The organism is Curtobacterium sp. MCBA15_016, from assembly GCF_001865105.1.
Lineage (GTDB): Bacteria > Actinomycetota > Actinomycetes > Actinomycetales > Microbacteriaceae > Curtobacterium.
Genome location: NZ_MJGR01000067.1, coordinates 1 through 57,671, shown reverse-complemented (window position 1 = coordinate 57,671; position 57,671 = coordinate 1). Strand labels below are relative to the sequence as shown.

Annotated in this window: 41 protein-coding genes (1 of these 41 running past the window's edge); 13 read left to right on the top strand and 28 right to left on the bottom strand. The window is 68.9% G+C overall.

Annotated elements, in window-relative coordinates; genetic code table 11:
- The 4 genes in view from BIV03_RS17810 to BIV03_RS17800 are tightly spaced (at most 35 nt apart) and all read right to left on the bottom strand, a layout consistent with a single transcriptional unit that may run on beyond the window.
- Positions 1-1,547, bottom strand: partial view of a type I restriction endonuclease subunit R gene (locus tag BIV03_RS17810; protein WP_071296638.1) — the start only. Its footprint begins 1,636 nt before the window's first position; the window shows 1,547 of its 3,183 coding nt (coding positions 1-1,547); its start codon is at positions 1,545-1,547; its stop codon lies beyond the left edge, outside the window.
- A 35-nt stretch (positions 1,548-1,582) separates the two neighbouring features.
- The gene (locus tag BIV03_RS18935; protein WP_083403525.1) at positions 1,583-2,791 is read right to left on the bottom strand and encodes a restriction endonuclease subunit S; all 1,209 of its coding nucleotides are present in this window, start codon (positions 2,789-2,791) and stop codon (positions 1,583-1,585) included.
- Positions 2,788-4,398, bottom strand: coding sequence for a class I SAM-dependent DNA methyltransferase (locus tag BIV03_RS17805; RefSeq protein ID WP_071296637.1), 1,611 nt, complete (start codon positions 4,396-4,398; stop codon positions 2,788-2,790). Before BIV03_RS17805 ends, BIV03_RS18935 begins: the two co-directional genes overlap by 4 nt.
- A 9-nt stretch (positions 4,399-4,407) precedes the next feature.
- The gene (locus BIV03_RS17800) at positions 4,408-6,315 is read right to left on the bottom strand and encodes a hypothetical protein (RefSeq protein WP_139202078.1); all 1,908 of its coding nucleotides are present in this window, start codon (positions 6,313-6,315) and stop codon (positions 4,408-4,410) included.
- Positions 6,316-6,575: 260 nt separating this feature from the next.
- Between BIV03_RS17800 and BIV03_RS17795 the strand changes: the two genes are divergently transcribed.
- A complete protein-coding gene (locus BIV03_RS17795) occupies positions 6,576-7,802 on the top strand; it encodes a DUF2130 domain-containing protein (RefSeq protein ID WP_071296635.1) in 1,227 nt (408 codons plus the stop codon).
- Positions 7,803-7,962: 160 nt separating this feature from the next.
- Here the strand turns inward: BIV03_RS17795 and BIV03_RS17790 are convergent, their stop codons facing one another.
- The 3 genes from BIV03_RS17790 to BIV03_RS17780 are packed head-to-tail and all read right to left on the bottom strand — an operon-like array spanning position 7,963 to position 13,073.
- A complete protein-coding gene (locus BIV03_RS17790; protein WP_071296685.1) occupies positions 7,963-9,102 on the bottom strand; it encodes an McrC family protein in 1,140 nt (379 codons plus the stop codon).
- A 34-nt stretch (positions 9,103-9,136) separates the two neighbouring features.
- The gene (locus BIV03_RS17785; RefSeq protein WP_083403523.1) at positions 9,137-11,269 is read right to left on the bottom strand and encodes an AAA family ATPase; all 2,133 of its coding nucleotides are present in this window, start codon (positions 11,267-11,269) and stop codon (positions 9,137-9,139) included.
- A gap of 22 nt (positions 11,270-11,291) precedes the next feature.
- The gene (locus BIV03_RS17780; protein ID WP_254790964.1) at positions 11,292-13,073 is read right to left on the bottom strand and encodes a lipase family protein; all 1,782 of its coding nucleotides are present in this window, start codon (positions 13,071-13,073) and stop codon (positions 11,292-11,294) included.
- A 153-nt stretch (positions 13,074-13,226) separates the two neighbouring features.
- Here BIV03_RS17780 and BIV03_RS17775 point away from each other — a divergent pair, with 153 nt between their 5' ends.
- The 5 genes from BIV03_RS17775 to BIV03_RS17755 all read left to right on the top strand — a co-directional run bounded on the left by BIV03_RS17775 (position 13,227) and on the right by BIV03_RS17755 (position 26,611).
- Positions 13,227-13,745, top strand: a complete 519-nt coding sequence (locus tag BIV03_RS17775) for a hypothetical protein (RefSeq protein WP_071296632.1) — start codon at positions 13,227-13,229, stop codon at positions 13,743-13,745.
- A 139-nt stretch (positions 13,746-13,884) separates the two neighbouring features.
- Entirely contained in the window at positions 13,885-15,984 is a 2,100-nt protein-coding gene (locus BIV03_RS17770; protein WP_071296631.1) for a nuclease-related domain-containing DEAD/DEAH box helicase, read from the top strand.
- Complete coding sequence (locus BIV03_RS17765) at positions 15,981-23,966, top strand: DUF3320 domain-containing protein (RefSeq protein WP_083403522.1); 7,986 nt, start codon at positions 15,981-15,983, stop codon at positions 23,964-23,966. The genes BIV03_RS17770 and BIV03_RS17765 overlap by 4 nt, the downstream gene beginning before the upstream one ends.
- Positions 23,967-24,165: 199 nt before the next feature.
- Positions 24,166-25,158, top strand: coding sequence for a hypothetical protein (locus tag BIV03_RS17760; RefSeq protein ID WP_071296684.1), 993 nt, complete (start codon positions 24,166-24,168; stop codon positions 25,156-25,158).
- Positions 25,151-26,611 carry a hypothetical protein gene (locus BIV03_RS17755; protein WP_071296629.1) on the top strand — a complete coding sequence of 487 codons (1,461 nt, stop codon included), beginning with the start codon at positions 25,151-25,153 and terminating at the stop codon, positions 26,609-26,611. The genes BIV03_RS17760 and BIV03_RS17755 overlap by 8 nt, the downstream gene beginning before the upstream one ends.
- A gap of 185 nt (positions 26,612-26,796) precedes the next feature.
- Here the strand turns inward: BIV03_RS17755 and BIV03_RS17750 are convergent, their stop codons facing one another.
- The 8 genes from BIV03_RS17750 to BIV03_RS17715 form a co-directional block, all read right to left on the bottom strand.
- Positions 26,797-27,306, bottom strand: coding sequence for a hypothetical protein (locus BIV03_RS17750; protein ID WP_071296628.1), 510 nt, complete (start codon positions 27,304-27,306; stop codon positions 26,797-26,799).
- A 21-nt stretch (positions 27,307-27,327) separates the two neighbouring features.
- A complete protein-coding gene (locus BIV03_RS17745) occupies positions 27,328-28,086 on the bottom strand; it encodes a DUF4839 domain-containing protein (RefSeq protein ID WP_071296627.1) in 759 nt (252 codons plus the stop codon).
- 124 nt (positions 28,087-28,210) lie between these two features.
- Entirely contained in the window at positions 28,211-28,717 is a 507-nt protein-coding gene (locus BIV03_RS17740) for a hypothetical protein (RefSeq protein WP_071296626.1), read from the bottom strand.
- Positions 28,704-29,684 carry a sporulation-delaying protein SdpB family protein gene (locus tag BIV03_RS17735; protein WP_139202077.1) on the bottom strand — a complete coding sequence of 327 codons (981 nt, stop codon included), beginning with the start codon at positions 29,682-29,684 and terminating at the stop codon, positions 28,704-28,706. The genes BIV03_RS17740 and BIV03_RS17735 overlap by 14 nt, the downstream gene beginning before the upstream one ends.
- Positions 29,681-30,250, bottom strand: a complete 570-nt coding sequence (locus BIV03_RS19325) for an SdpA family antimicrobial peptide system protein (protein WP_071296624.1) — start codon at positions 30,248-30,250, stop codon at positions 29,681-29,683. Before BIV03_RS19325 ends, BIV03_RS17735 begins: the two co-directional genes overlap by 4 nt.
- Entirely contained in the window at positions 30,247-30,990 is a 744-nt protein-coding gene (locus BIV03_RS17725; protein WP_175475972.1) for a hypothetical protein, read from the bottom strand. The genes BIV03_RS19325 and BIV03_RS17725 overlap by 4 nt, the downstream gene beginning before the upstream one ends.
- A gap of 70 nt (positions 30,991-31,060) precedes the next feature.
- Entirely contained in the window at positions 31,061-31,993 is a 933-nt protein-coding gene (locus BIV03_RS17720; protein WP_071296622.1) for an NADP-dependent oxidoreductase, read from the bottom strand.
- Positions 31,994-32,125: 132 nt separating this feature from the next.
- Positions 32,126-33,079 (bottom strand): AraC family transcriptional regulator N-terminal domain-containing protein, encoded by a 954-nt coding sequence (locus BIV03_RS17715; protein ID WP_071296621.1) that lies wholly within the window; start codon positions 33,077-33,079, stop codon positions 32,126-32,128.
- A gap of 110 nt (positions 33,080-33,189) precedes the next feature.
- Here BIV03_RS17715 and BIV03_RS17710 point away from each other — a divergent pair, with 110 nt between their 5' ends.
- Entirely contained in the window at positions 33,190-33,963 is a 774-nt protein-coding gene (locus BIV03_RS17710; protein ID WP_071296620.1) for an SDR family NAD(P)-dependent oxidoreductase, read from the top strand.
- Between the two features lie 17 nt (positions 33,964-33,980).
- Here BIV03_RS17710 and BIV03_RS17705 read toward each other — a convergent pair whose 3' ends face one another.
- Genes BIV03_RS17705 through BIV03_RS17690 form a run of 4 tightly spaced genes read right to left on the bottom strand, consistent with a single transcriptional unit; the run spans position 33,981 to position 37,322 of the window.
- A complete protein-coding gene (locus BIV03_RS17705; protein ID WP_071296619.1) occupies positions 33,981-34,793 on the bottom strand; it encodes a hypothetical protein in 813 nt (270 codons plus the stop codon).
- Positions 34,790-35,281: a hypothetical protein gene (locus BIV03_RS17700; protein ID WP_139202076.1), complete on the bottom strand. Its 492-nt coding sequence runs from the start codon at positions 35,279-35,281 to the stop codon at positions 34,790-34,792. The genes BIV03_RS17705 and BIV03_RS17700 overlap by 4 nt, the downstream gene beginning before the upstream one ends.
- Positions 35,282-35,286: 5 nt before the next feature.
- Positions 35,287-37,044: an alpha/beta hydrolase gene (locus BIV03_RS17695; RefSeq protein ID WP_071296617.1), complete on the bottom strand. Its 1,758-nt coding sequence runs from the start codon at positions 37,042-37,044 to the stop codon at positions 35,287-35,289.
- Positions 37,041-37,322 (bottom strand): hypothetical protein, encoded by a 282-nt coding sequence (locus BIV03_RS17690; RefSeq protein WP_071296616.1) that lies wholly within the window; start codon positions 37,320-37,322, stop codon positions 37,041-37,043. Before BIV03_RS17690 ends, BIV03_RS17695 begins: the two co-directional genes overlap by 4 nt.
- Before the next feature lie 189 nt (positions 37,323-37,511).
- Here BIV03_RS17690 and BIV03_RS17685 point away from each other — a divergent pair, with 189 nt between their 5' ends.
- From BIV03_RS17685 to BIV03_RS19970, 5 genes are all read left to right on the top strand, one after another.
- Entirely contained in the window at positions 37,512-38,351 is an 840-nt protein-coding gene (locus BIV03_RS17685; RefSeq protein WP_071296615.1) for an ABC transporter ATP-binding protein, read from the top strand.
- Positions 38,348-39,184 (top strand): ABC transporter permease, encoded by an 837-nt coding sequence (locus BIV03_RS17680; RefSeq protein ID WP_071296614.1) that lies wholly within the window; start codon positions 38,348-38,350, stop codon positions 39,182-39,184. The genes BIV03_RS17685 and BIV03_RS17680 overlap by 4 nt, the downstream gene beginning before the upstream one ends.
- Before the next feature lie 53 nt (positions 39,185-39,237).
- Positions 39,238-40,437 (top strand): sensor histidine kinase, encoded by a 1,200-nt coding sequence (locus tag BIV03_RS17675; RefSeq protein ID WP_071296613.1) that lies wholly within the window; start codon positions 39,238-39,240, stop codon positions 40,435-40,437.
- Positions 40,434-41,060, top strand: a complete 627-nt coding sequence (locus tag BIV03_RS17670) for a response regulator transcription factor (protein ID WP_071296612.1) — start codon at positions 40,434-40,436, stop codon at positions 41,058-41,060. The genes BIV03_RS17675 and BIV03_RS17670 overlap by 4 nt, the downstream gene beginning before the upstream one ends.
- Before the next feature lie 271 nt (positions 41,061-41,331).
- Positions 41,332-41,481 carry a hypothetical protein gene (locus BIV03_RS19970; protein WP_175475970.1) on the top strand — a complete coding sequence of 50 codons (150 nt, stop codon included), beginning with the start codon at positions 41,332-41,334 and terminating at the stop codon, positions 41,479-41,481.
- Positions 41,482-41,690: 209 nt separating this feature from the next.
- Here the strand turns inward: BIV03_RS19970 and BIV03_RS17665 are convergent, their stop codons facing one another.
- The 6 genes from BIV03_RS17665 to BIV03_RS17645 are packed head-to-tail and all read right to left on the bottom strand — an operon-like array spanning position 41,691 to position 49,402.
- Entirely contained in the window at positions 41,691-43,844 is a 2,154-nt protein-coding gene (locus tag BIV03_RS17665) for a glycoside hydrolase family 36 protein (RefSeq protein ID WP_071296611.1), read from the bottom strand.
- Complete coding sequence (locus BIV03_RS17660) at positions 43,841-44,749, bottom strand: ABC transporter ATP-binding protein (protein ID WP_071296610.1); 909 nt, start codon at positions 44,747-44,749, stop codon at positions 43,841-43,843. The genes BIV03_RS17665 and BIV03_RS17660 overlap by 4 nt, the downstream gene beginning before the upstream one ends.
- Entirely contained in the window at positions 44,746-45,624 is an 879-nt protein-coding gene (locus tag BIV03_RS19320; protein ID WP_139202075.1) for an ABC transporter ATP-binding protein, read from the bottom strand. The genes BIV03_RS17660 and BIV03_RS19320 overlap by 4 nt, the downstream gene beginning before the upstream one ends.
- Entirely contained in the window at positions 45,621-46,682 is a 1,062-nt protein-coding gene (locus tag BIV03_RS19315) for an ABC transporter permease (protein ID WP_139202074.1), read from the bottom strand. The genes BIV03_RS19320 and BIV03_RS19315 overlap by 4 nt, the downstream gene beginning before the upstream one ends.
- A gap of 12 nt (positions 46,683-46,694) precedes the next feature.
- Positions 46,695-47,684 carry an ABC transporter permease gene (locus BIV03_RS17650; RefSeq protein ID WP_070418539.1) on the bottom strand — a complete coding sequence of 330 codons (990 nt, stop codon included), beginning with the start codon at positions 47,682-47,684 and terminating at the stop codon, positions 46,695-46,697.
- Between the two features lie 29 nt (positions 47,685-47,713).
- Positions 47,714-49,402 carry an ABC transporter substrate-binding protein gene (locus tag BIV03_RS17645; protein WP_071296609.1) on the bottom strand — a complete coding sequence of 563 codons (1,689 nt, stop codon included), beginning with the start codon at positions 49,400-49,402 and terminating at the stop codon, positions 47,714-47,716.
- A gap of 108 nt (positions 49,403-49,510) precedes the next feature.
- Between BIV03_RS17645 and BIV03_RS17640 the strand changes: the two genes are divergently transcribed.
- Complete coding sequence (locus BIV03_RS17640; protein WP_071296608.1) at positions 49,511-52,102, top strand: glycoside hydrolase family 2 protein; 2,592 nt, start codon at positions 49,511-49,513, stop codon at positions 52,100-52,102.
- 42 nt (positions 52,103-52,144) lie between these two features.
- Here the strand turns inward: BIV03_RS17640 and BIV03_RS17635 are convergent, their stop codons facing one another.
- From BIV03_RS17635 to BIV03_RS17625, 3 genes are all read right to left on the bottom strand, one after another.
- On the bottom strand, positions 52,145-54,307 hold the full coding sequence (locus BIV03_RS17635) for an alpha-galactosidase (RefSeq protein WP_139202073.1): 2,163 nt from the start codon (positions 54,305-54,307) through the stop codon (positions 52,145-52,147).
- The gene (locus BIV03_RS17630) at positions 54,304-56,319 is read right to left on the bottom strand and encodes a beta-galactosidase (RefSeq protein ID WP_083403519.1); all 2,016 of its coding nucleotides are present in this window, start codon (positions 56,317-56,319) and stop codon (positions 54,304-54,306) included. The genes BIV03_RS17635 and BIV03_RS17630 overlap by 4 nt, the downstream gene beginning before the upstream one ends.
- A 73-nt stretch (positions 56,320-56,392) precedes the next feature.
- Positions 56,393-57,556: an ROK family transcriptional regulator gene (locus tag BIV03_RS17625; protein WP_083403518.1), complete on the bottom strand. Its 1,164-nt coding sequence runs from the start codon at positions 57,554-57,556 to the stop codon at positions 56,393-56,395.
- Positions 57,557-57,671 lie beyond the last annotated feature (115 nt).

Here is a 57,671-nt window from a genome sequence, read left to right as displayed (position 1 = left end):
GCTCGCTCGGTGTCATCGAGGCCAAGCGTGTACTCGTCAGCGGCCCGGTCGATGTCTTCGTCCGCTGCTTCGTCGGCGAACGAGACCCTGATGAGCCGTGGTTCGAAGTACACAGGGACGGTAGCGCCGTCGTCCACTGCACGCGAGAGATCGTAGACGTCGATGTAATCGCCGAACACTGCACGGGTGTCGCGTTCCGCAAACGAGATCGGGGTGCCGGTGAACGCGATGAGGGTCGCGTTGGGCAGGGCGTCGCGCAGGTGCCGGGCATAGCCATCGAGATCGTCGTAGTGGCTACGGTGGGCCTCGTCGACGACGACGATCACGTTGCGTCGCTCGGTGAGGAGGGGATGCTGCGTGCCTGACTCCTTCTCGACCTTGGTCAAGCTGAACTTCTGCAACGTCGTGAAGTAGATACCCCCGGTGACCCGGTTCTGCAGCTCGTCTCGAAGTTGCGCACGCTCGCGCACCTGCACCGGCTTCTCGGCCAGCAGCAGGCTCTGGTCGAACGTCTGGAACAGCTGCCCGTCGAGCTCGGTCCGGTCGGTGACGACGACTAACGTCGGGTTCTTCAATTTCGGGTGCCGCGACACGAGATTTGCGTACAGCTCCATCTCCATGGACTTGCCCGAGCCCTGCGTATGCCACACCACGCCGGCCTTCCCGTTCGTCTCGACCGCTTGCACCGTCGAGCCGACCGCCTTCGTCACCGCGAAGTACTGGTGCGGTTTCGCAATGCGTTTGATGAGTCCATCGGAGTTCTCGTCAAAGGCGGTGAAGTTGCGGACGAGCTGCAGGAACCGCTCCTGATTGAAGAGGCCGTTGAGGGCGTCGTCGATCGGCTCGACAGAGACGCCGTCCTCGATGCGCGGTTGCTGCAGCGGTGCGCCGTCGTCATCAACGTTCCACGGCGCGAAGTGGTTGAGCGGCGTGAACGGGGTGCCGTACTTCGCCTCGATGCCGTCGCTCGCGAGCGTCAACACACAGAACCGATACGCCATCGGCAGCTCTCGCAGGTACGTCTGCAGTTGCGCGTGCGCGGGAGCGACACCGGTGGATGTCGAACCGGCACGCTTCAGCTCGACGATGACGAGCGGCATCCCGTTGACGAACAGCACGATGTCGAACCGACGATGCACCTCGCGGTGCCGCAGCGTGACCTGGTTAACGGCGAGCCAGTCGTTCTCAGACGGGTCCGTCCCGAGGAGGCGCAGGCGCCGGTTCTGCTCGACGCCATCGGTGTCGATGTAGCTCAGCGGGTACCCACCGACCAGGTAGTCGTGGATGCGCTGGTTCTCGGTGATCGCATCCTGCGACTTGGGCGCCGCGATCTCGGCTACAGCCTGTTGCAAGTACTCGCCAGGAATGCCGGGGTTCAGGCGACGAAGTGCATCGAGCAAGCGCGGGCGGATCAGTGGGTCGTCCCATACATCCCGACCCCCGCTACCGGGCGCTATTTCCTCTCCCTTGGCCGGGCGCCAACCAAGTGGCTCGGCGAGCGTTTCGAGCGCATCCTGTTCCCAGTCCGCCTCAGTGAGCGATGTCATGCATGTCCCTTTCGAGCTCGTCAAGCTTGACGCGTTCAAGCGCCCAAATCGGATGCTGCAGCCTCGGCGTCTCGGACGCGGAGCTTGCCCGACATGAGGTGGGGGAGCAGCGTGTCTCGGATTGCGGCGAGCTCGCGGTTCTCGCTCACCGATGCCGAGACGACGTCCAAAATTGGGGAAACGGCAAGTTCCGCCGCAGCTGCGCGACTTTCATCCCATGCCAAGTCCAGATGGTCAAACGTAGTCTTGGTGATGGTGTCAAAGACTGAACCGTGCGCCACCGCCTTCGCTCGTTCGGTCGCCCGAAGGATTGAGAAGTAAAGCAGACCTGAGGGCACCAGATCGGGACGGAAACCATAGCAAGACTGATTGAACGATGCCGGCTCGAGGAGGCGGCCAACTTGCCCGACGGTTCCACGCGCCGTTAGAATTACCGAACCTATGGGCAAGGCTTTTGCCTTCGTCCCGGCGACTGCATCTTGAGTGATTTTTTCGGCGGTATCAATCACTACCCTGTTTGACGCTGATGTAATATCACGCGCCGAAACCCAGAGCTGATCGCCGTCTTTCCAGTAGTCATCGCGAGCTCGCGGCGGCGTTCCGCCGAGAATTGGATCAAGCACGCTACTCATTGGAAGTCGTGGCCACAACGCGGTTATTTTATCGTAAACTACGGATCCAAGCGCCTCCGCTTTTTCCGCGATGGCAGTGTTAACCGCTATCTTGTCGTCGAGAGCGCCCAACACCTCGGCTATTGCCTGCTGTTCCACGAGCGGCGGTAGGGGAATTCGGATACTTCGAAGCGAAGTGAGCGGCTGCCCGATCCCAGGTGTACCTACCGTAGACGCCCGACTAAGTAGCTCATCGCGTCCCTTGTCGCGAAAATATAACAGCACAAACCGCGAGTCTGCGACCGCAGGATCCACAGTCAACTTCATCATGCTCGAGGAAAGCAGCCACTCCTGGTCGTCCACACGCGCGACACGACCTATCGCGCCACGATGGGGGAATACGAGATCCCCCGGTCGCACGATACAAGAAGGGAATTCTGCCGCCGTCTCTCGCGCCACGAAGACAACATCATCAGTTGAAAGTCCCCAACGATCGCCAATGTTCTGACCACGCACGACAGGGATGCCGCTTTGGGTGTACCGATCAGCCCGCAGGGCAGAACCGAACGGGCCGATCGCGATCGAGCGCGGCGCCGACGAAGCAATGTCGGCAATAGAGACGTCCTGTATCATGAGATCCGCCCCAGCTGGGCACGCACCCTCTCTGCCATTCTGGCCGATTCGGCAAACTTCACATCAAGCTCTGCTCGAAGCCGGGACAGCTTGTCCTCGATTGGCTCGCCGTCCTCCTCGGAGACAGCAGCGCCGACATAGCGCCCCGGAGTAAGCGCGTATTCCGCAGCTTTGATCTCCGCGAGCGTTGCTGAGTAGCAGAACCCCAGAACATCCTCGTATTTGCCCGGCGCAGCAGGCGATTCGATTTGCCGCCAAGCATGGAACGTTCCGGCGATCTGGGCGATGTCCTGATCCGACAGAGCACGCTCGGCACGGTCAACCATGTGGCCGAGTTTGCGCGCGTCGATGAACAGAACTTCACCCGCCCGCGCACCCTTCTCCTTCGCGAAGAACCAGACGCACACGGGGATCCCGGTGGATCGAAACATTTGGGTTGGCAGGGCGACCATGCAAGAGACGACGTCCGCTTCGACAATCTCAGCGCGAAGTTGACCTTCGCCACCAGAGTTCGACGACATCGAGCCGTTCGCCATGACGACGCCTGCCTGACCGCCAGGGGCAAGTTTCGAGAGGATGTGCTGAATCCACGCGTAGTTCGCGTTGCCGGCTGGCGGTACGCCGAACCGCCAGCGCGGGTCGTCTTCGCTACGGGCCCAGTCCTTGATGTTGAAGGGCGGATTGGCCATGACGTAGTCGGCCTGCAGGTCCGGGTGCAGGTCACGGGCGAAGGTGTCGCCCCAGCGCGGCCCGAGATTGCCGTTAAGGCCGTGAATTGCGAGGTTCATCTTTGCCATACGCCAGGTGCGCTCATTCAGCTCCTGGCCGTACACCGAGATGTCCGAGCCCTCGCCGTGGTGGGCGTCGATGAACTTCTCGGCCTGTACGAACATGCCGCCTGAACCGCACGCCGGGTCGTAAACTCGCCCGCTGGTCGGCTGCAGCATCTCGACGAGCACCCGCACGACACCGGCGGGGGTGTAGAACTCGCCGCCCCGCTTGCCTTCTGCGGCAGCGAACTTCTCGAGGAAGTACTCGTAGACCTCACCGAGCAGATCTCGGGCACGGCGTCCGTCCGCACCGCCCTGCCCCTGGGTGGTGAAGCGCGCGGAATTGAACAAATCGATCAGTTCGCCCAGGCGGCGCTGGTCGACGCTGTCGCGGTTGAAGATGCGGGGCAGCGTTCCGGAAAGCTGCGGATTCGCCTGCATGACCGCGTCCATTGCCTCATCGACAAGCGCGCCGATGGACTTCTCCCCGGAATTCATCGACGCGCCGAGGCCCTTCGCGTTCTCAGCCAGGAACCCCCACCGAGCGTGCGCGGGCACCCAGAACACGCCACGGCCGGCGTACTCGTCCGTGTCGTCAATGATGTCGGCGATCTGGTCTACGTCGTAGCCGTCTGCGGTGAGTTCGGCCCGGATGGCTGCGCGGCGCTCGTCGAACGCGTCCGAGACGTACTTGAGGAACACAAGGCCGAGGATGACGTCCTTGTACTGCGAGGCATCCATCGACCCACGCAGCTTGTCGGCCGCCTTCCAGAGCGTGTCTTTCAGCTCCTTCATGGTCGACGGCGCCAGGGCAGCGGCTTTCGGTGTGCGGGGCATGCATGTTCCTTATCGGGAGATTGCCGTATCCGCGGCGTTATTCGTATCGATCATGGTCACCGCTCCTGACGTCGCACCAGCGACGATGAGCGAGGCGTAATCAGAAAGGCGCGAAGCTCGTGCCTCGAGTTCTGCACGTGTGATCGCGATGTCGGCGAGTGCCCGGCGAAGCGGTGCAATCGACTGGGGGGCGACGCGACGCAACATCCATCGCTTCCATGCTCCGGGGCCGGCGGCCGCACCCTTGATGTCAGCAGCGATCACATCGGGGACGAGTCCGCCGGGGTCATTCGCGGTGATGCGCAGGACGCGGGCGGGGTAGACGACGACCTTGGAACCGTCGACATCAACCCACGCGGCCGGGGAAGGGCTCGTACGGAAGACCACATCGCCCGGGCGGGTCAGCTGCGAGTTGGGGTTCCGGGCCGCCAAAGTCATCTGGTCGATGCGCGTCCCGCCTATCGACGCAGGATCGTCGAGCTCGGCTGGGGTCACGACGATCAGTCCTTCCGCGCCTAGCAGATCAGGATCGAGGCGCACGCCCTGGATTATCCTCAGATGGCGGGCTTCGATCAACGTGGGCAGCAATGCGGCTCGCGGGACATCGTGCGAGTCAGGCGCGATCTCGGCCGGTCGGATGTCACTGCGAACCGCGTTGGCGGCGAGGTCGAGAAGCGCCGGAAGCTCAGCCTTGTCCAAAGCGGCGAGCGCGGGCTTCTGAGTTGCAGATGCCACGAGCGAGCCGCCGCGTGCCTGCAGCGAAGTCGTCCTCACGAGTGTCGCAAACCGGAATTGGTGGGCGCGCAAGTCACGTCCGTTACCCATGCCAGCCATCAGATCCGATACGAGGTCCGCACGGGTAGCGGAAGTCAACTGCATCGTAGTGAGATCGGCAACGGCGGTGAAGCGCTCCGCTTTCGGGACGCCTCTTTCAGGATCGCCGAGGACCCATAGCGCCAGCGATTCGCGGACGGCGCTGTCGACCAGCCCAGCGGGCAATCGGGCAATCCCCCGCACTTTGCCAGAACGAAGGACGTCGGCGCGCGCTTGCTCGTCCAGGGGGTTCAACGAATCTGCGAGAGCTCGTGCGGGGCCAATCACCACTGCCGCATCAGAGTCGCGCAGCGACAAAGCGATCTCATCGACCGCTCGCAGGATTGCTGCGAGGTCATCATGCCGCTGAGATGGAACGCGCGAAACCGTGACAAATCGGGGAGCAGGTTCTCCAGGCTGCGCGAGCCAGTGACCGTCGACGAGCAGCTGGCGTCGAACGCGCCGACTCTCGAGACCGGCGGGCAGCGCAAGGCTCACATTGTCGCCGATTTTGCCTGCCAGCGTCGCGGAGAGAAGCGAATCGCGTGCATCGAGAATCACGGTAGCGCCTTCGCAAACCAGGGCGAGCGTGGCAACGCTGACCAGGGCGATCGCATCGCCGCCGAGCTGCCCGGCGGACCCCGCCGTCCTTCGCGAAGCAGCGTGCCGCTGGGTCACGAGCGCCAGCGCCGCCGAGGGCGAATATGCTGCGTCGATCAGGCGAGTCGCGAATTCGACCCACGGTCCGCCACGATGTGCGTGCGCGACAATCTCAGCCCGGAACGTGACGTCGTATGGATCGAGCTCCGCTACGGCCTCCTCGATCGCGAAAGGTGTGAGAAGGCTGACGTCGTCGACCTGCGTAGAGAAGGCTATCAGGGCTTCGAGCTCGGCTACGGAGCTCGAGTCGGCGAACGAGAAGTCGGGCGGGGCAGCCGAGGCCGCAGCGTCGGCCTGAGCCTGTGGGTTGTTGCCATGGCCGGTGCGCGCAAGCCAGTCAGCCACCTCTTGCGCGTCGAACAAGGGCCGATCGCTGCTCTCGACTACAGCCAGCGGGAACGGGTCGGTTGCCGACGCGAACCGCGATCGCCACATCGACGCCACGGGTCGCTGCACACATGCTAACCGGGCAACGCCGGCCAAGTCGATGAGGAGCGATGGCGTAAACACACGCCTCAAGGTACATCAGAGTCAACCTGGCGTCCAAGCGATGCTGATAAGGCTTCTTATCGGCGTATTTGACAATGCGAAGGACAATTTGCTCCACCATCGGTTGCGCGACGTCGTGTCGCGAACAACTGGCGGAGTGAAACGGGGCTGGCCGCCAGCAGAGCACTCGCCCTCGCCCTCACTTGGAGACACCCATGACACAAATCACGCCCACCACCGCTTCGAACGAGATCAAGTGCCCGCACTGCGACACGCTCTTCACCATCGACGAGGCGAAGTACGCCGACATCGTTCAGCAGGTACGCACCACCGAGTTCGAAGGTGAGCTCCACGCACGCCTCGCTGTCGCCGAGCAGACCAAGCAGGCTGAGATCGCGCTTGCTGTGGCGAACACGGAGCAGCAGGCGCTGAAGGTCAGTGCCACGAAGGACTCGCAGATCCAGCAGCTCAAGTCGGAGCTCAAGTCGGCCGCGACGAATCAGGAGCTGGCCGTTGCGAAGGCCATTTCGGCCGCGACGGAAAACCTCAACGAGGCGAGGAGCAAGCTGCACCTTCAGGCAGCCGAGCAGAAGGTCAAGGAAGTCGCGCTGACACAATCGCACACCAAGGAGCTCGCCCTGAAGGACGAGCTCATCGACCGGTACAAGGATATGAAGGCCAAGCTGTCGGTCAAGCTGCTCGGCGAGACCCTCGAGCAGCACTGCGAAGTCGAGTTCAACCGCATGCGCTCCCTCGCCTTCCCCAACGCCGAGTTCGGGAAGGACAACGACACGAGCGGGGGCACGAAGGGGGACTACGTCTTCCGCGACTACAGCGAAGACGACGTGCAGTACCTCTCGATCATGTTCGAGATGAAGAACCAGTCGGACTTGACGGCATCGAAGAAGAAGAACATCGACTTCCTCGCCAAGCTCGACAAGGATCGCAACGACAAGGGCTGCGAGTACGCCGTGCTCGTCTCGATGCTCGAAGAGGACTCCGACCTGTACACCGGGGTCACGGACGTATCGCACCTCTACCCGAAGATGTTCGTGGTGCGTCCGCAGTTCTTCCTCGCGATCATCGGGCTGCTGCGCAACGCGGCTCTGAACACCATCATGGTGAAGGCCGAGCTGGAGCAGGTCAAGAAGCAGAACATCGACATCACCGACTTCGAGTCCGAGCTCGACGGCTTCAAGGCGGCGTTCGGCCGCAACTACCAGCTCGCCAAGGGCAAGTTCGACGCCGCGATCAAGGAGATCGACAACGCGATCGCCCGGCTCCAGAAGGTGAGGGGTGAGCTTCTCGGATCGGAGAACCACCTCCGCCTCGCGAATGACAAGGCGGCAGCGCTGACAGTGAAGAAGCTGACCAAGGGGAACCCGACGATGGCAGCTAAGTTCGCCAAGCTGAACGCGCCCGAACAGCCGGACGCCGCCTAGAAGGCTCCGCGAGAAGCGCACCGGAACCCGCCAGCAACCCAACACGGATGGCTGCGACGACGAGTAAGCGATGTGGCGGAGCCGCGATCCGTTGCAGAACCCGCTCGCCGGCATCGGGATCGCGGTGGTTGGAACGTGCACCCACCGCGACCCCGATGGCTCAGGCTGGGGCGCTCAACGATCGAGCTAGCCGCCGCGCGATGCCTCGCATCTGCTCACCAAGCACTGCCGGGGTGGTGTCCGTCCGGAGGGTGAGCCGACAGATCGAGGGGCCGTCGACCAGCTGCGCGTTCTCTCCTGGCTCCTCCCCGGCTGCGTACACGAGCCATCCCTCCCCCAATCCGAACCTCCGGCAGTACGCCGCCATCTGGTAGAGATCAACGTTCGGGTACTGCCCGTGCTTCTCGACCTTGTACTTCACGTCGATGCACGCCCGCACTTCCCCGTCGACGAGCCACACGAGGTCCGGCGCGATCTTCACCGTCCCCTCGACGTCGAGCGTCGACGCGTATTGCGCCACGAGCTCTCCCCCGTACGGCCGGAACGCCTCTCGCAGCGCAGCGGTCACGAAGTCCTCGAACACCGACCACATGTCGACGAGGAACCCCGCCCCCACGAGCGATCCGGTACGCTGCTCGATCGACGCTCCGGACAGCACGAGCGACGCCAGCGGCAGCACGGCCGAGTACCGGGCGTTCCGCCGATCCGGCCGGACCACGGGTACCGGCGCTCCAACCGGGATCACCGTCACCCCGTCGAGCACCCGCACCACCCGCCGCAGCCGCCCAACGACGTCGGCCGGCACTCCCGGCAGCCGGAGCAACCGCGTCGCAGCGGTCAACACGAGCTGGTTCTCCGCGATGTCCTCCACGTAGTCGTCGAACGACACCTCGACCGGAAGCGGCTGCCCGCCCCTGCGCGTGAGCTGGTCACCGATCCGCCACCGACCGCGAACGAGCGGCAGCGCATCGTCGCGTGTCACGTACCCGCGGAGCGCACCTCCGGCGAGCGCCCGCGAGGCCTGCCGCTCGAACGCGTGCGCCAGCGCCGGCACGAGGTCCTCGTCGGCGGCGAAGCCGAAGTCCTCGTCCTCCCAGATCGCGCTCCCCGCCCGCGCGTAGCCGAGCATCGAGAACAGCCGCCGCACCGGCGTCTTCGGCCGGATCCACACGTCGTGACCGGCGATCCGGACGACACCGACCTTGCGCACGCCGCTGATGCGGTACTCGTCCGCGAAGAAAGTCGGGGAGACGTCCGCGATCCGCGCGGCGACGAGACCGGCTGCGACCTCGCGCGGCATCCGGTGCAGAGTCGGCTGGTCCGCCTCCCGCAACTCAACCCGCGCTGTCGGCACCTTCGGCCCCGTCCGCGACGGACGGCCTCACCTGGCGACGCAGCGCTGCCAGGCCGTACCGCGCCTCCAGGTCGACGCCGTCCCCGTAGTGGTGCTCCGCGAGGAGCGGCAAGATCTCGTACCGCCACACGTCAGCCAGACCGTTCGCGTCGAGGTCGCGCATCAGGAACGACGGACCCACCTTGGCATCGTCGTCGGCGATCGCAGCGTTGAGACGCGTCAGCAGGCTGGCGCGGTCGTCCTGGAGGCCCTTGGTCGCCGCCCAGCCCGCGAGCACGTCGCGGACCGGGTCGCGTTCCGGGTGCAGCTCGATGAACGCGAAGCGGCGCCGCATGGCGGCGTCGAGCATCGCGATCGAGCGGTCGGCGGTGTTCATGGTGCCGATGACGAAGATGTTGCTCGGCAGGGTGAACGGCTCGTCGCTGTAGAGCAGGGAGATCTCGCTGTCGCGGTACTCGAGCAGGAAGTACAGCTCGCCGAAGACCTTCGCGATGTTGCCGCGGTTGATCTCGTCGATGACGAGGAAGTAGTTCGCCTCGGGGTTGGCGGCGGCGCTGTCCGCCATACGTCGGAGCGGTCCCTTCCTGAGGCTGAAGGCGAGGTTGCCGCTGTCGTCGTTGGCGACGGGGCGGAAGCCCTCGAAGAAGTCCTCGTACGAGTACGTGGGATGGAACTGCACGATGGTCGTCTCGCCGTCGGTGCCGTCGGTCACGTGCTTCGACAACGCCTGCGCGAGGAACGTCTTGCCGGTACCCGGCGGGCCGTAGAGGATGACCTGTTTGCGGCGTTCGATGAGGTCGAGGGTGTCCTGCAGCCAAGCTTTCGGCATGTGGAGGCCCGCGGCGAGTGCGGGTACAACGGCCGGGAATCCGGCACGCGTGGTCGGTGCTGGTTCCGATGTTTCGACAGGCGCCTTTGGGCCGCTCAGCTCCGAGCCACCTCCGGCGGCGACGATCGGGTCCGCTGGTTGCCACCTGGCGAGCAGCGGTTGCTCGTAGAACTTCGCCGGTCCCTTCGCCTTCGCTTGCAGGGCGATCGCGATCTGCTGGAACAGTGCGTCGGGGTCGTCGTCGGCCTGGCCCTCGACCTCTCCGGCGAACGCCTGACGGATCGCGCCTCGTGCGCTCCCAGATATCGCCTCGCCGAAGACCCCGGGGTGGACGAGGTAGAGCAGCTCGTTGCGCTGGGTCGGGAACGATGCGCCCGGAAGGCTGTCCACGATGTCGCGCCACGCCCACGGGTCGTCGAGTGCATGCTCTCGTGCTTCCGAGGGAAGCGCGACCCACCGCGCGGCACAGTGCACCACGATCGACAGCGCTCGGTAGAGCTGGACAGACATGGCTGTTCCTGGGTTGAACGACCACGCACGGAAAGCATCGTCGATCTCCACCGGGATCGTGACGGGGTGACCCATCTGGCCGAGAAGGAACTCGACTCGCTGGCGCTTCTTCTTCTCGCCCGGATTCTGCAAGGGAAGGATCTGCCAGCCGATGAGTTCAGCCATCAGGAGCTTCGCGTCGTCTGAAGCACCGTCGAACTGTCGCCCGAGCTTCTCGAGGAAATCTGCTCCAGGTGCGTCGGGCTGCCCGAGAAATCGCTGCTCGAGCTCAGCGACGACCTCGGTGCGCCAGACCCGTCGACCGGGGGCGAACACGGAGTCGAGAGCTCGGAGCCCTCGCTCGACGAACAGCTGGCTCGTCGTCCGGATGAGCTCCGCGCGACCGTCAGGAGGGATGATCTCCGTCCGCAAGCGAGTCTCCTTGTCCTCGCGCAAATCTCGCTGGAACGCGCGCTGCCGGTCGTTGAGCTCGTCCCGGAACTGCTCGAACGGAACCCCGTCCGCGGAGGCGCGGCGGCCGTCGTCGGTGACGTGCCACTCACCGCGCACGGGCTTGGTCATGAAGCCGGCGTGGACCAGACCCGCCGAGCCCCAGAAGAAGTCGGACTCCCCCTGCGGCTTCCCGTGCTGGTTCGGTTCGAGCTCCTCGCCCTCGAGTGGCACGTGGGTGCGCGCCGCGTCCCAGACGTCGAGTCGACTCGCGGCCCCTCCCTGTTCGTCGAGGTAGCGCAGAGCTGCGCGGAGGCGATTCGTCCGGTTTTCTGAGCGGCTCATGGTCTTTGGCTCCCTTCGACACTCAGTGAGCTGCGGTGGTCGACCGCGTCTCCGGCTCGGGTTCGAGGCCTTGCTCGCGCATGAACTCGAGCGCCCGTTCCAGGATCTGGATCTTCTTGCGGAGCTCGACGAGGACCGGCGACTTCGGGTCGGAGTACTCGTCCAGCCGCTCGTGCGTGCGTCGGACCTGACGCTCGGTCTCGACGAACAAGTGCCACACCGCGGGATCCTGCTCGAGGTCGAGCTTCTGACGGAGGATGACGGCGGCCAGTTGCCGCATGACGATCGACTCGACGGCCTCGGCCGACGTCCCAGAACTGGCCAGCCCGAAAGCGATGCCACCCCCGCCCGCAGTCACGAGGCTGCCGGCCGTGATCAGGCCGCCGATCATGCCGCCCGGTCCAAAGGCGGCGAGCGCGCTCGTCAGGGCAGCGGCCCCCGCGAGGCCTGCGCCAGCGGCGAGGGCGAGACCGCCCGTGGCGACGACGATGGCGACGGCGCCCGCACCCAACGCGCCGATCTTGATCCAGTTCGGTCCTTTGCCACCTGTGAGGACCTTCTCGGCGCGCTCGACAGCGTCAAGGACGTCAGCGCCGAGAACGCTCCCGAGACCGAGCTCAGCAGTGAGATCCCGCATTGCCTGACGCTTCACGCCTTCGCTGAACCCGATGTCGAAGGGCCGCAGGAAGTTGTCCGACGCGAGGACGATCAGCTGGACGAGCGCGTCCTCCTTGGTCAGGTAAGCGCCCGGGGCCGGCGGAGATGCTTCCGCGGCGGGATCGGCGAGGTCGAATGCGAGGCGTGCAATCTGCTCAGGACGTGGCCGCCCCTCGGTGTCACGACGCTGCAGCATCGCTTCGACCGCTGTCGCCTGGACTGCACGAAGTGCGCCGAGGAATCGATCCTTCTGGTCGTCCTTGAGGTGTGTCCCGACCAGATGCGCGTACCGGAGCGCGAGGAGGACGATCCGCTCTTCGCTGTCCAACGGGACGTCGACCGCGTTCACTGTGTGGACGAGTTCAGTGGACAGCGAGCCGTACATCGCGTACCCGATCGCCTCGGCCACCCGCCGATCCGACAGGTACTCGACGGCGTCGTGCACGCGAGGCCCCGGCGGTGTGGTGACGCGGAGGTCGAGCAGCCACGGCATGACCGATGAAAGACCGCGGTGCGCGGCGACCGGGTCGAACCCGTTCCAGAAGTTCACCCACCAACCGAGGTTCGTCGGCGGTTCCTGCATTGCCTCTCGCAGGTCTGTCGCGCGCACGGAGCCACTTGCCAGAGGACTCCCGATGGTGATCATCCCGACGACCTTCAGGCCAGCGAGGAGCCGGCGGACGAGATCAGCCGCGACGACCGAGCCCAGGCTGTGTCCGACGATCAGCAGCTCTCCCGAATCCGGCAGCGTATCGAGGACCCGGGTGAGAACCCGGGCACGAGCCTGCTTGTCGTGGAGGTAGTTGTGCGCCGGCTTGAAGGGGTTCGTCTCGAATGCGACGTCGACGACCGTCCCAGCGCCCGGCCAAGTCGGCACGTCTTCGTGCCGACCCAGCCGGTACTCCATGGCACTCGTCCGCCGCTCGAACTCCCGCCGGTTGGTCCTGGCCTCGTCCTTGCCTGGCTGCTTCACGATGATCGGGGGGAGGCGGTACTTGCCGTCCCCGTTGAGCAACGCGAACGCGTACTTCGGCGCTGTCCATCGGTCTGGCTCCAGCGCGGGGTAACCGAGCCGGACGAGCGCCCCTGAAAGCGCGACCTGCCAGCCGTCTTCGACATCGCCGGTTCCGACACCGTGGAGGAACAAGAGGACAGGACCAGCGCTCACGACCGACCTTCCGGAAGAGTTGACGAACCTTCGACGTCGCTCAGGCTAATGGGAATCCAAGCCGGAACAGGAACGAATTGACGATCACGAATGCGTGCTCGATCACGACCGTGTCGCTGCTACCGTGCCGACGTGGGTCTAAACGAGTTCTTCGAGGGGTTGAGCGCCGTAGCGACAGCGGGCGCGCTGGTAGCAGCTGTGTACGCGGGTCTGCAGGCGCGACGCCTCTACCGGGTCGAGTCGGATCGGGACGAACAGGCGCGAGCGGCGGCACGGGCGTCGCAAGCGACGAAGATCAGTGCGTGGGCTGCGACGCGAATCCGGACCGGTGGCCGGGTGCTGTTCGGCGTCGTCGTCCGCAACTCATCAGATGACCCGGTCTACGACGTGCAGGTCACGTGCCACGGCTTCTCCTCTCCTGAGGTCGCGACCCTGCAGTGCGTACCGCCAGGTGAGTTCTTCGTTGCGAACGCCGTGGACGAAGACTCGACGGCAGAGTGGGACTACCCGAAACCGCTGCAGGAGATCCGCGATCCGATGCGTCCGTTCACCATCTCCGATGCTCGCGGCGTTGACGCGATCGTGTTTCGCGACAACACCGGTACGGCATGGCATCGGGCTGCCCAGGGAGCTCTGACGAACATTTCCTGACAGCCTCGGCTGGTCTGCCTGCCGTCCCCCCAACGGGTACTCCCGCCCACTCTCCCCACCCACGAGGATGGTTCAACACCACTCGTCCCGGGGACGACGAGCGGCACCGAGGACCAGGAACTCCCCGAGGGACACCACCATGACGATCGCCGGGGAATCGGCAGGTGTCGAAGCACGCCGCCAGCGCAGCCACGCACAGGAACTCCGACGCCAGGCACACGACGCCGAACAACGTGCCGCCCGCTTCGAGATCGCCGAACGCACCGAGAGCGAGACCGCCCAGCTCCTCGCCCCACTCGCCGGCATCGGCTACCACCTCCTCGCCGACCGCCGCTGGCCAGGCAGCCGCACCGCCCAGGTCGACATGGTCGTCGTCGGCCGCGCCGGCGTCTTCATCGTGGACACGAAGGCCTGGCGCGAGGTCGCGGTCCACGGCGACCGGATCACCCGCGGCCAAGAGGACGTCACCGACGACATCGCCCGCCTCGCCGACCTCGCGTACAGCACCGAGGCCGCCCTCGCGGACATCGGTCTCGCACCCGGCGAGGTCCACGCCGTCGCCGCACTCGCTGGCCAGAAGCGCATGCACGCCCGCGTCGCGTCCGTCGACGTCATCGGCACGCACGACCTCGTCGGCCACATCACCAAGCGCGGCGCCCGGCTCTCGGCATCACGCGTCGACGAGGTCCTCGCCGCGATGCTCATCCACTTCCCCGTGATCGGCGACGACGCAGCGGCACCGCCGCAGATCGTCGTCACCGCAGCCGTCCTCCCCCGCGAACCCGCGCCGAGGATCCCCACGCGTGACGACGAGCTCACGGACCAGCTCCTCGACGGCGTCCTCGAGGCACCCATCGAGGACTGGATGGCCTTCCTCGACCCCGCCCAGGCAAAACTCATCCGCCGCAGCTTCAACGGCCCGGCGCGCATCCGCGGCGCCACGGGCACCGGCAAGACCGTCGTCGGCCTCCACCGCGCGGCGTACCTCGCCCGCTCGACCGGCGGCCGCATTCTGTTCACGACGTACATCGGCACGCTGCCGAAGGTCCTCGAGTCGCTCCTCGGGCGCCTCGCGCCCGACATGGTCGGTCGCGTCGACTTCATGGGCGTCCACGCGTTCGCCACGCGCCTGCTGAAGGAACGCGGGATCGCGTTCCGCACACCCGGACGGGAGGCGCGACTCGCGTTCGACGACGCCTGGAACGCAATCCGCGCCTCCAGTCCATTGCGGTCCTCGCGTTTCTCGCGCTCCTACTGGGAGGACGAGATCAAGCACGTCATCAAGGGGCGCGGCCTGACGCGCTTCGACGAGTACGCGGACCTGGCGCGCGTCGGGCGCAAGCACGCGCTGCCGGTGGAGACGCGGCAGGCGGTGTGGGACCTCTACGAGGCGTACTCGCGCGGGCTTCGCGAGCGGCGCGCGCATGACTGGGAGGACATCGTGCTCCTCGCGCGCGACGCGGTCGCGGCGGTGCCGCTCGAGCGGTACGACGCGGTGATCGTCGACGAGGCGCAGGACCTGTCGTGCGCGATGGTCTCGCTGATGCACCACCTCGTCGGGGATCGTGCCGACGGGCTGACACTCATCGGGGACGGCCAGCAGACCATCTACCCGGGCGGGTACACGCTCGGCGAGGTCGGCATCAGCCTCTCCGGACGCGGTGTCGTGCTCGACGTGAACCACCGCAACACGGCGGAGATCCTCGAGTTCGCGAAGGAGATGGTGGCGGACGATCAGTTCGTCGACATCGAGGGCGTGGACGGCGTCGGCGACACGGTGTCCGCTATCTCGCGCTCGGGGCCGGCGCCGGCGTTCCACCGGTTCTCGAGCCGGGCCGAGCACGACCGCTCGATGATCGCGCGGCTGAGCGAGGTGCTCCGGCTGATCGGAATGGGGCACGGTGACGTGGGGATCCTCACGGCGACGAACCGGCAGGCGGACGACGTCCGGGGTGTCCTGCGGGAGGCGGGGATCCCGGTGATCATGCTCGACGAGTACTCCGGCAGGACCTCCGACGCGGTGCGGGTCGGCACCGTGAAGCGGGCGAAGGGGCTCGAGTTCAAGCAGGTGCTGCTGGCGCACGTCGATTCCCGGCTGCTCGACGACGTGACCAGAGGACGGTCAGACGCAGACCGTGAGCGTCACGAGCGCGGACGACGCGAGCTGTACGTTGGTATGACACGAGCACGGGACGGCCTCTGGGTGGGCGTCCGGAACTGGGTGGGGAGCAACCGGTGACCAATAAGGGTTTCGCAGTCGTCGACCTCGAGACGACGGGATTGTCACCAAGGACCGGCCACCGCGTGATCGAGATCGCCGTCGTCCTAGTCGACGGACACGGGCGCATCGAGCACGAGTTCGAGACGGTCGTCAACCCGGGCCGGGACCTCGGGCCCACCCACATCCACCGTCTCCGCGGAGCGGACGTCATCGATGCACCCACGTTCGAGGACATCGTCGGCGACCTGACCGACCTCCTCCGGGGACGGACGCTCGTCGCCCACAACGTGCGCTTCGAGGTCGCCTTCCTCCAGGCGGAGTTCGCTCGTGCCGGCGCACCCTTCCCGTGCACGACGGACAACTCGGTGTGCACGATGCGACTCGCGAGCACCTTCCTTCCCGGGGCGGCGCGGAACCTCGCCGACTGCTGCTCCGCGTTCGACATCGACCTGGTCGACGCGCACGAGGCACTTGCAGACGCCCGCGCGACCGCCCGACTCCTCGGCGCCTACGTGCAGGACACCGCGGAGGACCGGCGGCGCTGGGACGAACGTCTCGCGACCGGACTGACTCTCACGTGGGGACCTCCCCGAGCGAGTGGACCGGAGTGGCTGCCCCGACGCCGCGCCTCGGCCGTCCCATCCTCGAGCGCGATGGACCGCGCGGTCGAACTCCTTCCGGCGAGCACCGACCAGACTGAGCGGGAGTACCTCGCACTCGTCGACCGCGCCGTCGCGGACGGGTTCCTCAGCAGCGACGAATCAGTCGCGCTCGAAGACCTCGCCGTGCACCTCGCGATCACAGCCGACCAGCGCGCCCGCCTCCACCAGGAGTACGTGTACACGCTCGCCCGCACCGCTCTCGGCGACGGTGTACTCGATCCCTCCGAGCGGGCACAGATCGACCGTGTCGCCGAGCTGCTCCGTGTCCCGTCCGATGTCGTGCGAACGGCGCTCACCGGGTCTGTCGGTAGCCCGGACCGGTCCGGCGCGCCGGGCGCGGAGCGGCGGCCGCAGCTCGACGCAGCGGCGATCGTCGTGCTGACGGGCGAGATGCGTCGTCCGCGAACGGAGATCGAGGGCGAGTTGCGCGAGCTCGGGGTCACTGTGGGTGCAGCAGTGACGAAGAAGACGACCCTTCTCGTCGCGGCAGACCCGGACAGCCTGAGCGGCAAGGCGAGGAAAGCGCGGCAGTACGGCATCCCGATGATCGACGAGGCGACGCTCGAATCGGCACTCGTCTCAGCTCGTACCGGCGATGACGGCGGCTCGTGGCAAAGTGAGTCTTTGTCGGCGGGGATTCCCGCACAACCGTCGGCTTCTCCGGAAGCGCCGTTCACCGAGCCGCGCTCACGATCTGCACGAGAGGACACCGCGATGTCGAATGGCCCCGAGGACGTCGAGTACGTCGGAGCAGCCCTGCGAGTCGCGGTCGCCGGCCTGGAGCCCTTCGTCAACGACGTCCTGCAGCCCCGCATCTCGTCCGGAGCGCGGTGGCCCCAACTCATCCAGCTGCTCGATCAACAGAAGCACGGCCGGTCGAACACCCAGTACGACGAACACGACCTGCAGGTGGTCCTCCGTGCCCTGACGGAGAAGTTGCCACAGCTCGGATTCCCCTTCGACCTCGACCACAACGGGCGACGGCTCGCGGGTGAGCTGCGCGATGTGCGGAACCGATGGGCGCACAACGCCGTCTTCGACGAAGCGGACACCTACCGGGCCCTCGACACGACCGTTCGTCTCCTCGAGGCAGTGGGTGCCGACGAGCAAGCTGCGATGGCGACCGAGCTCCGGCGGACGTTCCAGTCGTCGATGGCCGAACGGACCGCTACACGCGCGACCGCTGCGTCCGTGGAGACTCCGCACGCGGACTCGGAAACTGACTCGGCGTCGGCACAGGGCGCAGCAGGGACGGCGACGAGGTCCACGACACTCGCGATCGAGTGCGCACCGCTCATCAGCTACGCGATGGCGCACAACCGGATCGCGGTGGTGAACGCCGTCCACATCCGTCACGACGGCGCGAACGTCCGAGACGCGCGGCTCACCATCGAGGTCTCCTCAGCCGGGCTCTCGCTCGGCGAGCCGCGGGAGCACTTCTTCGACCTCGCGCCACAGTCCGAGATCGAGAAGCACGACCTCGGATTCCGGCTCGACCCAGCCGTCACCGCAACGGTCGAAGCCGCTCGACCGGCAGTCGTCACGGCCACGCTTCGTGACGGCGACGAGCTCCTCGCCACGGCCACTGCTGAGGTCCACCTCGTTGCCGCCCACCAGTGGGTTGACGGCGGCACCCAGCTGTCGGAGGAGATGCTCGCGGCACACGTGCAGCCGAACCACCCCGCGCTGACCTCGTTGCTGGACGAGGCGTCGACGATCTTGGAAGCAGAGACCGGGCGAGCGAGCCTGAGCGGCTACCAGGAGAGCCCGGAGCGTGTCGATGAGACGGTCGCTGCGATCGTGCGGGCGATGCGGGACCGCCAGATCCGCTACAGCATGCCGCCCGCGAGCTGGGCCGGCGCAGGACAGCAGGTCAGGACCCCGGCAGAGGTGCTCGAAGGACGATTCGGCACCTGCCTGGACACAACGGTGGTGCTGGCTGCTGCGCTTGAGTGGGCGGGGATCCGCCCACTGCTGATCGTCATGCGCCGGCACGCCTTCCTCGCCTACACGCGTTTCGACACACCGATGCCGTCACTCGTCTCCCCCGGGGTCACGCTGAAGAATCTCGTCGATATCGGCGCCGTGACCCCGATCGAGACCACGATGCTCACCACCGACGGCTCGGCGGCTTCCCTCGCCGACGCGATCGCCGCCGGTGCACGTCACCTTTCAGACGAGCTCCACGACATCCAGGGGGTCGTCGACGTCTTCCTCGCACGCCGGAGCGAGATCCTCCCATTGCCTGCGAGGACTGTCACCGAGGACGGCGAGGTGCGCGTTGTCGAGTACCAGGTCGAGCACGCGCGTCTCGCTGAGTACGTACCTGCGGACCCCGGAGCAGCGACCGAGGCCGCTGAGGATTCCACGCCCCCTCGCGTGAATCAGTGGAAGAACAACCTGCTCGACCTGAGCCTGCGGAACCGCCTGATCAACTTCACGGATCGGGCCCGCTTCGAGCTGTACCTGGCGTCGAACGGACTGGCCGAGTTCGAGGACTACCTGAATTCCGGCAAGCCCTTCACGATCCGGGCCTCGAACGACCTTCCCGAGGTGCTGCTGCAACGCGGCGTGCGGTCAGCGGCTTCCCTCCCTGACGATGACAAGACCGAGCTGTTCCGAGGCAACAGGGCGATCTACGGCGACGTCTCGGTCGACCGCTACTCGCGCCACTTCCAGACGCTCGCGCACAAGGCGAAGACCGTCGTCGAGGAGACCGGGTCCAACAACCTGTACATCACACTCGGGTCGATGGTCTGGACGGTCAAGAGCAAGCAGGTCCGTTCCCCGCTCATCCTCGTGCCCGTCACGCTGAAGGCCCGGACGCGCGGTGGCACGTACGAGATCGTCCTCGACGAATCCGGCATGTCCACTCCGAACTACTGCCTCCTCGAGAAGATCTGGGCCGAGCACCGCATCCGGATCCCAGCGCTCGCCGATCCGAAGTCCGACGCGTCGGGCATCGACGTGGAACAGGTGCTGGCGGGCACGCGAGAAGCCATCCTCCGTGCCGGCATCGACGCCGTCGTCGAACCCACGGTCGACCTCGCCATCCTGCAGTTCGCGAAGTTCCGCCTCTGGAAGGACCTCGACGAGAACTGGGCAGCACTGTCGACCAATCCACTCGTGCAGCACTTGATCGAATCGCCGACCGAGCGCTTCGTCGGCGACCTGGTCGACCTCGAACACACCTCCGCCGGGACAGACGAGCTCGACGAGCTGCTGTCCGAACTCCCCGTGCCGGCTGACTCCTCGCAACTCGAGGCGATCGCGGCGGCGACGGCCGGCCGCACGTTCGTGCTCGAGGGACCTCCCGGTACGGGGAAGTCGCAGACCATCACGAACCTGCTCGCAAAGTCGATCGCCGACGGCAGGCGCGTCCTGTTCGTCGCAGAGAAGCGCGCCGCCCTCCAGGTCGTCCAACGACGACTCGACGCGGTCGGACTCGCCCCCTTCACCCTCGACCTGCACGACAAGGGGGCGAAGCCCGCCGAGGTGCGCGCTCGTCTCCGAGAAGCGCTCGCGCAACGGCCGCGGGTCGACCACGAAGCAGTGGTCCGCGTCGGGGACGCAGTCTCGCAGAACCGCCGCGGCCTCAGCCGGTACGCGCGGCGGCTGCATGAGACGAACGAATCCGGCCGCTCGTTCTACACGGCACGCAACTCGGAGCTCGCGACCGCCGACATCGCGCGGACACTCGAGATCCCGGTCGACGTCGCAGCACGCATCACCGAGTCGGACATCAACGCGATCCGTCGGGCACTCAGAGAGGCTCCGGACGTCGCGCTGCGGGCCCGCCCGTCTGCCGACCACCCATGGGCCTTCGCCTCGGCCGGAACCGATCCCGAAGTCCTGCGTGCCCGCGCCGACGCATTCGATCGTGCGGTCGACTCGGTCCCGGCGCGCAACGACGCAACCCTCGGCTCCTACGCCGAAGCATTGACCAACGCAACGAGGCCGGAGCACTTTCGTGCCCTCGCCTCGATCGTCGAGGCACCGCCCGTCACCGCGGCCGTGCTCACCGAGGCCGGGACGCAGCGGTGGCGTGATGCAACGGCTGCTGTTCAAGAACAGGTCCACACGTTCTCGCAGCGGTACGCCGACGTTCTCGCCGTGCTGCGCCCGGAATCCCTTCGAGCGGATCTCGCTGCGATCGCCAGGGAGGCCGCCACCGCCGCGGCGTCCAGCATCTTCGGTCGGAAGAAGCGTCTCCAGAGCGTTGCCGACGAACTCGCCCCGCACACGGTTCCCGGTGTTGCGGTCGACCCCGACCGGCTCGTGGCGCTGACCGCGCGGGCGGCGGACATGCACCAGTCTGCTCGAGACCTCGCCAGCAGCATCGCTGTCATCCCCGGCCTCGTCATCCGCCCGGGTTGGAGTCCGCTCGACCAGGACACCCATGCGTCGCTCGCGAGCGAAGTGCGGTGGTTGAGCTGGCTGGCCGACGTGACCCACGGTACGAACGAGGACGCGACAGACCGACGATTCCGCGGCTCGCTGTTCAACTACGCGACCCGTTCCGGAGTCCCGCAGCCCGAGCTCCGCGACCAGGTCGTCGCGTTCTCGTCCGCTCTCGGAGCGCTCGCGTCGAGCGCGGCGTGGCTCCCCTGGCTCGGCGAAGAACTGCCGCTGATCCGCTGGAACGCGACCCGCGGCGGTCGTTCGGGAGCCGCACGCGACGGCTCTACTCCCGAGGCTTGGGTGGACTGGCTGTCGGTCCTCGAGCCGCTCCGCGCCGCCGGACTGCTCGATGCGTACGAGGTCCTGCTGAAGGGCGCGCAGGGATCAGAGGACGCGCTCGAGGCGTTCGACCGCGGGCTCGCGACGGCGATGCGACTCGAGCGTGCACGCGCCACGGGGCTCGACCAGTTCGACCCTGCCGGCCACGAGCACAAGATCGGACGGTACGTCGAAGCCGCTCGGGAACTGCGGGAACACCTCCCGCGTGTCATCCCGGAGAAGGTGGTCAGCCGACGGACGTTCAACGAGACCACCGCGTCCGGCGGCGCCGGCCAGTTCCTCGCCGAGGTGCGCTCTTCCAAGGTGCGAAAGCTCATGCCGGTCCGCGAGCTCATGTCGCGCTACGGCCAGTACGTGACCGAACTGACCCCCTGCGTCCTCGTGAGCCCCGACTCGGTCGCGAGGTTCTTCGAGGCGACGCCGGGACTCTTCGACCTCGTCGTCTTCGACGAAGCATCCCAGGTGCGGGTTGCGGACGCGATCGGTGCCATGGGTCGGGCGAAGGCGGTGGTGGTCGTCGGTGACTCGAAACAGATGCCGCCGACCTCGTTCGCGGAGACCTCGATCGATGACTCGGACGACGACGAGAACGGTGCCGCCGAGCAGGTCGCGGTCGACGAGGAGTCGATCCTCGCCCAGTGTGTGCAGGCCCGCGTCGACCGTTTCCAGTTGACGTGGCACTACCGCAGCCAGGACGAGTCGCTCATCGCGTTCAGCAACCGGTACTACTACGACGACCAGCTCACGTCCTTCCCCGCGCCTGCCATCGGTGAGGCGTCCGCAGGCGTCGATGGTCACGGGGTCTCCCTCCGACGCGTCGACGGTGAGTTCATGCGCGCCGGGCAGGAGGGCACGACCCGGCAGAACCTCCGGACGAACCCGGTCGAGGCCCGTGCGATCGTCGCGGAGATCCAGCGGCGCTTCGCGGCCTCGCCAAACCTCATCCCTTCGCTCGGCGTCGTGACCTTCAACGCTCAGCAGCGGTCCCTGGTGGAGGAGCTCTTGCGCACGCTCGAAGACCCACGTGTCAACGAGGCGCTCGACTCGGCCGTGGACGGCTTGTTCGTGAAGAACCTCGAGAACGTGCAGGGTGACGAGCGCGACACGATCCTGTTCTCCACCGCCTTCAGCAAGAATTCGCGAGGCGTCCTCCCGCTGAACTTCGGGCCGCTCACGAGCCCGGGCGGTGAGCGGAGACTGAACGTAGCGGTGACCCGCGCACGACGGCAGGTCGTGATGTTCTCGAGCTTCGACCCGCAGGATCTCCGCGCTGACGAAACGACCTCGTTGGGCATCAAGCACCTTCGTGCGTACCTCGAGCTCGCACAGCGCGGGGCCCGAGCAGCCCTCGGCGCACGAGACGACGCCATGCTGACAGACCGGCATCGCGACGAGATCGCCTCGGAGCTACAGGCTCGCGGGCTCGCCGTCCAGACGGACGTGGGACTGTCCGACTTCAAGGTTGACATCGCCGTGGCCCACCCGTCGAGCCCGACCGAGCCGCTGCTCGCGGTGTTGCTCGACACCCCCGCGTGGGCGGCACGCGCCACGGTCGCTGACCGGGACGCGCTCCCGCTGGAGGTCCTCGAGAACCTGATGCACTGGCCGAGCGTGCGCCGGGTGTGGATGCCGCATTGGCTGGCGGACCGCGACGTCGTGATCGACTCGATCGTCGCCTCGCTCCAGCAGGCGCACGAGGAGCGGATCGTTGCTCTGGAGGCGACCGCGACCGCGGCGACGGCGATCGACGACGTGTTCGAGGACCTGCCAGAGGCATCCGTGTTCGCCGGAGATCCGGACAGGTCCGCCGCTGACCACTCGCTTCCGGTGTCCCCGGTCGACTTCGCGGGCCGGCCAGACCTCGTCGAACCAACTCTCGAACCCTCGGTTGATCCAGACGACGTCCAATTCGACGCTCGCACTGCGGGCGGAAGCCTCGATGAGCCAGCGAGGTTGCGAGCGCACACCGCCCCTGTCACGCACGTCGAGCAGGAAGCCCTCGCTCATGATGTGGTCGTGATCGGAGAGACAGACCGGTTCCGTCCGTGGTCCCAGGCCGAACTGTCCGGGGACGTCTCTGTCCTCGATGCGGTCGATCTCCCTCAGAACGCCGCTCGTGTCCAGGCGCTGATAGTTGAGGTCGTGCAGGCGGAAGGGCCGATCGCCGAGGAGCGCTTGGTGCGCCTCGTCGCGAACTCGTTCGGCCTGGATCGCGTACACGCTGCTCGGTCGCAGGCGATCTCGGCGCTCGTGCCGCCAATGCTGCGCTGGAGTGCGCTGGAGCGCTTCGTCTGGCCGATCGGGGTCGACCCCGAGGGCTGGTCGGGTTTCCGAACGTCCGCTCCTCAGGACGCCCGGCCCATCGAGGTCGTCGCGCTCCGGGAGATCGGCAACGCAATGGTCCACCTCATCCGGCACGGCGGACCTCGGTCCGAGACGTCGCTCTTGCGGGAAACGCTCGCGCTCTTCGGCGGAACGAGGATGACGCAGAACGTCAGCGATCGTCTGACGATGGCGTTGATGGTCGCATTGACCTCGCAGCGGGTTTCTCGGACAGCTCGAGGCGATCTCGAACTGGGTCGGACGGCTGACCGATGAGCAAGGACGTCTCGACGACGGGAGTCGCCGGAAGCGCAGATGTTTCGGCCGGCCTTGGGCCGCGGCCGCTCGACCCCGTCGGGACGTCAGCTCGGCCGAGAACCGCGGCTTCGCGCGGCGTCGAGACTTCCGGTCTCGAACGTCTCTCGACTCGCGTCGCTCTTCCGCACAACCCGCCGATCCGTAGTCAGGAGTGACGTTGCCGCAACCGTTCGACCCTGAGAAGTTGAAGCAGGGACTGGCCCAAGCCCTCGACGACGTGAGTCGATCCACTCGCGAGACATCCGGTCGGCTCCTTGGGCGAGCCCGGTCCTTCCGAGAAGCTGCCGAAGACCTGCTCGACGGCCAGACAGACTCTGAGCAAGACCCGTACGAGCAAGCCGTCGTGGACTACAACGCCGCGCACACGTCGATGACGGACAGGGGTTTCGCACTCCTCCGGCAGCGCGAGCGCTCCGCGGATCTCCTGGAGCACGTCGAGTACCTCATCAACAGCATCGCCAACACCCCACGGGCCTTCGAGAAGGCCTTCGAAGCCATCGAGTTGAACCGGACCGCATTTCTCGAAGCCGAGGAGTTCGCACGGAGGGACCTCGAAGCGGCGCGGGCGTCAGCGTTCGGGGCTGGCGCGGGCATCACCGCTGGCGCAGCTCTGGCGAGTCTGGCACCCACGGCCGCCATGTGGGCAGCGACCACGTTCGGAGCAGCTTCGACTGGGACGGCGATCTCGACCCTGTCGGGTGCTGCTGCCACCAACGCTGCCCTCGCCTGGCTCGGCGGCGGCGCCCTCGCAGCAGGCGGAGGCGGCACGGCGATGGGCGGTGCCCTCCTCGCACTCGCGGGGCCGATCGGCTGGACAGTGGCGGGGGCCGCTCTGCTCACGTCGATCGTGCTGTTCACCAAGAAGAGGTTCGAGACCCGAGAGGCGAAGCACGATGCGCTCCTCGGGGTCCGGGAGAACACCGGCGCCGTGAAAGCGCTCGACACGCAGATCGAAGCACTCCTCGGACAGAGCACGTCGCTTCGCGAACTCCTGCTGAAGAACTACGAGCAGTCCATCGGGACGTTCTCGCAGGATTTCGACGCACTCTCCGACGCCGAGCAGTCCCAGCTGGCGTCTCTGGTCAACACGGCGAGTGCCTGCGCGATCCTCCTGGGCAGACGTATCGTCCCGGGGACCGCTCGTGACTGACTCGCCGAGAATCGCGAAGAGCAGCCAAGAACAGGCTGTCGCTGCGTGGGTAAACCATTTGAACGCACTGCGACTCGACGCGCTCTTCGAAAAGCTGAAAGACCACGGCGACAACCTCGCGGATGCGCTCGCAACAGTCGATGTTGCGCTGCGGAGGATCGACCTCGAGGTCGTTGCCCGGAACCGCGGCGGTGACAAGGGCATGCACGGCTTCATCGCCGAGGTCGCGGAGGTCGGGGTCAGCAACGCTCGAGCGCGTATCGCTGGCGACGACGTTCCCTACGCGTGGGTCAATGACAACGGCCCGGTCGATCTTCTCCGACGTGGTGTGGAGATCCAGCAGAAGTTCGTTGCCGCCGGTGGCCGGCTCGGTCTCGGAGCGATCAGCGCGCACCTCGACAAGTACCCCGACTTCGTCAAGAACGGAGGCAAGTACCAAGTACCGGCGGATCACTACGAGTTGATCCGGAGGTTGCACGACATGCCTTCTGCTGAAGCGGGGAAGCTCGCAGCAGCTTCGGGGGAAGGACCGTCGTACAAGGACTGGCAACGAGTTCAGGACTTCTTTGGAACGAACGGAGTGAGCATCGATTCCGTCGAGGCGTCCACGCTTGACTACGCCGACGTTCAGCGTAGAGCGTACGGCTCGACGCTCGAGCGCGAGAAGCACGGCCTCCGGGAGACGAGCAGGGCCAAGCGTGATGAGGCAATGCTCGCTGCGAGAGCATCGCTCCGCGAGGGGGCGAAGGCGACAGTCGTCGCAGGAGCGGTCGAAGGGGGTACCAGCTTCGTCGTTGCAGTCATCGCGAAGCGTCGGGCTGGGACCCAGCTCAAGGACTTCACCTCAGCCGATTGGACGGAGGTGCTCGGGGAGGCGGGCCTCGGCACCGTGAAGGGCGGCGTACGAGGCGCGAGCATCTACACCCTGAGCAACCTCACCACGACCCCCGCCGCTGTTGCGAGCTCCATCTTCACGGCCGGTCTCGGCGTCGCAGAACTAGCGAACAGATACCGAAGGGGTGAACTCTCGGAACTCGACTTCATCGAAGGCGCCGAACTCGTCAGCTTGGAAGCGGCGATCAGCGCGATCTCGTCACTAGTCGGTCAAGCGATCATCCCGATCCCGGTGCTCGGAGCCGTCATTGGCAACACGGTGGGAACCGTCATGTACCGAACGGCGTCCGATGGCCTCGCGCGGCGGGAGGCAACGTTGCTGCAACAGTTTGCGGACGAGCAACAGGAAGTCGACGCGCGCTTGACGCGCGAGCAGGAGCGGCTCGTCGAGGAGATCAGGATCGCGACGTCGACCTACATGGAAGTTCTCGATCGTGCATTCTCGTCTGACGTCGAGATCGCCCTCCAGGGATCGATCGCACTCGCGGTTCACGTCGGAGTTGCGCCAGCGGAGGTATTGGACTCTGTCGAGAAGACGGCAACGTACTTCCTCCGGTGAACATTCTTGACGAAGGCCCCGCCGAAACGAGTCCATGCGTCGAACCAGCGACGGATGAGCTGCCCGCGACGGAGCATAAACGCTAGGAGCGCGGACACTGACCTGTCTACTTGGGATAACACGGGCAGAAGCGCTATAGGTTGAACCGCAGCGAATCAGGACCCGATCGTTCGTGTACCGAGATATCAGCCGGGCGCGTCGAGGTTTTCGAACGCCCAGACCATGGTCTGCGACACGTCCCGGCCGGCGGCGGCGACCTGGCGGACGAGCACCGCCGAGGAGTTCGTGTGCTCGACGCGCCGCCCGAGCTCGTGCGTCTCTGCACTCGCGAGCTCGCGCGCCCAGATGATGTCGTACGTCCGCGAGTCGAAGAGGACGAACAGCGCGATGTCGAAGTCCCATGACCGGAACGCTGAGAACTGTTGCGATCGCCGGTCGGAGGGGTCGACGAGGCGGGCCTTGACCTGAATCCGCTTGCCGTCATCAGACAGCAGGTCGTAGCTCTTCTCCGAGTTCGGAGCGAGTACTCCACCGTAGGCGCGGAGCGCGATCGTCTCGGCGAGGTCGCCGAGCGGCGCGTTCCGCGTCCGCACAAGCCCGCGCCGGAGAAGCTCGTCGACCACTGCAACCGATGCGGCGAGCAACTGCCGAATCGACAGAGCGGTGGGATCGAACGGCAGGACGGGCGGCTTCACGGTTGCACTGTACGGCCGGCACTATCGGGCGGAGGTCTCGACCGGCTTCAGCCGGAAGAGGCACTGGGTCGGATTGTAGGCACCGACCGTCGCCGTCACGCCGAGGTTCGTGCCCTCGCCGATCGTGTCCGGCACGTCGCCCGTGTAGTGCATGTCGAACGTCGTGTTGACGTCCTCGAACTGGAACGACGGCCCGCGGTTCGACGTCGTGCTGTAGTCGCCGGCGCCGATGAGCATGTCGTAGCGCGTGGCGTAGCTGCCGTGGTTGTTCATCTTCAGGATCGAACCGTCGAACGCGATCGTGCGTCCTTCGTACTGCTTCGCAAAGGCGTCGATCGAAGGGTCGCAGTAGTCGCCGAGCTGCAGCAACGTGGCGAGCTCCGGCGAGTTCGCTGCCGTGAGGACGGCAGGCTCGGCCTTAGCATCCGACGTTGACGTGGCGGACGGCTCCGGCGCCTGAACGCGAGATCCGGCCGTCGCGCTGGCGGAGGGCGGGTCCGCCATGGCGTCACTGCCACCATTGCTGTCGTCACCGAACACTCCGGTCGCACCGAGGACGATCACCACGACGAGCGCCGCCGCGACTCCCCCGCCGATCGCGATGGCTTTCCGGGGCAGCTTCCGCACCGGGCGCCGAAGGGAGAGCTCGGACTGCAGCCGGCCGTGCTTCTGCGAGACGACCTCCCATCCGTCCTGCTCCCAACGTGCCGCCGTGCGCGCTTCCATGCCACGGACGCACTTGACCGTGCGTGTCTCGTACCGAAGTGCCTCGTCGGTCATGCGTTCCCCGTTCCGATCCGTCGCCGATGTTCGCGACCGCCGAAGCCTATTGGGAGCGATACGGACGACCGATACCGAGATGCCCGTCCGGGTAGGAAGTGCGCCTTCCGTTCGGGATCGCGCATCAGCGGTGCGCTTGACTGTCGAGAGCCTCGAGTACCGCTTCGGCAGTTGGCCCGTCAGTGAAGGCGATCACGTAGGTTCGCCCGTCTTGCATCACGAATCGCACAGCTGCGTCGCCGCCGACTGAGTAGAGACGACCTCGGCTCGCTCTCGCCGATCCCTTGATCCCCCACCCGCCGTACTCGGCGTACGCGTCGATCTGGACGAGATCCGCCGTCTGGATGTCTCGACGAACCAGGCGCGTTCTCCAGAACGGTGCCAAACCGACCGTGACGTGGTCGGGTGAGCACGTCACGAACGCGGCGGTCCTGGCTGCAGATGACGTCGCCCACGCCAGACCACCGCTGACGGCTACGAGCACCACGATCGACGGGAGGTCGAACTGTCTGCGCGCGGCCTCGGCGACAGCAACCACGACGACCGGGGCGAGCACGATCACCGTCGCGAAGAACGCTCCGCGACCCGCGAAGCTGCGGAAGGAGCGGAAGGAGCGGTCAACCGCTGACATGCTCAGCCCCCTGTGCGCGTCCGAGGCGCCAATGGATGACTTGCGCGAGACTCGTGGCTTCGTGGGGCCGCACGAGGAGCAGGATGTCCGCGGCGATCATGATCATCGAGAAGCTCCAGAGTCCCATGAGGCAAGCGATCGCGAGGTGGAACACCACGGCGAGGAGCAGGAACAGTCTCCTCGCCCGCTGCGGCAGGAAGACGGCAGCGACCAACGCGAGCTGCAGTGCGAGCGTTCCGTAGGTCAACACGACCGTGAACGGCAACCACGCCAGAGCAGATCGAACGACATCACCGATCGGGGCGGGTGGAGCGAACACCGGGTTCTGCATCCAGTACCACAGCGCAGTGCCGTCGGACCACTCGAGTACCGCGAACTTCGCGACGCTCGCTTGGAAGTACACGCCCATCATCTGCAGCACCCACAACCCGACAGCGGCGTAGGCGATGCTCGCGACCCACGGGCTGCGACGCCCGTACCTGCTGTCCCGCGACCAGTGCCAACGGCGCCGATCGAGCAGCAGGATCGGAATGAGGATGAGCGTCAGGTTCGCAGCGAGATGCTCGCCACCGTCGACGGCGGTGCTCGAGGACATCAGGCTCCACGTCACCCACCAGTGCGGAAGAGCGGTGACCGCCGGGAGGATCCCCGTGATCACGAGCGCGAGCACGACCACCGCAATCCACCTCGCCGGTTCGAGCTGCCCGTTCGAGGACCCGATGCAGAACAGGGACATCCACGAGGTCGCATTCGCACAGTTCGTGCCGCTGGGGAACGTGGTGCTCCGGAAGAAGAGCTGATCGGTCGGCGTGAGCACGAGCGTCAGCAGCGCTGCCGCCGCGAGGATCGAACGGACGAGTCCCAACACCGGAGAGAACGGGCTGACGGCGGCGATGTACCGTGCCCAGGCGGTGCGTCGACTGCGATCTGCGCGTCGGCACGCTCCCGCGATCGTCGTGGCCGTCATGCGGCATCGCCGAGATGGTGGCACCGGACATCTGCACGGATGGCCTTCGTCGGAGCGTCGTACTCGAGGCCGGCGAAGTCGATCGAGATCGGACTGATGTCGAGCAGGAGTACCTCGCCACAGAGCCGGAGGTCGTAACCGTCGGCGGTCCACCGCTGCACCCCTCGCTCCGACTCGGCTCGCCTCGCACAATCTGTGGCGGAACTTCCGGTGCAGTCGGACCAGAGATCGTCGATGTCCGTTCCACCGACGATCTGCGAGACGTCGTACTCGTCCAGTCGCGACGCGCGATCGAAGCCGAATGCGTTCTCGAGGGTGGCGTTCGGTCCTCGGGAGACCGGCTGCCATCGACCCGTCTCCGCGCGGGCCCATGCCTGCGTGATCGGCTCGCGCGGGTCACGTGTGAAGAAGCCCCACCCTTGCGGCGCGACCTCGCCGACGATCTGGAGTCCGTCCGAGACAAGGCCGGTTGCGTGCGTCTTCACGGGAAGAGATGCGAAGCCGACCGTGGCCACGACGGCGACCGCCGCCGCGGCCACGGTCATCGTGGTGACGCGGGAACTCACGACGGCAGCGCCTGGCCGACGCGCGTCGCGTTCGCCAGGAACTTCTCGTGCTTCACTCGCTCGGTACCCGTGTCGGCCCCTCGTCCACAGCCGACCCAGGCACCGCACCAGGCGTACACGGACACGAGCACCGCTGCCGCAGCCGTGATCGCGGCGGCATTGTGGACAGCCGCTCCGGCGTACACCGCGAACGCCACCGCCGCGACGCACGCTGCCACGGCGCCACACATCGGTACGACCACGCTCGAGCTGTACTTCTGCGCTGCTGCCTCGAGTTCCTCCGCCGAGTAGGTCTCTTCGACGTACGACTCGAAGGCATTGCCGAGCGCGTGGAATCCGTCTTCGACCGTGTTCACCGAGCCCGAGCGGATGTCGTCGACTGCCTGCTCGACGGCAGAGGCTCGGGACGCGACGAGACCGTCACGTGCGTCACGCGCGTAGCTCTCGATGCGCCGGAGTTCGTCTCCGGAGAACACCGTGTCGATGCTCGTACCGAGTTGCTGAGCGACCGGCCCGACACCGAAGAGCGCGCCGTCGATGAGCAACAGGTCTTGATCAGAGAGGCCACTCTGCCCAGTCGGCTGATTGGTTTCGCGTTCCGTGGCCACGGCCGGCGGCGCGACGACCAGCGCCGCGACCAACGAACCGACGACGGCCAGCCCGACCGCGCCGGAACGCGCTCCGCGAAATGAGATCGTGATCATGATTCCCTCCCGGCGGAGCAACTGCGCTCCACTCACAGAGGGACGGTACTGATACTTCACTCACCCGGCAAGTGATATTCACATTTCTACACGCTCGGCCGAGGCATCACCACGTCAACACGAACCTTCCCCGCGTCCCCCCAGCCTCGAGCCGCTCATGCGCCTCCCCAGCCCGCGAGGCCGGCAACACCTCCGCAACCCGCGGCGTCACCGTCCCACTCTCCACCGCATGCCGCAGCTGCTCGAGCTTGTCGAACGACCGGTACTCCGCGAACACGGCGATCTGCTCGAACCGGATCCCCCGAGCCCCGTTCCCTTCCCACCCCCGCACGTCGAGGAACACTCCCCCGTCGCGCACGGCATCGACCACCGAAGCCCGCTGCACCGCGGCATCGGCGAGCGCATCGACCCCGTCCGGCACGAGCGCACGCACCGCAGCAGCGAACCCGTCTCCACGCTCCACGATGTGCGACGGCCCGAGCGACCGGACCAGCGCTTCGTCCGCAGGAGCAGCATCCGCGATGACGGTGAGCCCCGCAGCGACTGCGAGCTGCACGACGTAGTTCCCGAGCAACCCCGCAGCCCCGGTCACGGCGAGCGTCTGCCCCGGAGCGAGCCCCGCCCGCGAGAGGATCTGCAACGCCGTCAGCCCGTTCATCGGCACGGTGGACGCGAGCGGAAGAGACGTCCCCCGAGGGATCCGCGTGAACGACCCGACCGGCGCGACGAGCTCCTCGACGTACGCACCCCCGTGGGCGCTGAGCGGCAGCGCGATCGCCATGACCTCGTCGCCGACCTCCCACCCGGAGACGTCCGGCCCGACCTCGTCGATGACACCGGCGGCGTCCATCCCCGGCACGTACGGCGGCGACGCCTGCGAGCTGTCCCGCTGACCGGCGCGCACACCGGTGTCGGTCGGGTTCACGGCGAACGCCTGCACCCGGATCCGCACGGACCCCGCACCGGCGTGCGGCTCCGGCACCTCGTGGACGGCGAGGGCCTCCGGCCCTCCGAACTGTTCGACTCCTACGACCTTCACCGTTCCGGTCTACCGGACGTCGCTCAGCCGTACCCAGCGAGCGGGCCGGTGGCGTTGGTCGGGACGCACAATCCGTCGGACTGGAGGCGCGGATCACCACCGATCCGCGCCTCCAGTCCGGCACTGGGCCGGCTACACGGCGGGGGCGAGCGCCAGCTGCTCGCGCGCCACCACGGCGTCGGCGGCCGGGGGCCGGCCGTACGCCTCGCGGTAGTCCCGCGAGAAGTGGGAGGCGCTGCGGTAGCCGACGGCGGCCGCGGCGCGGGCGGCGGTGTCGGCGTGCAGGACCATGCGGCGGCGCGCCTCCCCGAGTCGGGTCCGCTTGAGGTACTGCGCGGGTGACATGCCGGTGGCCTGCTTGAAGCGGGCGAAGAGGGTGCTCTCGCTGACCCGGAGTTCGCGGGCGAGGCGCTCCATCGACCACGGTTCGTCCATCCGCCCGGTCAGGAGTGCGGTCGCTTCCGTGACCAGTCCGGCGTCGGCTCCGGCTCGGTCGAGCGCGGCGGTGATGCGCGGCGCCTGCGCGGTCTGCAGCAGGCGGAGGACGATCTCGCGCGAGACGAGGGGGAACAGGACGGGGATGTCCTCGGGGGCGTCGAGCAGCGCGAGCAGGCGGCTGACGGCATCGGCGAGCGGGGCCGTCCACGTGCCGAGTCGCGGCAGGTCCGTGCGGCTCGTGCTGGTCGTGCTCGACATCGACGCCACGACCTCGCCGACGACGACCGGGTCGAGCTTCCAGACCGCCGAGACGAAGCCGTCGCTCCCTGCCGTGTCGATCACCCCGGCGACCACGGGCAGGTCCACCGGCGTGATGATGAACCGCTCGCGGCCCCAGACCTGGTCGTCGTCCCCGACGATCGAACGCTTCCGGCCGCGGAGGACGACGGACAACGACGGGACGTACCGCCGGTCGAAGAGTCCGGTCGGCTCGTGGACGCGGGAGACGGTCAGGCCCAGTGCTTCGGCCCGCTGCACCGAGGCGGGACGGGCGACGGTCTCGACGGTGGCCGCCCGGTCGAGCACGGCGGCGTGCCGCGAGGCCACCTCCGCCGCGCGGTCGAGGTGCTGCGCCGTGCGATCGTCCACGTGCCCACGCTACGCAGTTCTCCTGGCGCCGAAGAAGTCGTGCGGGATCCGGCAAGGTTCCCGCTGGATCCGGCAAGGTGCGGGTCTGCCCGGGGATCGAGCATCGATGCATGACCACTGCACTCCTTGACGAGACCACCTTCCGCACTGCCCTCGTGACCGGCGCCTCGAGCGGCATCGGTGAGGCCATCGCCCGCGAGCTCGCGGCCGCCGGCATGACCGTCGCGGTGCACGGCCGCGACGCCGCCCGCACGCGTGCTGTCGCCGACGACATCGAGCGCCGGGGTGGCCGGGCCCTCCCGATCGTGGCGGACCTGTCCGCGGGTGCTCCCGACGTCCGGGCGTTCGCCGCCGCGGCCCGGGAGCTGCTCGGCGGTCACGTCGACGTCCTCGTGAACAACGCCGGCGTCTACCCCGGCGGTCCGACGGAGTCCCTGTCCGACGACACCGTCGACGCGCTGCTCGCGACGAACATCCGCGCACCGCACGTCCTCGTGGCGGCGCTCGCCCCGGGGATGGCCGCGCGCGGGTCCGGCGTCGTCGTGAACATCGGCTCGTGGATGGCCCGGGTCGGGGTGCCGTTCATGGCGCTCTACCCGGCGACGAAGGCCGCGGTCGAGCAGCTGACCCGGGCGTGGGCGGCCGAGTACGGGCAGCGCGGGGTGCGGGTCGTGACGGTCGCACCGGGTGCGACGGCAACGCCGGGGAACGCGGACTCGGCGGACGTGCTCGCGGCGATGACGCAGGGGACGCCCGCGGGGGTACCGGTGCAGCCGGTCGACATCGCCCGCGCCGTCCGGTGGGTGGCGTCGGACGAGGCGGCGTTCGTGAACGGCGGGACGCTCGACGTCGACGGTGGGATCGCGTCCACGCGCCTGCGCTGAGGGCACATCGCTGCCCGTCAGGGTGCCCCGGACGGGATGCAGTCGCTCTCGACGAGGAGCACGTTGTCGGTCCTGAGCCACGAGATCGTGGCGTCGGCGGAGCAGACGCTGAGGTCGAGGCGGCCGTTCCGCTCATGGAACCCGGTGTGGTCGCCCTCGGCCGTCCACGCCGTCCGCAGGGTCTCCGCGGTGCTCGGGCGGTCGACCTGGTCCCCGAGCCGGAGGCGCTCGTGGAAGGCCCGACAGGCGTTGCCTGCAGCGGTGGTGCCGCTCGTGGACCAGGTGGTCGTCCGCACCGTGCTCGGCGCCACTTCGAGCAGCTGCAGCGCATCGTCGACGTACTCCTGCATCTCCTGGCCCGCTTCCTCGGCCGATCCGGGCCCGTAGCCCGAGTCCAGGTCGTCGAGTTCCTCCTGCCGCTGCTGCTGTGCGTACCTATCGGCATCGCGGGCAGCGCGCGGGAGGATCTCGAACGACGGGACGATGACGAGCAGCACGACGGCGAGCAAGCCGACGCCCGCCACCACCGTCGCTCCCGACGCAGCGACCTCCAGGACGCGGGCACGGAGCGCTCGTATCCCGGCGATCAGCGCTGGGACGGTGGCGAGCAGGCCGATGACAATCGCCACGATCTGCGGTCCGGCCGCAGCCCCGCCGTCGCTCGTCGATCGCCACGCGGAGCTGATCTGCACCACGAACGACAGGAAGAGTGCGATCAGGACTCCGATCGGCGCGACGACGATCCCGAAGATCAGCCGGTTGCGCCGGAGCCGCAGGTCGTCAGCCGTCGCGCTCTCCCCGGCGGTGGACTCGGGTTCCCCGGCCGTCACCGGTAGTCGTCCGGGTCGCCGAGGACGCAGCGCGAGTCCACGTTGACGTGCGCGCGGACCTTGGTGGCTGCCATCGAAGCACGGGGCTTGCCGTCGGCTCGCGCCACCACGGCGTAGACCTGACCGGTCTCCGGGTCCATCTCCGTCTGTGTCTTCGACAACTCGTAGCCCTCGCGCTCCCAGTGCTCACCTGCCTGTGCCACGAGCGTCCCGGGATCGTCCGGCGCGTCCACCTCGACGTAGTACCCGAACTGCACGGCCCGCGCCCCGTCGATCCGGCAGTCGTACGCGGCCGCCTTCGGCACCTCCTGCGGCCACGTGTCCGGGGCCAGCGCGAGCACCGACCGGAATTCGATGATCGCTTGCGATTGTGCCTCTTCGATGGTCATGGCGTGTCCCGCTCCTGTCATCCCGCACCCCGAGAGCACGAGGGTGGTCGCAGCGGCCAGCGCGGCGACCGCCGTGGTCTTACGCACGCTGATCGGCATCGGGTTCACCGTAGCGTCGCCTTCGCCGTCTCGATCAACGTGTTCGTGTCGAGGTCGAGGTAGCCGTGATCTGCGTCCTCGGCACCGTTCGGGTTCACGTACAGGTCATGCACGTTGACGTCGGACGTTCCCTCGACATGCGAGGCGTCGATCTCGGTCGCGCCGAACGGCTTGAAGGTCGGGTCGATGCGCTCGGGGTAGCTCAGGACCTGTCCGATGTGGGCCACGTTGAACCGTTCTTCGGCCTGCGCCGCGTACATGTGCTCGGCGTGGATCGCCCCCGCGTTCGGGATGTGCCCGGGGATGCCCGCGGATCCCAGGGTGACGAAGCTGTTCACACCCAGATCGGCGTGGTCGTGCAGAGTGATCGACGCCGTCGTCGATCCGTACGAGTGCGCGACCACGTTGAGGTGCGCGTCCGGTCGGGTCGCACGGAACCCACCGAGATCCGCTGCCAGACGGTCGGCACCTGCGTTGGCGTGAGCCAGACCGAACACGCCGAGATCGCCGGTCGTCAGTGCGTTCCGCGGCGCCTCGTACCCGATCCACGTGACCATCGCGGTGTTGCGCCCCCTCTCGGAAAGCCGCTGCACCCCGACCACGTTCGCACCGGCTCTCATCAGCAGGGTCGTGTCCTGGAGTGTGGTGCCCATACCGGGCACGAGGTAGCTGACGTTGGCCGCCGTGTCGAGGTCGCCCATCGACACCGCTCCGAGGGGAGGCTGCCCGTCGAGGAACGACACGAACTGCCGGGGCATACCGTCCACACCACGGAGGCTCGTCCGCGAGGCCGCCAAGAAGTTCTGGAGTGCTGCGAGCCGCTCCGTGGCGGCGTCGAGCTCCTGCTGTGCCGCACGCCGAGCGCTCGGTCCCGCGGCGCGCAGCGCCTTCCGCGCCGCGTCCACGTCGTCCTGCGCCCGCGCGGACGCCCGCTGCGCGCTCAACCGGTTCGCCTGGTCCCGCGCCCAGTACGGCACGCCGTCCAGGTTCCCGATCACCGCCGGCAATGCCGTGATGAGCGCGTCCTGCGCCGCCGAGTGCTCCCCCGCGGTCCCCCGGCCACCGAGCCCGTCCCACCACGCCTGCACGGTCTCGGGCGGCATCCCGGCGAGCCGATCACCGACCGACGGGTCCTGCGCCGCCAGGACCTCGGGCGGCATCGCAGCGACGGCGACGAGGAAGTCGGCGTCGCTCATCCTGCCGAGCGCCCCCGAGTACGAGGGCGCCACGCCGAGCACGTCGGTGTCGGACAGCCCGGCCGACGCCGCACGGTCCGCGATGGCCCGTCGTTCGACGAGCGCGTCCCATTCCGCCTGCAGTCGCGACGCCGTCGCCGCGAGGTCGTCCGCGTCGGACCGCAGCCGTCGGGCCTGTCGTCCGTCGGCCTCGGTGGCGTCCTGGCCTGCCGCGGCCACCACCGCGGCCGAGAGCGACACGGTGTTCGCAGCGACTTCCACGGCGTTCGTCAACTGTGCCGCACGGATCCGCTCCGCCTCGTCCCGGATCGCCCGTACGTCGTCGGCGTAGGTGTCGAGCACGTCGATCGCGACGTCGAGCCGGCCGATGATGCGTCGAGCCGCGCGCGGGACGGTGCCGACAGTGACGGAGAAGCGATCCTTCGAGGCGCCCCTCCAGTCGTCCGCATCCTCCGCGGCGCGGGCGACGCCGTGGGCTCCGGCGCTGAGGTCGTCCTGGTGGCTGGCGAGGCCACTCGAGAGCTTCGCGACGGCACCGGGGTCGCAGGCGAACGGGTCGGCGGTCATCCCTTGCCGCCGACCTTGCCCGCCAGCTCGGCGTCGGCGTCCTGCACGAGCGACTTCGTGTCGTGCGCGTACTGCGCGAGCGTTCGGCTCGCGTCCGCCAGCCATCCGGCCGAGCGTTCCTGTGATGCACGGAAGACCGTGAAGGCGTCGGTGACCTCGTCCGCGCCGAACGCTCCGCCGTCGGTGGGCACCGAGGCGTTGGCGAACAACTCCTGCGCTGCGTCCAGCGCGTCGCGCACGCCGTCGAGCGTGGCGTACGAGACCCGTAGATCAGCCATCGTCTCCCCCGTCCGTCGCAACGCCCTCCGTCACGATCCCACCGGCAACATATCAGTATCGGAACCTCGGACGAGTCACTGTGCACAGATCGGTGCCCGTCGGCGGCGCTCCGGTATCCCCCGATCGGAGGATGTGGGTCGAGCCACCCGGCCGAGCCGCCACCGGGCACGACCGGCCAGGCTGGACCCATGCCCGACACCCCCGCCATCGAGGTCCACCACCTCACGAAGCAGTACGCCACCGGCAAGCGCGCCGTGGACGACGTCTCCTTCGACATCCCCCGCGGCGAGACCTTCGCGCTCCTCGGCCCGAACGGCGCCGGCAAGACCACCACGGTCGAGATCCTCGAGGGCTACCGCACCCGCACCGACGGCGACGTCCGGGTGCTCGGCCACGACCCCGCCCGCACGAGCCGTAGCCACAACGCACGTATCGGGATCGTCCTGCAGACCAGCGCCGAGTCCCCCAATGTCACCGTCGCGGAACAGCTCCGGCACTTCACGACCTTGTACCCGCGGCACCGCAGCGTCGAAGAGCTCCTCGAGAAGACCGGGCTCGAGTCGCAGCGCAACACCCGCATCAGCAGACTGAGCGGCGGCCAGCGTCGCCGCGTCGACGTCGCCCTCGGCATCATCGGCCGCCCCGAGGTCCTCTTCCTCGACGAGCCCACGACCGGCTTCGACCCGGAGGCCCGGCGCCGCTTCTGGGACCTCATCGACGAGGTCAAGCGCGAGGGCACGACGATCCTCCTCACCACGCACTACCTCGACGAGGCCGCACACCTCGCCGACCGGGCAGCGGTCATCGCCGACGGCCGGCTGCTCGACATCGCCCCGATCGACGAGATCGGCGGTGCCGAGGCCCGCACCCCACGCGTCAGGTGGCGTGACGACGTCGGCGAACCCCACGAACGGCGCACGAACGAACCGACCGCCCTGATCCGGAGCACCCCGGAACCCATGCACGACCTCGAAGTCATCCGCCCGTCCCTCGAGGACGTCTACCTCGGAATGGTCGGCCACCGATGAGCACCGCGACGACGAACACGACCACCACGAACGCCGCCACGATCGGCGCGCACCGCATCGGCTACGAACTCCGCTCCTACTTCCGAGCCCCTGACGCCGTCTTCTTCACCTTCCTCTTCCCCATCGTGATGCTGGCGCTCTTCTCGGTCGCGTTCAGCAGCGCGCCGGACATCCAGGCGGGACCGAACGTCAGCGTGGACTACGCCACGTACTACCTGCCCGGCCTGGTCGCGACGGGCATCCTGCTGTCCGGCACGCAGTCCCTCGGCGTCGACATCGCGGGCGAACGCAGCGACGGCACGCTGAAGCGTCTGGGCGGCACACCCCTGCCGGTGGTGAGCTACTTCATCGGCAAGATCGGCATGGTCCTCGTCACGACGGTCGTGCAGACCGCTCTGCTGCTGGCGATCGCGAGCCTCGTCTTCGGCGTGGACCTGCCCACCGACGGCGGCGCGTGGGCGCACTTCGCGGGCATCATGCTCCTCGGGGTCGCGACGAGCTGCGTCCTCGGCATCGCGATCTCGGCGCTCCCCCGCGAGGGCCGCCGCGCCACCGCCACGATCGTCCCCATCGTCCTGGTCCTCCAGTTCATCTCCGGCGTCTACCTCCCCTTCACGCAGCTCCCCGACTGGCTGCAGAACGTCGCGTCCGTCTTCCCCCTGCGGTGGATGGCGTCCGGCATGCGGTCGGTCTTCCTGCCCGACGCGTTCGCGTCCGCCGAGCCAGGAGGCGCGTGGCACCTCGGCCTCGGAGCCCTCGTCCTGACAGCGTGGCTGGTCGTGGGCGCGGTGGCCTGCCTGTTGACGTTCCGGTGGAATCGCAAGGACGCGTGATCCGGCCTGTGGAAAACCGCTCGGCGGCACCCGGGCGATGGGATGCTGAGGCCATGGACCGCATCACGGTGCACCGCAACTGGGGCCTGCACGTGGCGTTCGGCGTCACGATCGCCCTCGTCGCGGTGATCACCGTGCTCGGGTGGTCCCCGTGGGCGGACCGCTGGCCGGCGTTCGCGATGCTCGGTGTCCTCGCCGTCGCCTACGCGGCGTACGGGTGGCGCGGCTACGAGGTCCCCCGCGCGGCCGCCGGCTTCGTCCCGCTGCTGGTGCTCGCGGCGCTCGTGCTCCCCGCGGTCGTCCCGAGCACCGCCCTCGTGCAGTGCATCCTCTTCCCCGTCGCGTGGTGCCAGATCGACCGGACACGGACGGCGGTGGTGGTCTCGGTCGCGATCGGCCTCGCCGCGGGGATCGGGCTCCAGATCGCGAGCGGCCCGGACAGCCTCGTCAGCACGGTCCTCATCGAGGGCGTCAGCATCGCGGGTGCCTGCGCGCTCGGACTCTGGATCACCCGGATCGCCGAGCTCTCCGACGAACGACGGCGCCTGCTCGACGAACTCCGTGCGACCCAGGACTCCCTCGCCGAGGCCCACCGCAGCGCCGGCGTGACGAGCGAACGCGAACGCCTCGCCCGCGAGATCCACGACACCGTCGCACAGAACCTCGCCGGCATCGTCATGCTCACCGAACGTGCCCGCGGGGACCTCGCGGCCGAACGCGTCGACCGACTCGACGAGCGGCTCACCATCCTCGAGGAGTCAGCGCGCGCAGCGCTCGAAGAGTCCCGCACCCTCGTCGCGGCGGGTGCTGCCGGAGTGGCGGGCGACGGACTCGGCGCCGCCCTGCACCGCCTCGGAGAGCGGTTCACGCGCGAGACCGGCGTGCCGGTCACGGTCGAGGCAGCGGACTGCGCGCTGGACCGCGACGCGCAGGTGGTGCTGCTCCGCGCCGCCCAGGAGGCACTGGCCAACGTCCGCGCTCACGCCCACGCCGCCACGGCGCGGGTCGCACTGCACGTGGCAGCCGATCAGGTCGGCCTCCGGGTCTCGGACGACGGCGTCGGCTTCGACGCGTCCCTCCAGACCGCCGGCCACGGGTTGCGGGGCCTGCGCGAGCGGCTCGCCCTCGCCGGCGGCACCTGCGCGATCACGAGCGACGCCGGACGTGGCACCGTCGTCGAGGTGACGCTGCCCGCCGGGGCCGAGCCGCGCCTGCCGGCAGTCGACGCACCACTGACGGAGGTGCACCGGTGATCCGCGTCGTCGTGGCGGACGACCACCCCATCGTCCGCGCCGGCATCGTCGCGCTGCTCCAGGACGCCGACGACGTCGAGGTGGTCGGGCAGGCGAGCGACGGCGAGGCGGCGGTCGCGATCACGCTCGCCGAACGACCCGACGTCGTCCTCATGGACCTCCGCATGCCCGGCCTCGACGGCGACGACGCCACCGCGCGGATCCTCGCGCGCGAGCCGAACGTCCGCGTGCTCATCCTCACGACCTACGAGTCGGACGACCAGATCCTCGCCGCGATCGAGGCCGGTGCCGCGGGGTACCTGCTCAAGGCGGCCCCGGAGTCGGAGATCCTCGCGGGCCTCCGCGCGACGGCACGCGGTGGGACGGCACTCGCACCCTCGGCCGCAGCTGCCCTCGTCCGCCGGGCGACCGGCAAGCCCACGACCGGGCCGACACTGTCACCGCGCGAGCTCGATGTCCTGCAGCTCGTCGCGCAGGGCAACTCGAACCCGGCGATCGGCCGCACGCTCTTCCTCAGCGAGACCACCGTCAAGACGCACCTCGGGCACGTGTTCGAGAAGCTGGGCGTGAACGACCGGACGCGCGCGGTGACCCGAGCGATGGAGCTCGGCCTCCTCCGCTGACCCCGCCCCGACGGTCCCGCGGTCGCCCAGGAGCTCGCCGCCCTCCGACGACGGGGACGAACCGTCATCGACGGCGTCCACCAGGAGTCACCGCGGGAGCACTGGCAGTTCCGGCTCGACATCGACGAGGCCCGGCAGACGTGGACGCTCGAGACGGTGGCCGGCACCGTCGTGCGGATGGCCGTTCCCGAACTGATGCTCCGCTGGGGTCGGGCACGCCGTCCTGGTCACGTTCGAGCACCGTGGGGACCCGGCGGTCCGCACGACCCTGGTGGTCGGCGAGCGCGACGGCGTCGCCCGCCGGTCCCTGGGGTACGGAGCGGCCACGATCGTCACCGGTGTGCGAGCCGCCGAGCCCGACGAGGTCCTGCCACCGGCGTCCTTCGAGCCCCTGACGGACTGGATCCGCCCGGACTCCTGAGCGCGTGACCGTTCCGGTTCGCGATCCTCGGGGATCCCGAACCAGAACGGTCAGAGGCGAGCACACGATCCCGTCCGCGCCGCACCGAACCGCACCGCACCGCACCGCGCGCCCACCTCCGCCCCACCGGACGGGAGGGCGCGGCGCCTGCCCGCACCGCGCCTCCCGTCCCGGAACGAGCACCGTCTGCCATCCGGCGCCCGCCCCGGTCAGCGCCCCGCGCCGGCCCCGCCCGACCGGACGCCCGGGTCCCGCCGGACGCGGAACACCCGGGCCGTCGGGGTGGCCCCGCCGTGGTCGACGTGCAGCACCCCCGCGTCGGCGTCCCACGAGACCTCCCAGGCCCCGATCGCCGTCGGGAAGAGCGGCGACACCGCCACCGGCTGCCCTGCGAGTGCCGGCAGCGGCAACGACACCGACGACGACGCTCCCGGCAGCGCCCACACCGACAGGTACAGGTCCCCGGCCGGCACGTCGAGGCCGAGCGCGACCCAGGTGTCCTCCCACCCGGGCAGCCCGAGCGGCCACACCGGCAGCGCCGACGAGACGTCCGCGAGCACGGTCCGGTGCGCCTCGATCGCCGCGGCCACGACCCCCAGCTGCGCGGTCGACATCTCGTTGAGGTACCCCGACAGGTACATCCGCCCGAGTACCCCGTTCACGAGCGCCAGGTCGAACAGGTCAGGCGACATCGACGGCGCCGGGTACGCCCAGTTCCCCGCCTGCTCGGGGAGCATCGCCGCGGGCGCTGCGGCGGCGATCGTGGCGGACAGCACCGGGTCCTGCTGGTCCGAGGTCGACTGCATGTGCAACCGGGACAGCATCGCGAAGTCGGCGCGCATCGCTCCCGAGGCGCAGTTCTCGATGAGGAGCGACGGGTAGCGGGCCTGCACGTCGTCGAGCCAGTCCAGCAGCGCCCGCTGGTGCTCGAGCTGCCCGTCGAACGACCCCGTCATCGTGTTGTCGTCCATCTTGAAGAACGTCACGCCGAGCGTCCCGACGAGCCGGTCGACGACCGCGTCGAGGTGCGCCCGGGCATCCGGCGAGCGCAGGTCGAGCAGGTGCCGGCCGTGCTCCGCGACCCGCACCCCGCGGTGGTGCACGAAGGCGGACGACGGCAACGACGACGCCAGCGGCGAGTTGATCCCGATGACCTCGGGTTCGAGCCAGAGCCCGGCCTGCATGCCGCGTGAACGGATGTGGTCGATGACGGACCCGAGCCCGGTCGGGAACCGCGACGCCGCGGGCTCCCACCCGCCGACGGTGTCCCACCAGTGCCCCTCGGCGTACCAGCCGGCGTCGATGCAGAACAGGTCGGCACCGGCGTCGGCGGCCGCGTCGATGAGCGGCAGGAGCTTCTCGGTCGTCGGGTCGCCCATGAGCGTGTTCATGTAGTCGTTGAAGACCAGCGGCAGGGCACGATCGGCGTCGCGCACGTGCCGGAACGCCCGTCGCTGCCGGGTGAGCACCGCGAATGCGCCGCCGACCGAGCCGGCGATCCCGACCGACACCGGCACGGAAACGAACGGCTGTCCCGGAGCGACGACGGCGCTCCACTGGTGCTCCTGGTCGGTCGGTCCGCTCAGCAGCACGTACGCGTGCCGTCGGGTCTCCCCCAGCTCGTACAGCCACGGCCCGTTGTGCTCGACCTGCCACACGAGCGCGAAGTCGGCAGCGTGCAGCACGCCGATCGGCAGCGCCTCACCGGTGGACCACGAGCCGCGGTTCTGCACGACGGCGCGGCTGCGGGGCGGGTGGTGCTGCGCCTCGCGATCGATGCGGGCGAGCCCGATCGACCGCAGCGGATCGGTGCGCCACCGGCTCTCGGCCGCCCAGTCGTTCTCGGCCTGCGTCAACGACAGCTCGTCGACCGTCGCACCGGAGTCGGTCAGGAACGCCCCGGTCGCGAAGGACGAGACGAAGTCGACGACGTGCTCGCCCTCCGGCGCCGACACCTCGGTCCAGGTCCGGAACGCTCCGACGCCGTCGCGCGCGCGGAACACGGACACGACCTGGAGGCGCGTGGCCGCGTCCTCCTGCACGATCTGGAACCACAGGTCGGTCCCGTCCACCGCCCCGGTCGTGTCCGCGGGCCCTGATCCGGTCCCGCCCACGGACACGGGGGCGTCGTCGTGCGACACGTACCGGAGCCGTGCGCCGATGGTGGAGTCGACGTGCCGGAACCCGCCGGGGAACCTGCCGTGGCCGACGGTGGTCAGCTCGACGAGCGGCTGCGGGTCGTCGGGGCCGTCGGCGAGCGCCCCGCCGGTCGGCACGAACGACACCAGGGCGACCGGTCGGTCCGACGCGATCCGGAACCGTGCCGAGAACCCGGGCGTGACCCAGTCGACGAACGCACTCACGGCGTCCCGGCCCGGACCGCCCCGACCGGTGCCGGCGAACTCGTCACCCAGTCCCCCAGGGTGTGGTCGTAGCAGGTGGTGTTGTCGATCGTGGAGCGGTCGAGTGCCGGCCCCGAGGTCACCCGGCGGTCGGTGCGCTCCGGGTCGGGGGCGGCCTCGGCGAGCAGCCGGGTGTAGTCGTGCTGCGGGTCGAGGATGACCGCGTCCGAGGGTCCCCGTTCGACGACCCGGCCGCGGTACAGCACCAGGATCTCGTCCGAGAAGTGCCGCGCAGTGGCGAGGTCGTGCGTGATGTACAGCACGGCGAGGTGGTCCTCGCGCTGCAGCCGGCCCATGAGGTTGAGCACGCTGAGCCGGATCGACACGTCGAGCATCGACACGGGCTCGTCGGCGATGAGCACCTGCGCGCCGGGTGCGAGGGCCCGGGCGATCGCGACGCGCTGTCGCTGCCCGCCGGAGAGCTCGTGCGGGCGGCGGGACGCGAAGTCCTCGTCGAGGTTCACGCGGCCGAGCAGTTCCCGGACGCGTTCGGCGGTCTCCTCGGCGCCGCGCGCACGGTGGTGGAGCTGCAGCGGGCGGGCGATGTGGTGCTCGATGGAGTGGAACGGGTTGAGCGACGCGAAGGGGTCCTGGAACACCATCTGCACGTGCCGGCGGTACATGCTGCCGACGACGGGGGTGCCGTCCTCGAGCCGGACGTCGATCGAGCCGCGCGTGGTGCTCTCCAGCTTCGCGAGCATCCGGGCGATCGTCGACTTGCCCGAACCGGACTCCCCGACGAGGGCGACGGTGCGTCCGGGCAGGAGCTCGAACGAGACGTCGTCGACGGCGCGGAGGGTGGTCCGGCGCAGGCCCTTCCGGGTGTGGAAGTCCTTGCCGAGGTGGCTGACGGTCACACTGGTCATCGGACGACCTCCTGGGTGTCGAGGTCCGAGCCGTCGATGCTCGCCCCGGTGCGGATGAAGCCGCCGCGGGCGCCGGACAGGCTCGGGAAGGACTGCAGCAGCCGCCGGGTGTAGGGGTGCTGCGGGTCGTGCTGGATGGTGTCGGCGGTGGCGCACTCGACGACCTCGCCGCGGAGCATGATCGCGATCCGGTCGCTGATCTCGAGCAGCAGCGGCAGGTCGTGCGTGATGAACACGACCGCGAAGCCGAGCTCGTCGCGCAGGCGGACGATCTCGCGGAGGATCTCCCGCTGCACGACGACGTCGAGCGCGGTGGTCGGCTCGTCCATGATCATGACCTGCGGCTCGAGCAGCATCGCCATCGCGATCATCACGCGCTGCCGCATGCCGCCCGAGAGCTCGTGCGGGTACGCCGTGATTCGCGACGGGTCGACCCCGACCCGGCGGAGCGCGTCCTCCGCGATCGCCCGACGCTCCTTGCGGGGCATGCCGCGGCGGTGCTCGACGAGCGCGTCGTCGAGCTGTGCCCGGATCGTGGTGACCGGGTTGAGCGCGTTCATCGCCCCCTGGAACACCATCGACAGCTTCGACCAGCGGACGGCACGGAGCTGCTCGTCGCCGAGGCCGAGCAGGTCGACGTCGCTGCCGTCCCGGTCGTGGAAGGTGATGCTGCCCGACGTCACCTTCGCCGGCGGCTTGTGCAGCCGGGTGATGGCGTAGGCGAGCGTCGTCTTGCCGCAGCCGGACTCCCCGGCCAGCCCGAGGATCTCCCCGGGCGCGAGCGTCAGCGAGACGTCCTTGACGGCGTGCACCGGGTGCTCGGTCTCGTAGACGACGTCGAGGTGGTCGATGGTGAGGACGGCGTCCCGGGTCATCGGGCGACCCCCTTCCGGTCGGTGGTGGTCTCGGTGAGGCGAGCCGCGCCTCCTGGGCCGGGACGGCGGGCCGCACGACGTGCGCGACGTTCACGCCGTCGCTGCGCCCGCACGTTCGCGAGCCGCGGGTTGATGACCTCGTCGATCGAGAAGTTGACGAGGGAGAGGCCCATGCCGAGCAGTGCGATGAGGAGCCCCGGCGGGACGAACCACCACCAGGCGCCCTGGGCGAGTGCGAAGCCGTTCTGCGCGTAGAAGAGCATCGTGCCGAGCGTCGACGAGTTCGAGGCGCCGAGGCCGAGGAAGGACAGCCCGGCCTCGCCGAGGATCGCGGCGATGACGGCGAACACGAACTGCGACGCGAGCACCGGCAGCAGGTTCGGCAGGATCTCCACCGCGATGACCCGCCACGGTCGTTCCCCGGCGACCCGTGCGGCGGACACGTAGTCCCGGTTCCGGATCGACATCGTCTGCGCGCGGAGGACCCGGGCGGACCCGGCCCACGACGTGATCGCGAGGACGATGGCGATGGTCCAGAGGCCTCGGGCCTCCTGCGGGACGAGGCCCGAGATGACGATGACGAGCGGCAGACCCGGGATCACGAGGAACACGTTCGAGAAGAGCGAGAACGCCTCGTCCATGATCCCGCCGAGGTACGCGCCGAGGATGCCGAAGAACGCCGACAGCACCGTGGCGAGGACACCGACGATGAGACCGATCTGCAGGCTGCCCCGGGTGGCGAACGCGAGCTGGGCGAGGACGTCCTGCCCGGTCTGCGTCGTCCCGAGCAGGTTGTCGGCGCTCGGCGGCTGCATGCCCGAGTCGCGGATGGCGCTCGGGTCGCCGACGAGCAGCGGGCCGAGCAGCCCGAACAGGGCGACGCCGACGATGAGCACGATGCCCGTGACGAGCCACGGCGTCAGCGTGGGGAGGAACCGGCGGATGCCGCCCTTCGGCCGGCCACGACGAGCGGTCGCGATGCTCCGGGTGGAACCGGCCTCGGCCTCCTCGGTGAGGGCACCGATGGTGGGTTCGGTCTCCTGTTGGATGTTGGTCATGGTCGTGTCCTCCTAGCTCCGGGCCCGGGTGCGCGGGTCGATGAGCCCGTAGAGCAGGTCGACGACGAGGTTCGCGCCGAGGACCGCCAGGGTGATGAACAGGAAGATGCCCTGCATGAGCGCGTAGTCGTTGTTCGTCACCGCGGACAGGAGCTTCGACCCGATGCCGGGGTACGAGAACACCTGCTCGGTGACGACGGACCCGGACACGATGAACCCGAGGGAGATCGCGAACCCGGCGACCGACGGCAGCACGGCGTTGCGGGCGGCGTAGTTGCGGAGGACCTTGCCGTGCGGCAGGCCCTTCGCGAGCGCCGTGGTGATGTAGTCCTCGGACAGCGTGGACACCATCATGTTGCGCATCCCGAGCAACCAGCCGCCGAGCGAGGCGAGCACGATCGTCGCGGCGGGCAGCACGCCGTACTTGAGCGCCGACATGAGGAACTCGCCGTTGAACCCCGGTGTGAGGACGACGTCGTAGCCGCCCTGGGCCGGGAACAGGTGCAGTCCGGTCGCGAAGAAGTACACGAGGATCAGCGCGAGCCAGAAGTACGGCACCGCGGCGAGCAGGGTGGTGGCCGGCACGAACGAGTCGAGCCAGGTGCCCGGTCGCCACCCGACGAAGGCGCCGAGGGCGACCCCGATGACGGCAGCGAGCACGGTGGCGATGCCGACGAGGGCGATCGTCCACGGCAGGGAGCTCCCGATGACCTCGGTCACCGGTGCCGGGAAGTAGCTCACCGACACCCCGAGGTCACCGCGGAACACGTTGCCCAGGTACTGGCCGTACTGGGCGAGGATCGGTTCCGAGGAGTTGCCACCGAGGAGCAGCTCGTACGCCTGCCGGGTCGCCGGGGTCACCTGCCCGCCGCGCTGCTGGAGCTTGGCGAGCAGGATGTCCACGGGGTTCCCGGGCAGGAGCCTGGGGATGATGAAGTTCAGCGTCAACGCCGCCCAGAGGGCCACGATGTAGAAGCCGATCTTGCGCAGGAAGTAGTGCATACGAGCGCTCCTCGGTCGCAGTCCTCGCCTCAGCCCTTGGCGGGCTTGAGGGCCTTGAAGATCTCGGCGTTGTCCGGGCTCGCCCAGACCGCCGGGAACGCGTACAGGTCGTCCTTCGTCGGCCAGCCGGTGAACTTCGCGGCGTGGAACTCGCTCGTCGTGCCGCCGGTCATGATCGGGATGTACGGCATGTCCTCGACGACGTGCTGCTGGATGACGTCGAGTTCGGGCTGGGTCGCCGCGGTGTCCTCCGGGTTGATCGTCGCGAGCTTCTGCAGCGCGGCGTCGACCTCGGGGTTGCTGTAGCGGGCGATGTTCATCGGGGCCGCCTCGCCGACCTTCGCGGTGTTCGCGGTCGAGTAGTAGTTGTTGTAGAGGTAGTACGGGTTCGCGGTCGGGCCCTGGCCGAGCGAGTCGATCGCGAGCTGGTAGTTGCCCTTGGTCTTCTTGTCGGTCCACTCGTTCCACGACGACTGCTGTGCCTTGAGCTCGATGCCGGCGGCCTTGAGCTGCTGCGTCATCGTGTCGATCGCGGTGATGTAGTCGGTCCAGCCGGTGACGACCTCGACCGTCAGGGACAGCTTCTTGCCGTCCTTCGCGTAGATGCCGTCGGCACCCTTCGCGTACCCGGCGTCCTCGAGCGTCGAGGCTGCCGCGTCGGTGTCGGCACCGGACGGCATCACGGCCGGCGAGACGTCCTTCGAGATCATGTCCTTCTGCGTCGTCGTCAGGGCGAACGTCGGCGAGATCTCGCTGGCGGTGTTCGAGAACGCGAGGGAGTTGAGCTGCTTGCGGTTGATCGCGTCGGCGATCGCGTGCCGCACGGCCGGGTCGGTCTGCGGGCCCGAGCAGCCGAGCGCCGTCGACGAGCAGGTCAGCAGGGCCATCTGGTTCTGGCCGACGGTGATGCCGTCGTAGCCCTGGTAGTGGCCGGGGATGTCGTCCATGTTCGGGACCGGGCCGGTCTGCCAGTCGATCGAACCCTGCGACAGGGCGTCGGCACCCGCGGTGTTGCCGGAGAGCGACAGGTAGCGGATCGTCTTCACGGCCGGGGCACCGCCCCAGTAGTCCTTGTTCGCCTCGAGGGTGAAGGCCTGCGCCTTGAACGTGCCGAGCGTGTACGGGCCCGTCCCGACGGGCTTGCGCACGACGTCCGTGGTCGGGTCGATGTCCTTCCAGAGGTGCTCCGGCACGATCCAGGTCTTGCCGAGCAGGTTCGGGCCGAGCACGAAGGACGGCTTCGCGAAGGACACGACGACCTTGTCGTCCCCCTCGGCCTTCGCGGTGCCGTCGTACCCGATGGAGTTGAGCGCCTTGTACTTCTTGAGCATGTCGAGGGTGAACACGACGTCCTTCGCCGTGAAGGGCTTCCCGTCGCTCCACTTCGCGTCGTCGCGGAGCGTGATGCTCAGCTGGGTGCCGTCGGCGTTCCATTCGTAGCTCGTGCCGAGCAGCGGCTTCGGGTCCTTCGTGTTCACGTTCGTGATGAAGAACAGGCCCTCGTAGATCGTCCCGACGCCACCGATGTTCGACGGCGACCAGGGGTTGTAGTTGATCTGGTAGTCGCCGGACTGTCCGGTGTACGCGATCAGGGTCGACGCGGAGTCGGACGACGCCGCGGTCCCGCTCGAGCTGCAGCCGGTGAGGGCGAGTCCCGCGGTGGTGAGGATGGCCGCGGCCGCGATGGCGAGCCGCCGGGAACGGTTTGGTGTTGACATCGTTGTCCTCTCGGTCTGCTCCGTCGCAGGCCTGGTCGTTGTGACCGCGATTGTTACACGGCTAAACTAACCCGGTCAAGAGCTTGCACGACGACGTGAGGAGGCGCGATGGAGCGCACGACACTGGACGGCCACTGGACTCTCGAGGCGGTCGCCGGTCCACCGGAGGCCGATGCCCACCGCGACCCGGTGCAGGCGGTGGTGCCCGGCTGCGTGCACACCGATCTGCTGCGCGGCGGCAGGATCCCCGATCCCTTCGACGGTGACGGCGAGGCCGCGACGCAGTGGATCGGCGACACGGTCTGGCGGTACCGGCGGACGTTCGACTGGGCCGGCTGCACCGGGCTGCGCCGCCACGACCTCGTCGCGGACGGACTCGACACACTCGCGACGATCGAGCTCAACGGCATCGTCGTCGGCACCACCGCGAACCAGCACCGCTCGTACCGGTTCCCCGTCGGACACCTGCTCCGACCGGGCGCGAACGAGCTCGTCGTCACGTTCGACGCGCCCGTGCCCGCGGCCGTCCGGCTCTCCGAGCTGCACGGCGGCGAGCTCCCGCACGTCAACCACCACCCGTACAACGCGCTCCGGAAGAACGCGTCGAACTTCGGCTGGGACTGGGGCGTCGACGTCGCGACGAGCGGCATCTGGAAGTCGATCGGCATCGAGTCCTGGAGCGGCGTCCGCATCGCGGCCGTCCGCCCCCTCGTCGACGTCGACGGCACCACCGGCGTGCTCACGGCGCACGTCGACGTCGAGTTCGCCGGCTCCTCCGGCGCCTTCTCGCAGGCCATCGGCAGCGCGCCCGTCGCGTCCGCGGGTGGTGACGCGGGTGCCGGACTGGAGGCCCGGATCACCCTGGCCCCGCACCACGCGTCCGCAGCGCACCCCGGTTCCGACACCGCGCCTCCAGGCCGCGACACGGACACCGAGGACACCGCCGGCCGGGTCGTCGGCGCGCGCTCCGTCGCGACCGGCCCGGACCGCACGACCGGCTCCGCCGTCGTGCGGCTCGAGGTCCCCGACGTCGCCGTCTGGTGGCCGCGCGGCCACGGTGACCAGCCGCTGTACGACGTCCGGGTCGAGGTCGGCGACGACGTCTGGACCGGCCGGGTGGGGTTCCGGACCGTCACCCTCGACACGGCTGCCGACGCCGGTGGCGCGCCGTTCCTCCTGCGCGTCAACGACCGGTCCGTCATCGTGCGCGGGGCGAACTGGATCCCGGACCACGCGTACCTCACCGAGATGACGGCCGAGCGCTACGCCGAGCGGATCGACGACGCGGTCGAGGCGAACGTCAACCTGCTCCGGATCTGGGGCGGCGGGATCTACGAGTCCGACGACCTGTACGACCGGTGCGACGAGCTCGGGATCCTCGTCTGGCAGGACTTCCTGTTCGCCTGCGCGGCCTACGCCGAGGAACCCTGGCTGGCCGACGAGGTCGAGCCCGAGGTCCGCGAGGCCGTCACCCGCCTCAGTCCCCACCCCTCGCTCGTGGTGTGGAACGGCAACAACGAGAACCTCGTGGCCTACGCCGAGTGGGGGTGGCGGCCGTCGCTCGTCGGTCGCACCTGGGGCAACGGGTACTACCGTTCCCTGCTGCCCGCGATCGTCGCGGAGCTCGACCCGACCCGGCCGTACACCCCCGGGAGCCCGTTCTCGTTCGACGAGTACCTGACGCCGAACGACGAGCGGAACGGCAGCGTGCACATCTGGGACGTCTGGAACCGGCTCGACTACCGCGCCTACGCCGACTGGCAGCCGCGGTTCGTCGCCGAGTTCGGGTTCCAGGGGCCGCCCGCGTGGTCGACCCTCACCGCGGTGGTGCACGACGAGCCGCTCGACCCGGACGGCCACGAGATGCTCGTGCACCAGAAGGCGCACGAGGGCAACCGGAAGCTCGCCGACGGCATGCGCGGGCACCTCCCGGCGCCGACGACCATCGAGGACTGGCACTGGGCCGCGCAGCTCAACCAGGCGCACGCGATCCGCTTCGGCATGGAGTGGTTCCGGTCCCGCACGCCGGACAACACCGGCATGGTCGTCTGGCAGCTCAACGACGACTGGCCCGTGGTGTCCTGGGCACTCGTCGACCACGCCGGGCACCGGAAGCCGGTCTGGTACGCGGTCCGACAGGCCTACCGCGAGGTCCTCGCGACGGTCCAGCGGTCGACGGCGGGCGACGGGCTCGACGTCGTCGTCGTGAACGCCGGCGGTGCGACCGTCACCGACGAGGTCGTCGTCGAGCGCCGCGCGTTCGACGGCACCGCCCTCGCCGGGACCACGGCGACCGTCTCGGTCGGCCCGGCGGACTCGGTGCGGATCACGCTGCCCGTCGAGGTCGCGGTGCCGCAGGACCGCTCGGGTGAGGTGCTCGTGGTGACCGGGTCGGCCTCGGGGCGGCGGGTGCACGACTTCGCGGATGTCGTCGACCAGCGCCTCGGGCGTCGACCGTTCTCGGTCGACGTCGCGGCGACGCCGGAGGGAGCGCGGGTCACGGTCACGGCGACGGCGTACGTGCGAGACCTCGCGCTGTTCCCGGACCGGGTGGTCGCCACGGCCCGGGTCGACGAGGGGCTGGTGTCGCTGCTGCCCGGCGAGTCGGCGGTGTTCGAGGTCACGCGCGCGGCGGGCATCGACGTGGAGGCGTTGGCCGGGCCCCTGGTGCTCCGGCACGCGGGCGACCTCCTGCCCTGAGGCGTGGACGGGCCGGGCGCGTGCCCGGCCCGTCCGCCCCGGTCAGCCGGTCGCCTGCACCTCGAGCACGAGCGCGGTTCCCGGCGCCAGCGCGGGCAGCCGCACCCCCACGTCCTCGAGCACCGCGCCGGACAGCTCCACGCTCCCCCGCTCGATCCACGGCGTCCGGGTCACGTCGACCCCCTTCGGCACCCGCAACCCCGTCACCGGCGCGACCCGGTACCGGCGCTCCCGGTCGAGTCCGCGCAGGCGCAGCGGCACGGCCAGGGACCGCGGACCCGTCACGGTCCGGGCGACCCGCACGAGGGCGCGCGACCGATCGCGCGCGACGACCGCCGTCGTCGCGAGCCCGGGGTCCCCGAGCTCGACGTGGTGCAGCCGCCCGGAGTGCAGCAGTCCCCGCTCCCGCTTGTAGAGCGCGGTCCACTCCCGCAGCCGGTCGAGCTCCGCGGGGCTGCACCGGGTGACGTCGGTCTCGATGCCGGCGCTGCCGAAGAGCGACACCGCCATCCGGAAGTCGAGGTCGAGGTGCCGCCCGGTGGTGTGCGACACCTCCGGGCCGACGTGCGACCCGATGAGCTCGAGCGGCAGCAGGAGCTCGGTCCACCGCTGGATCGGCAGCCGTTCCATCGCGTCGTTCGAGTCCGAGGCCCACACCCGGTCGGCGCGTTCGAGGACGCCCAGGTCGACCCGGGCGCCGCCGGACGCACACGCCTCGATCTCGAGCCAGGGGTGTCGGCGACGGAGCTCGTCCATCACCGCGTAGGCACCACGGGTGTGCGCGTCGAGCCCGACCCGGCCGGCGTGCACGGTCTGCACGACGTCGCGGTTCTGGTCCCACTTCACGAAGTCGACGTGGTGCGCGCCGATCACCGCCGACATCCGGTCGAGCACGTGCTCGCGGACGTCCGCGCGGGCGAGGTCGAGCACGTACTGGTGCCGCCACGTCCGGGTGCGCCCGGGGTCCTGCAGGAGCCAGTCCGGGTGGTCGACCGCGAGCTCGGACACCGGGCTCACCATCTCCGGCTCGAACCACAGCCCGAAGTCCATGCCGAGCGCTCGGACACCGGCGACGAGCGGCCCGAGGCCCTGCGGCCAGACGTCGGCGTCGACCGTCCAGTCGCCGAGGGCCGTGGTGTCGGAGCGGCGTCCGGTGAACCAGCCGTCGTCGAGGACGAACCGTTCGACACCGACGTCCGCAGCGACCTGCGCGAGTGCGAGCAGCGGCTCCAGCTCCTGCCGGTAGTAGACGGCCTCCCAGGTGTTCAGCACGACGGGGCGCGGGGTCCGTGGGTGCCCGGGGCGCGCGCGGAGGGAGTCGTGGAGGCGGGCGGCGACCCCGTCGAGCCCGGCGTCGGTCCAGACGAAGACGGTGTCGGGCGTGGTGAACGTCTCGCCCGGACGGAGCACGACCTCACCCGTGCGCAGGAGCTCCCCCGCGCCGAGCACGGGACGGGCCTCGGCGAGCTGGTCGTACCGGTGCACGGAGTCCGCGCTCCACGCCGGGTGCACCGCCCACAGCTCGCCGGTGGTGTCGTCGAAACCAGGGGTCCCGAGCACCGTGAGGGTCGGGGCGTCGTGCCCGGTCCGCCCCCGACGGCTCTCGCGCACGTGCACCCCGTCGGTCATCGCCCGCCGCTGCGGGGTCCGCTCGCGGGTCCACCGTCCGGCGAGGTCGAGCACCTCGGCGGCACGCTCCCCCACCGGCAGCACCGCTTCGAGCGCCTGCACCTCGACGTGGGCCGTGCCGCTGTTCGTCAGCGCGTGCCGCACCCGCAGGACCCCGGCGTCGTCGAGGGCGAACTCGCTGTGCAGCGCCACCTCGTCCGACGCGGCGTCGACCACGAGCAGCTGCCCCTCGACGTGCACCACGACGTCGCGCCACACCGGGACGAGCGGACGACCGCCGACCTGTCCGGCGATCCCGGGCCGCCCCTCCCACCCGTCCTGTTCGGTGGGCAGGATCGTCACCGGCCACGGGGCGTCGAACGCACTCGGTGAGACCGCCCGCGCGACCGCGAGCACGAGGTCGTCCGCGTCCTCCGGCACGACCTCGCCGACGTCCCGCCCCCAGTGCAGCACCTCGGGCAGGCCGTCGACACGGGTCGCGACGACGACACCCACCCCGGCTGCGCGCAGCGCGTGGACGCGCGTCACCGCCGCGGGCACGGCTGCCCGCGCCTCCTCGCCGTCCACGACGGTCATGCCGTCGCCTCCTCGAGGAGCACGCGGACGCCGCCGGCGGGCACGACGGTCTCCGGGCCGTGCCCGGAGCCGTCGAGCAGGTCGGTCCCGGCAGCCGACAGGACGACGTCGTCGATGCGGTGGTTCAGGAGGAACAGGATCCCGGTGCCGTCCTGCCGGACGCGACGCACTGCCTCCAGGCCTGGAGGCGCGATGACGGTCCGCGCGATCGCTCGCTCCTCGACGATCCGGTCCACGATCCGTTGCACCCCGTCCGCGTCGAGCATCGCCGAGACGTACCAGGCGCCGCCACCGGCGGCGCGGCGTGTGACCGCGGGGCGGCCCGCGAGCGGCCCGTCGACGTGCCGGAGGACGACGTCGGCGTCCTCGACGACCACGTCCTCCGCCCAGTCGGTGACGACCGTGCCGTCGTCGAGCAGGACGCGCTCGTCGCGCTGCAGCGGGGTGAACTCCTCCGACCACACGCCGAGCACGTCGCGGAACGCACCCGGGTAGCCACCGGTGCGGACCCGCGCGGTCTCGTCCACGATCCCCGAGGCGTAGGTCACCAGGAGCGTCGCGCCGTGCTCCACGACGGCGCTGATCCGCGCCGCGGACGCGTCGTCGACGACGAAGAGGGTCGGGAGCACCACGACGTCGTACCCGGACAGGTCGGCGTCGAGCGGGACGACGTCGGTCAGGACCTGGCGGCGCCAGAACGCGGTGTGCCAGGCACGGAGCTCGTGCCCGTACCGGAGTCCCCGGTGCGGCTTCAGCCCGGACTGGAGCGCCCAGCCGGACGCCTCGTCCACGACGATCGCGACGCGGGCACGCTCGACCGGGGCGCCCTGGACCGGCCCGAGGGCGCGGAGTGCGCGGCCGAGGGCGCAGACCTCGCGCCAGACGCGGCTCCGGGTGCCGGCGTGCGGGACCATCGCGGAGTGGAACTGCTCGGCGCCGGCGGTCGACGCGCGCCACTGGAAGAAGAGTGCGCCGTCCGACCCGCGTGCGACGTGGGCGAGCGAGTTGCGGAGGATCTCGCCGGGTTCCTTCGCCCGGTTCCGCTGCTGCCAGCTCGGGCCCCCGGTCGAGTGCTCCATGAGCAGCCACGGACCGCCGTCGCGGGTCATCCCGCGCATGCGGTCGGCAGCGGCGGCGAGGTCCTCGGCACGGTCGGGGTCGTCGACCAGCGTGTAGTGGTCGTTCGCCGGGATCGCGACGTGGCGGGCCCACTCGGCGTAGTCGACGACCTGGGAACCGGCGCCCACCATGAAGTTCGTCGTGACGGGTGCCGCGGAGTACTGCTCGATGACGGCCTTCTCGGCCTCGAAGTGGGCGAGGAGCGCGTCCGACGAGTAGCGCTCGAAGTCGAGGGCGAGCCCCGGGTTCGGCGCCCCACCGACGCCACGCGGCGGGGAGATCTCGTCGAACGACGTGTAGGTGTGCCCCCAGAAGGCCGTGCCCCACGCGCCGTTCGCTGCGTCGACGTCGTCGTACCGCGCACGGAGCCAGCGGCGGAAGTCGGCTGCCGAGACCTCGCAGTGGCAGCGGCCGTTCCCGCCGCCGAGCTCGTTGCTCACGTGCCAGAGCCGGACCGCGGGGTGCTCCCCGTACCGCTCGGCCAGGGCGCCGGCGATCCGGAGCGCGTGCTCGCGGAACACCGGCGAGGCCGGGCACCAGCCGAGCCGGCCACCGGGACGCTCGCGGCGTTCGGTCGCGTCGACCGGCAGGATCTCGGGGTGCGCCGTGAGCAGCCAGTTCGGCGGGGCGGCGGTCGGTGTCGCGAGGTCCACCGCGATGCCGTTGTCGTGCAGCAGGTCGAGCACGTCGTCGAGCCAGTCCCAGGTGTACTCCCCCGGTGACCGCTCGAGGAGCCCCCACGAGAAGACCCCGACCGTGACGAAGTTCACACCGGCCTCGCGCATGAGTCGGACGTCCTCGTCCCACACCGAGCGCGGCCACTGCTCGGGGCTGTAGTCACCACCGAACGACAGGTCCTCGGTGGGCCAGGGCACGGAACGAGCAGGGGTCACGACATCTCCTTCGACGGGTGGACCGGACCAGCATCCCGCCCGTCGAAGGCGTTTGTCAACTCGGGTAACTAAGTCAGAAGCGGAGGAGCCTGCGGACCGCGAGGACCGCAGCCGCACGCGCCCACTCGGAGAACTCGAACGGTTGCACGACGATGGTCACGGCGGGCTCGTACGGGCGGAGGCCCTGCCAGAACGCCGCGTCCACCTCGGCGCGGGCGAGGTCGTACACGGGCAGGCCGTCGCCGGTCAGCACGATGGACTCCGGGTCCACCAGCGTCACCACCGTCGACAGGAGGACGCCCAGGGCCGTGCCGGCGTCGCGGAGGGCCTGGAGCGCCTGCTCGTCCCCCGCGCGGGCCAGGTCGACCACCGCGTCGTACCCAGCGTCCTCGTGGCCGGCGTTCCGCGCCACGATGGAGCTCGGCAGGTAGCTCGACACGCAGCCCGCGTGCCCGACCCCGCAGTCCGGACCGCCGCCGTACACGGGCAGGTGCCCGACGCGACCGAACCGACCGTGGGCGCCCTCAGACACCTCGCCGTTCGTGACGAGCCCGAACCCGACGCCCGCCCCAACCGTGACGAGTGCCATCGAGGTGACGCCCGCGCCGGCACCGATCCAGTGCTCCTTGGCCGTGAGCGCGTCGACGTCGTTCACCGTGAAGGTCACGAGCCCCGTCCGGCGCTCGAGCATGTCCGACAGCGGGACGTCGCGCCAGCCGAGGAACTGCGACACCTCGACCAGGGTCACGCCGTCACGGGTGACCACGTCGCCGGGCACCGAGACGCCGAGCGAGCAGATCGCCGGCGACGCTGCCCGGAGCCGGTCGACGACCTCGCCGACCTGGGCCACGAGCGCGTCCGGCGATGCGTCGCGCAGTAGTTCCTCGTGCAGGGCGAGCACCCGTCCCGCGAGGTCCGTGACCGCCGCGTACAAGCGGTCCTGCGTGAGCTTCACCCCCACGAACTCCCACACGCCCTCGCTCGTCCGGAGGAGCTCCGACGGCCGACCGGTGGCGCCACGCACCCCCGTGCCGACCTCGATCACGAACCCGTGCTCCTGGAGCGTCCGGACGGCCCGCGTGAGACTCGCCCGCGACAGGCCGAGCGACCGAGCGATCTCGGCACGGGAGAGCACACCGTGCACGAGGATCTCGCGCAGGGCGGACCTCGTCGCATCGGTCAACACCGGCCACACCGGACCCGGGTCGATCGATGCTCGATCGAGCTGCTCGGTCATCGGTCCCCTTCGTTCGTCGGCCGATCATAACGCGCCTGGAAACGCAGAAAACCCCTGACCACGTGGTGGTCAGGGGTTCCCTGGTATTCGTAACGTTGAGTCCGGCGGCGTCCTA

What these genes read in the sequence shown, in the direction of transcription:
- BIV03_RS17735 (WP_139202077.1), bottom strand. Translation starts at nt 29,684, where the DNA reads ATGACGGCCACGACGATCGCGGGAGCGTGCCGACGCGCAGATCGCAGT.
- BIV03_RS17635 (WP_139202073.1), bottom strand. Translation starts at nt 54,307, where the DNA reads ATGACCGTCGTGGACGGCGAGGAGGCGCGGGCAGCCGTGCCCGCGGCG.
- BIV03_RS17685 (WP_071296615.1), top strand. Translation starts at nt 37,512, where the DNA reads ATGCCCGACACCCCCGCCATCGAGGTCCACCACCTCACGAAGCAGTAC.
- BIV03_RS19315 (WP_139202074.1), bottom strand. Translation starts at nt 46,682, where the DNA reads ATGACCAACATCCAACAGGAGACCGAACCCACCATCGGTGCCCTCACC.
- BIV03_RS17680 (WP_071296614.1), top strand. Translation starts at nt 38,348, where the DNA reads ATGAGCACCGCGACGACGAACACGACCACCACGAACGCCGCCACGATC.
- BIV03_RS17650 (WP_070418539.1), bottom strand. Translation starts at nt 47,684, where the DNA reads ATGCACTACTTCCTGCGCAAGATCGGCTTCTACATCGTGGCCCTCTGG.
- BIV03_RS17770 (WP_071296631.1), top strand. Translation starts at nt 13,885, where the DNA reads ATGACGATCGCCGGGGAATCGGCAGGTGTCGAAGCACGCCGCCAGCGC.
- BIV03_RS17660 (WP_071296610.1), bottom strand. Translation starts at nt 44,749, where the DNA reads ATGACCAGTGTGACCGTCAGCCACCTCGGCAAGGACTTCCACACCCGG.
- BIV03_RS17745 (WP_071296627.1), bottom strand. Translation starts at nt 28,086, where the DNA reads ATGACCGACGAGGCACTTCGGTACGAGACACGCACGGTCAAGTGCGTC.
- BIV03_RS17795 (WP_071296635.1), top strand. Translation starts at nt 6,576, where the DNA reads ATGACACAAATCACGCCCACCACCGCTTCGAACGAGATCAAGTGCCCG.
- BIV03_RS17640 (WP_071296608.1), top strand. Translation starts at nt 49,511, where the DNA reads ATGGAGCGCACGACACTGGACGGCCACTGGACTCTCGAGGCGGTCGCC.
- BIV03_RS17805 (WP_071296637.1), bottom strand. Translation starts at nt 4,398, where the DNA reads ATGCCCCGCACACCGAAAGCCGCTGCCCTGGCGCCGTCGACCATGAAG.
- BIV03_RS17625 (WP_083403518.1), bottom strand. Translation starts at nt 57,556, where the DNA reads ATGACCGAGCAGCTCGATCGAGCATCGATCGACCCGGGTCCGGTGTGG.
- BIV03_RS17740 (WP_071296626.1), bottom strand. Translation starts at nt 28,717, where the DNA reads ATGTCAGCGGTTGACCGCTCCTTCCGCTCCTTCCGCAGCTTCGCGGGT.
- BIV03_RS17710 (WP_071296620.1), top strand. Translation starts at nt 33,190, where the DNA reads ATGACCACTGCACTCCTTGACGAGACCACCTTCCGCACTGCCCTCGTG.
- BIV03_RS17690 (WP_071296616.1), bottom strand. Translation starts at nt 37,322, where the DNA reads ATGGCTGATCTACGGGTCTCGTACGCCACGCTCGACGGCGTGCGCGAC.
- BIV03_RS17675 (WP_071296613.1), top strand. Translation starts at nt 39,238, where the DNA reads ATGGACCGCATCACGGTGCACCGCAACTGGGGCCTGCACGTGGCGTTC.
- BIV03_RS17785 (WP_083403523.1), bottom strand. Translation starts at nt 11,269, where the DNA reads ATGAGCCGCTCAGAAAACCGGACGAATCGCCTCCGCGCAGCTCTGCGC.
- BIV03_RS17645 (WP_071296609.1), bottom strand. Translation starts at nt 49,402, where the DNA reads ATGTCAACACCAAACCGTTCCCGGCGGCTCGCCATCGCGGCCGCGGCC.
- BIV03_RS17695 (WP_071296617.1), bottom strand. Translation starts at nt 37,044, where the DNA reads ATGACCGCCGACCCGTTCGCCTGCGACCCCGGTGCCGTCGCGAAGCTC.
- BIV03_RS19320 (WP_139202075.1), bottom strand. Translation starts at nt 45,624, where the DNA reads ATGACCCGGGACGCCGTCCTCACCATCGACCACCTCGACGTCGTCTAC.
- BIV03_RS18935 (WP_083403525.1), bottom strand. Translation starts at nt 2,791, where the DNA reads ATGATACAGGACGTCTCTATTGCCGACATTGCTTCGTCGGCGCCGCGC.
- BIV03_RS17790 (WP_071296685.1), bottom strand. Translation starts at nt 9,102, where the DNA reads ATGCCGCGCGAGGTCGCAGCCGGTCTCGTCGCCGCGCGGATCGCGGAC.
- BIV03_RS17700 (WP_139202076.1), bottom strand. Translation starts at nt 35,281, where the DNA reads ATGCCGATCAGCGTGCGTAAGACCACGGCGGTCGCCGCGCTGGCCGCT.